The organism is Xenorhabdus aichiensis (assembly GCF_028598775.1).
Classification (GTDB): Bacteria; Pseudomonadota; Gammaproteobacteria; order Enterobacterales; family Enterobacteriaceae; genus Xenorhabdus; species Xenorhabdus bovienii.
In genome coordinates, this window is the sequence record NZ_JAQRFO010000002.1 from 1 (window position 1) to 57,671 (window position 57,671).

The window sequence follows — 57,671 nt, forward strand, 5'->3', positions numbered from 1 at the left end:
TCGATAATGTCTTGTGAGTGCCCACACAGATTGTCTGATTAAATTGTTAAAGAGCATGCCGACCGGAGTGTTCCTCCGTGTCGTGAGGCTGCGTATCTTACGCTTTCCTCGCTGAGTGTCAAGCCTTTATTTCGGGGCTTGTCGCTCGCTGTCCTCCGCGGCGTGTCTTCGCTCAGCGTCGGTCAGTGGTGGCGCATTATAGGGACTTTTCGGCCCCTGACAATAGTTTTTTTGAAAAAAATTACCGATTGATGATTATTACAACAAATTCTACTTAAGTTGCTAGTTTTTCCAGCGTAAGGAAGCCATAATCTCGTAATACGGGTCGCAGAGCCTCGCTATTTAGGTCTATTTTTGTGCAATAAGCCAAATTATCCGCTGTTGTTAAAAATAAATTATTTTGGTTCTTCACCAACCACACCGTTCTACGCGCAATAGCAGCTCCAGAATCAATCAATCGTGTGCCATCAGGCAAAACTTGTGAAAGCTCTTCTGCAATCAGGGGGAAGTGAGTACAACCTAAGATGACAGTATCTGGCGGTTCTTTCATTCTCAACCACGGTTTGAGAATTTTTTCCAATATTTCCAGTGGGATCTTCTCACCATGCAGCTTTCGTTCGGCTAACTCTACCAGTTCTGCAGAGCCTATAGAATGAACCTGACAATCCGTGGCAAATCTTGTAATTAATTCTTTGGTATAGTCGCGATTGACTGTAGCCCGTGTCGCCAATAATCCTATTACTCGGTTACAAGTCAACTTTGCCGCAGGCTTGATTGCGGGCACAACACCAACAACGGGAAAGGAAAAACGTTCGCGCAATGCCGGCAAACTAACCGTGCTAGCTGTATTACAGGCAATGATGACAATAGCGAGGGGGTGTCTTTTCTGAATTTCATCGACAACCTGAACGACCCGCTCAATGATCACTTCCGCCGTTTTTTCTCCATAAGGAAACGCTTCATTATCGAAAGCATATATATAGTGGAGCTCCGGCAATAATTGTCGAATTTCTTGGTATACAGATAAACCGCCCACACCTGAATCAAAAACTAGAATCGTTGGTCGGGCGGTTTTAGGTAAATCAGAAGTTGTAGCTTCCAGTGAGAAAGTATTCTCGGCCTGGGGTGCGATAGCCATACGCTGTCTCATAATTTTTATCAAACAGATTTGCTATTCTAGCACGGATTGTGAGGTGGTTAGTGATTGGGTATGATGCGCTGATATCCCATAAACTGACGCCACCCAATTTAAGGGGCTTCGGAGGATAAACACTATAATCTGCATCATCGCGCTGACCGATATATTGATAAGTTACTCCCCAATCAATATTGTATAACTCCCAATCTAATTGATATTTAACCTGCTGTTTAGCCCTGCGAGCTAACCGCTTATTATTGCCATCACGCGGATCAACATACTGTAATGTCAATTGGTGCTGGAATATTCCGGTATCCATGGTTCCCGTCCATTCAACACCTTTGATTTTTGCCTTACCAATGTTCTCATAGCGGTTATTGGCAAAATTTATCAATTGTTCAATATCATTATGATAAACAGATAAGCGCCAATTAAGTGGCCCAGTTAATCCTTCAATTCCACCTTCCCACTGTTTACTTTTTTCTGGTTTGAGACTTTCATTTCCCCATTTGCTATAGAGTTGATTCAGTGTCGGAGCCTTAAATGCGGTTCCATACGAGACGATCAACCGATAGCCATCAATGAATTCCCAACCCATGCCAGTTTGCCATGTGGTATTCCAATCATATTCAGAATGACGGTCTGAACGAACAGCACCTTCCAGCGTGACATCATGAATCTTTTGCTGTGTCGTCAAATACAGGCCGGTGTTATCTACGTCTTTTTGTACAGGAATATTATTCGAACCTGCCGCAACCGATTCTCTTTTCCAGTCAACACCACCGCTAATTGCCCCATGACCTACTTGCCATGAGTTTCCCCACTGCACATTGTATTGTTTGGAGTTACTTAGGCTGGAGCCTTTGCCATAACGCCCATATTTGGGATCATAGTTGTAATCTTTGACATGGCTGTAACTGGCAATCCATTGGGCAGAATAAATTCCCTGTGTAAATTGAAGGCCTGCATCATAAGTACGACTGGATAGCTCTCGAGTATCTATCAGCATCTGATTGTAACTATCATAATAGGCATCATAAGCCGTTCGGTTATTCAACCCATGCACACGGGCAAACCCACTGAACTGATCATTAAATTTATGATCAACGCCCAACCACAGCATTTTGCTCATAAAACCATCGCGATCCGGCTGACGATGCCCACCCGTACTGCCACCAGCCACCACATCGAATCCTTTGGTATAGGTATACCCAGCCGCTGCGGTCAATAGGGTATTCTCGCCAAGCTTTTGTTGGGTCGAACCATTATAGTTCTGGTATCCATGCGAGCCGATACCTGCATTCAATGTTGTTCCCTGTTGCTCTCGCTTGGTAATGATATTGATTACCCCACCAATGGCATCAGAACCATATACGGCAGAACGAGCGCCGCGGATATACTCAATTCTCTGCACCATTGAAAGCGGTATCTGGCTATAATCGGCCGCGCCCGTGATACCCGCCTGATTTAAGCGAATACCATCTACTAGCACCAATGTATGATGTGATTCCGTACCTCGAACAAATAAAGAAGCGTGTTGCCCTATTCCCCCATTCTGCGCAATATCAATACTGGGTAGGCGACGTAGGACGTCAACCAAACTGCTGGATTGCCAGCGATCTATCTCTTCGCGGGTTACCACCGTCATTGGTGCTAAAACTGAAGAAATAGGCTGTTTAAAGCGGTTCGCGGTCACCACCAGTGGATCTTGATTATCAGCAGCTGCAAAATGGCTCCAGCTAGAAAACACTGCCACAGAAGCAGCAGATAAAAGGATACGTTTGTTATTTGTCATGAGAGAATGGCATCTAACTATATTGAATCTAGCGAATAAAGTGTCATGCTACGATGAAGGCGGGAGACAGTCCAGAATGACCCCCTATCAAAAAGAGGCTCATGTGCCAGAAAACTGGACATCCTTTGCACTTTCCCTACAATGCCGCTCGGAAATTTTTCTTAACGCGACCATACGAGAACCAGATAATGCAGAATGTCTTGCCAACGGAAGATTATGAAAATCAATTGATGGAAAAGGTCCATCGTCTGAAAGGAATGATGATGCCATTTAGTGCACCTGAGCCTGAGGTTTTCCGTTCCCCTGCATCACATTACAGAATGCGCGCTGAATTCCGCATCTGGCATGAGCAAGATGATCTTTACCACATTATGTTTGACCAGCAGACCAAACAACGTATTCGTATTGATCAATTTCCGGTTGCCAATGAGCTGATTAACCAGATGATGCAGGCAATCATTGCTGGCGTGAAAGATAATTCTCTCTTGCGTCATAAACTGTTTCAAGTGGATTATCTGTCAACCCTCAGCAACAAAATTATTGTCTCTCTGCTTTATCATAAAAAGTTGAATGATGAATGGCGCGAGCATGCCATCACACTACGTGATCAATTAAAAGCGAATGGATTTGATGTTCAGCTGATCGGGCGAGCGTCAAAAACCAAGATCATGCTCGACCATGATTATATTGATGAAGAACTGCCGATTGCGGGTAAAACGATGATTTACCGTCAAGTTGAAAACAGTTTCACTCAGCCGAATGCCAGCATCAATATTCATATGTTGGAATGGGCGATGGGTATTACTAAAGGTGCCAAGGGAGATCTACTTGAGCTATATTGTGGTAATGGCAATTTTTCTCTGGCATTGGCACAGAATTTTGATCGCGTACTGGCGACAGAAATTGCCAAACCTTCGGTTGCTGCCGCGCAATTTAATATTGAAGCGAACCAAATTGATAATGTGCAAATTATCCGTATGTCAGCAGAAGAGTTTACTCAAGCAATGAATGGAGAGCGGGAATTTAACCGACTGCATGGCATTGATCTAAAAAGTTATCGATGTGAAACCATTTTTGTTGATCCTCCACGCAGCGGGTTAGATGATGCAACAGTTAAAATGGTACAGGGATATCCACAGATTCTTTATATTTCCTGTAATCCAGAAACACTTAGCCAGAATCTGGAAACACTGACACAAACCCATAAAATAAGCAGGCTGGCACTCTTTGATCAATTCCCTTATACGCACCATATGGAGTGTGGTGTATTACTGGAAAAACGTAATTAATCGCCATCTACTATAGCTGAAAAACTAGTTGAAAAACCAAAACGCCACAGTAATCAATTTGTGGCGTTGTTCGTTCAGCCGTTATCAGGAAAATAATCAGCCATGGCTTTCTGAAGTGAGAATAGCTTGTTGTTTACGCCCTTTGACCTTTCTGTAAATCCAAAATACTAAAGCAGTATCAATCACGACAGGCAGGAAATTAGAACCAATTTCTGGATACTCCACCCGAATGATGGCGCTGTAAATGAAGATTCCTAAGAAAAAGCAGCCGGCCGCCAACTTTGGTAATCCATCTGCCATTGGATAATTCAAATAACGGTGATGGAGGCAATACAGAGATAATACCAGTGCGATAATCGGGAAAATTGAAAAAGGCACAAGCGAGTTGAAAAATGCTGAGAAAGTTCCGTGTGTTGCCAATCCAACGATAAGAGCCAGCAACATAGTGCTTTTATCTTGGCGGTATTGTTCCATCGTATTATTCTCCTTTCATTATTATTCAAGAGGTTTTAAGGACAGTCTTTTTTTCTTGTTCCCGCCGATACCAATAATAAGCTCCTTTGGAAATCAGGCGGAGTTGCAAAACTAAACGTTCTTCGAGACGACGCCTTTTTTCCTCATCAATATCCAGCGCTTCTGCACCTGCGCTGAATACAATTGTCACCATCGCCTCAGCTTGAATTTCAGTAAAATGACGCGGCATGTGGCTTGCCTGTTCGAGGTAGTCTGCCAGCTCTGCAATAAAATGTTGGATTTCCCGTGCGACAGCCGCACGAAACTCAGCCGATGTACCGGAACGCTCGCGCAGTAATAACCGGAAAGCATTGGGATTGTTGCCGATGAATTCCATGAACGTTGAAACAGAGGTTCGGATGACGCTGCCGCCTTTTGCAATACGCTGACGCGCCTGACGCATTAACTGACGCAACATTAAGCCACTTTCATCCACCATTGTCAGCCCCAGTTCATCCACATCCCGAAAATGCCGATAAAATGAAGTAGGCGCGATACCCGCTTCTCGAGCTACTTCCCGTAGGCTCAAGCTTGTGAAACTCCGCTCAGCACTGAGTTGGCTGAATGCGGCTTCAATCAGGGAACGACGGGTTTTTTCTTTCTGTTTCGCTCTGACACCAGTTACGTTACTCACCACAATCCTGATATATCCATTCGACTATATAATGAAGCAAATATATCAGATTCTGCTGTGTTTGCTGTGATTGTTCTCTTAAAGCTATTATCCCATATTCTCCGGTTTCATTTCTAAGTAATAGGATAAAAACCGTATGGTCATTAGGTTATTACATCAAGTAATGTTAAGATAGAGTTGTTATTTTGTGTAAAAACAGGTCTTTCCTCTATGCAATATACTCATTTTGATGCCATTGTGATTGGCTCTGGTCCCGGAGGGGAAGGAGCAGCAATGGGGCTGGTGAAACAGGGAAAAAACGTTGCAGTTATAGAACGTTATATTAATGTCGGTGGTGGCTGTACCCATTGGGGTACAATTCCATCGAAAGCTCTCCGCCATGCTGTCAGCCGTATTATCGAATTTAATCAAAACCCCCTCTATAGTGATAACTCCCGCATTCTCCGTTCCTCATTTTCTGAAATCCTGCGCCATGCTGACGTTGTCATTAGCCAGCAAACCAAAATGCGTCAGGATTTTTATGAACGCAATCGGTGCCAAATGTTTGCGGGCGAGGCAACATTCATTGATGAACATCGTGTAAGCGTCCGTTATGCCGATGATAGTGTTGATATATTAAGTGCAGATAAGATAATCATTGCTACTGGTTCCCGCCCTTACTGCCCTCCCGATGTTGATTTCACTCACTCCCGTATTTATAACAGCGACACCATCCTGCAACTGGATCATGAACCACGCCACGTTATCATTTACGGCGCGGGAGTGATTGGCTGTGAATATGCTTCTATCTTCCGAGGGCTGGGCGTTAAGGTGGATTTGATCAATACCCGTGATAATCTGCTGTCTTTTCTTGATCAAGAGATGTCTGATGCCCTGTCCTATCATTTCTGGAATAGCGGTACTGTCATCCGCCATAACGAAGAATATGAAAAAATTGAAGGTCTTGATGATGGCGTGATTGTTCATCTGAAATCCGGCAAAAAGGTCAAGGCAGACTGTCTACTGTATGCCAATGGCCGCACCGGCAATACAGATAAGCTAGGGTTGGAAAATGTCGGGCTGGAAACAGACAGCCGTGGTTTACTGAAAGTGAATCGCGTCTATCAGAGCAGCAATGAAAACATTTACGCTGTTGGCGATGTCATCGGCTATCCGAGTCTAGCTTCTGCTGCGTATGATCAGGGGCGCATTGCTGCAAAAGCTATCATGACCGGAAGCGCCAACCTACATCTGGTGGAAGATATTCCAACAGGGATTTATACCATTCCTGAAATCAGTTCAGTCGGTAAAACCGAGCAGCAACTCACTGCGATGAAAATCCCGTATGAGGTAGGACGCGCCCAATTCAAACATCTGGCAAGGGCGCAAATTGCCGGTATGAATGTTGGCAGTATAAAGATTCTATTCCATCGTGAGACAAAACAGATTCTGGGCATCCACTGTTTTGGCGAACGTGCCGCAGAGATCATCCATATCGGCCAAGCCATTATGGAACAAAAAGGAGAAGGCAATACTATCGAATATTTCGTCAATACTACCTTCAATTATCCAACAATGGCAGAAGCTTACCGTGTTGCTGCACTCAATGGGTTAAATCGGTTATTTTGATGTTTTTCCAAAAACTTCGAAATAGTCACCCATTTTAGCCCGAATCGCCTCTGCCAATTGCTCATAGCGACCGCGCAGAGGTGAGCCAGGGCGATAAACCAAGATAATCGTACGCTCTGGCTCTGGTTCGATACATTCCAGGTAGCAGACACCATCGCGTTTTCTCTCTTTTGGAACAGCCAAATCAGGCAACAATGTAATCCCACTGCCTGCTGATACCATATTACGCAGGGTTTCCAGGCTGGTTGCCCTAAAATGAGTATCTTCTTTAGCTCCTGCCTGAAAACAGAAGCCCATCGCCTGATCACGCAAACAATGTCCGTCTTCCAGCATTAATAATTTTTCGCCGGCAAGCTCTTCCATCTTGATATGCGTCCTATTCGCCCATCTGTGCCCTTCATAAATCGCTAGTTTCATCGGTTCTTCAAAGAGTGGCACTTCAATGAACGCTTCGGTTTCTTTTACCAAAGCCAGAATAGCACAATCGAGTTTTCCGCTATCGAGTTGCGCCAGCAGGTTCTGAGTCTGAGCCTCATGTAAATACATTTCCAGCTTGGGGAATAGCTTATGCAACTCAGGAATGATAAGAGGCAAGATATAGGGACCGACGGTGGGGATAAGGCCGATATGCAGAGGGCCAGACATGCTTTCACCTTGAAGAGAGGCCATTTCCTGCAAGACTTTCACTTCTCGCAATACCGTTTTGGCCTGCTCCACCAGCAACATTCCCTGTTGGGTGAACAGCACTTTACGACTGGTGCGCTCTAGCAGCATCACGCCCAACTCATCTTCAAGTTTGCGGATTTGCCCACTCAGTGTCGGTTGGCTAACATGACAAGAATCAGCGGCTCGGCGGAAATGCCGGTATTCGGCAAGCGCTACAAGGTATTCCAGATCGCGGATATTCATTCCCAACCTCAGTATTTGATATCAATGATAGAATTGATCAATAAATCATTATATGCATGAGGGAATAAAACTATCAAATGCTTGTGATTTCAGGCGTTTTTTATCGAAATACCTTATGAGAAATCAAAAAAATTATTATTAGAAAGCTGCCCCATATTTATGGCTGAATAGACATTCAGCGACTTATTCCCTGACCTGTCGGCCGAATGCTACTGATATTCTCGTTCACTCAACACCTTAAACGCCGTATCAAATTCATCAAAAAAATTACTATGACATCATCCTTTCATTTATGGCCAGTAAACTCACAATATTCCTCTTCAGAAATCAGCACCGCTTTACCAAAAGATTTGTTATAACTTAATACAGAAAAACCTGCCGGATTGGGCAGGCTTATAGTATGTTCTCAGGCTAATCCATTGTTAACCGCTGTTTAACCTCTGCAATCGCCTGTGCCACCTGTTTCTGTGATACACCACCTTTTGCCAGCCGTTTATCCAAACAGGATTGCAGCGATAAAACGTCATACACATCTAGCGAAATAGCTTCACTGAATTTTTGCAGTTCAAACAAAGACAGTTCTTCCAGTGCCTTACCTTCCGCTATGACCGCAATCACCACTTCACCAACAATATGGTGTGCTTCACGAAATGGGACACCTTTTGCTACCAGATAATCCGCCAGTTCAGTCGCGTTGGCATAACCCTGTTTTGCCGCTTCCTCACAGCGCCCGCGTTGCACCTGAATGCCATCCAGCACCAGCACCGCCATATGCAGGCAACCCCGCCATGTATCCAGCGCATCAAACAGACCTTCTTTATCTTCCTGCATATCTTTGTTATAAGCGAGGGGAAGCCCTTTCAGCGTTATCATCATGCCCGTCAATGCGCCCTGAACCCGGCCACATTTGCCACGAATAAGCTCCAGTGCATCAGGGTTTTTCTTTTGCGGCATCAGGGAAGAGCCGGAAGTTACCCGATCTGATAACTCAATAAAGCCCGCTTCTCCACTGTTAAAGAAAATCAGGTCTTCAGCAAAGCGTGAAAGGTGGATCATGCTGATACTGGCATCTGACAACAGCTCCAAAACATAATCCCGATCGGAAACGCTATCCAGACTATTACGTGTTGCCGAGGCAAAACCGAGCCATGACGCTAATTGTTCACGATCGATATCATAGGCTGTTCCCGCCAGTGCGCCACAGCCCAATGGGCTGACATCCAGCCGTTTCAGTGCATCTTGCAGGCGGCTCTCATCACGACCCAGCATTTCGGCATAGGCGAGGCACCAATGAGCGAAAGTGACTGGCTGCGCCCTCTGCAAATGGGTATAACCGGGCATCACCGCATCTTGATTATTCTCCGCCGTAATCACCAGCGCCTGTTGCAGCTCCACAAGTGCCTGCTGAATATCGGCTATCTGATCCTTGCACCACAGTTTCAGATCAGTTGCGACCTGATCGTTACGGCTACGACCTGTGTGGAGTTTTTTACCCAAATCGCCTACTTTTGCGATAAGTTGCCCTTCCACCCAGCTATGAATATCTTCCGCATCGCTTTGCAAAATGGCCTTGGGGTTGGCCCGCACTTCACCCAGTAACTCATTCAGCGCCAGTTCCAGTTTCTGCTGTTCTTCGGAAGTCAATACTCCCACCGTAACCAGCGCCTTTGACCATGCAACAGAACCAATAATATCCTGCTCCGCCAAACGATAATCAAAACGCAGAGAATCGTTAAATTGTTTGAATCGCTGATCGGCTTCCTGACTGAAACGTCCGCCCCAAAGTGCCATATGTCGTTCCTGTTTTCTCTGTTTAATAAGGTTAATTGCCCAGAAATTATTTTTTGCTGTTCAATGTACGAATACGTGAAGAAAGCGAATAGAGGCGAATGAACCCTTCTGCATGGCGGTGATCGTAGACTTCATCTTCTCCAAAAGTAGCGAATTCTTCAGAATAGAGACTGTATGTCGATTTTTTCTGTTCAGCGGTCACCTGGCCTTTATACAGCTTTAAGACCACTTCCCCACTGACACTGTCAGCCAACGTTTCCGCAGCAGCCTGAATCGACTGGCGCAATGGCGCAAACCAACGACCATCGTAGACGACATAGGACATTTCCAACCCCAATTGCTGACGCCATTTGAAGCTGTCGCGATCCAACACCAACTGCTCAATTCCCCGCAATGCGGCCATCATGATGGTTCCGCCCGGTGTTTCATAACAACCACGGGATTTCATGCCTACCAAACGGTTTTCCACAATGTCGATCCGGCCGATACCATGTTTGGCTCCCAGTTCATTTAATGCATTAATGCATTGATAGGGTGACAGCACCTTACCATTCACGCCAACCACCTCACCTTTTTCAACCGTGACAGTGACATATTCTGGCTCATTCGGCGCATCTTCTGGCTCTGCTGTCCACACCCAGCAATCTTTATTGGCAGCATTCCATGTACTTTCCAATACCCCACCTTCGGTTGAGATATGCCATGCGTTTTCGTCACGGCTGTAAATTTTTTCCAGCGTGGCGGTGGTGGGAATATCGCGGACTTTCAGATAATCAAGCAGAGCCTCACGGGAACGCAGATCCCATTCACGCCACGGAGCAACCACTTTCAGATGCGGCGCTAACGCAGTGTAAGTACTTTCAAACCGAACCTGATCGTTACCTTTGCCCGTTGCACCGTGAGCTACAGCATCAGCTCCCACTTTCAGCGCCAGTTCGACCTGTGCCTTGGCAATAATTGGGCGTGCCATTGATGTACCAAGCAAATAGCTGCCTTCATACAGTGCGCCCGTTTTCAGTACGGGATAAACATACTCTTTGATGAACTCTTCACGCAGGTCGATAACGTGACATTCCGACGCACCAGATCGCAACGCTTTCTGCTCCACACCTTCCAGATCTTCGCGGCTTTGACCAACGTCAGCAACAAACGCGACAACTTCACAATTGCCATAATGTTCTTTCAACCAAGGAATAATCGCAGATGTATCTAAACCACCAGAATATGCTAGAACGATTTTTTTAATGCTTTTAGTCATAGGGATAACCTTTTATTTTTGTTCATCTCAGCCAAATACTGTGCCACTAATCGGTAAAACCAAGCCAATTACGCCGAAATTCGCGTACCGGTGGGTATGCCATTAAATAATGCAATCAATTGATCCGTATGTCGCCAACTTGCAATATCAACCGGATGCCCCAGCGTTTTTGCCGCTTCCAAGGCCGCATTAACTTTCACAATCATGCCATTGGTTATGATTCCATGCTCAATGAGCTGTTTTATTTTTTCTGCTGTCAGCTCTGGGATTTTCTGACCTTTTCCATCCAAAATACCGCTGACATCAGACAGAAAAGCCAGATCCGCATTTAACACCTGCGCAATAGCGGTTGCCGCCTGATCTGCATTCACATTCATCAGCTCACCCTCTTCGGTGATGCCAATAGAGCTGATAATTGGCATGTAACCGACATCCAGCAAAATTTTCAGGAGATCGGGTTTACCCGGATGAGCCTTTCCAGTGTGACCGAATTCCTCATCAAACGGGGAAACTCGCACCACACCACCATCTCCCAGACACAATCCAATCGCCGGCAATCGGTATTTTGTCGCGCAAGCCAGCAGTGTCTTATTAGCAGTTCCTGCCAATGTCCCCGTAACGATATTAATCTGATCTGCTGGCGTTACCCGCAGGCCTTGTTTCTTCACAATCGGTAGCTGCAATCTCTGCATCAGTTCATCAACCAAACAGCCACCGCCATGTACAATGACTAACGGGCGCTTATGCGTCTTCCGATATGACTGCAATGTGGAAAACAACCGCGCCAGCGCTTCTTCGCTGTCTAACAACACACCACCCAATTTGATAACTAACGGCTCCATCGGATTTATCCTCTGTCGGTATTAAAGTCTGCCGGAATTAAAGCAATGCCTGAGTTTCTGCAAACCCAAAACGAATATTCATGCACTGTACTGCTTGTGCTGCCGCGCCTTTCAACAAATTATCCTCAGCCCCGACAATGATCAGATGCTGTCCTTGAACAGCAAAACCAATATCGCAGAATGGCAAACCCACGACGGCTTTCAATGCCGGCATACCTTCCGTGTATAGACGCACCAACGGTTTATCATGATACGCCTGCTGGTAGACTTCCCTAATTTGCTCTTCTGTTACGCCTGATTTCAACTTGCAGGTGATCGTGGCGAGAATACCGCGCGAGAAATTACCCAGATGAGGGGTAAAAATGACTTCGGTGCCTAAATGTGCCGCGATCTCGGGTTGATGACGATGATTAAAAACCCCGTAAGGCTGCAAACTGACTTCACAAAAACTGTTGTTAATTGTTGCTTTCCGCCCTGCTCCACTGACACCACTGACAGCATTGATGACGGGCCATTGTTCAGTATCCAGCAGATTTTTTTCCAGCAAAGGCTTCAATGAAAGCTGAGAGACGGTGGGATAACAGCCGGGAACTGCGATCAACTGGGCAGTCTTGATTTTTTCCGCCTGCCATTCCGCCAGCCCGTAAACTGCCTGATCGAGCCAAGCCGTATTTTTATGCTCGAACCCATAGTATTTTGAATAAAACTGTGTATTTTGTACGCGATAGGCTCCGGATAAATCGAAGACGGTACAACCTGCTTGTAGAAATATCGGCACAATATCATGGCTGACTTCATGGGCAGTGGCGAGGAAGACGACATCAATACCATTCACTGCTTCAGCCACATCAGTCAGCGGCTGTAAAGGTAAATCAACAATGCCCTTGTACTGCGGGTAGAGATCTGAAAAACATTTCCCCGCATCTGAACTTTGAGACGAAACCATTAAGCCAGAGAGATGGACATGGAGATGACGTTGCAGATATGCTGCTAACTCTGCTCCGGTATAGCCACTGGCACCAACTATCAGCGTATTCAACATGGGACTTATTCACCTTGTAGTAGTAACCCAATCACATTACTGCATTTATATTCAGTTATAATGCATGAATATTGATACTATCATGAGTAAGGGCTGTCAACAGTGAATATTAAATTACCATCATTTATTAAATTATATCATCAGCTCATTGCCACACCTTCCATCAGCGCAACCGATGCTGAACTGGACCAAAGCAATGAAATATTAATCAACCTGCTGGCTGGCTGGTTGAAAGACCTTGGTTTTAACATTGAAATTCAGCCAGTTCCTGAAACCCGTGGCAAGTTCAATATGCTGGCAACATTGGGTAGTGGTTCTGGAGGTTTACTGTTATGTGGTCATACAGATACGGTGCCATTCGATGAAGGGCGCTGGACACAAGATCCCTTCACACTGACCGAGCGGGATAACAAATTTTATGGCCTTGGCACCGCCGATATGAAAGGCTTCTTTGCTTTTATCATTGATGCACTGCGAGATATTGATGCCAGCAAGTTATCGCATCCTCTTTACATTCTGGCCACCGCAGATGAAGAAACATCGATGGCAGGTGCGCGTTATTTTGCTGCCAATACCGCCATTCGGCCTGATTTCGCCATTATTGGCGAACCAACATCGTTACAGCCTATCCATGCGCATAAAGGACACTTGGCTCATATTATCCGCATTGAGGGAAAATCCGGCCATTCCAGCGATCCCGCACGCGGTGTCAACGCACTTGAACTCATGCACGAATCCATCACGCAACTGATGGAATTACGCACTACCTTGCAGGAACGCTATCACAATCCAGCATTTGTTATTCCTCATCCAACTATGAATTTCGGCCATATTCACGGTGGTGATGCCGCAAACCGCATCTGCGCCTGCTGTGAACTGCATATGGATATTCGCCCGCTGCCCGGATTGACCTTGCAGGATATGGACGAATTACTGCATAAAGCACTAGAGCCGGTGAAACAGCGCTGGCCGGGACGTTTAAGCGTTACCCCTCTCCACCCTCCCATTCCGGGTTATCAATGCCCGACCGATCACAAATTGGTTAGCGTGATCGAAAATTTGTTGGGAGCGAAAGCAGAAACCGTCAATTATTGTACGGAAGCGCCTTTTATTCAGGAATTGTGTCCGACATTAGTCTTGGGGCCAGGATCAATTGAACAGGCACACCAGCCCGATGAATTTTTAGGTATGGAATTTATTGAGCCGACCAAAAAATTGATTTCACAGCTGGTTGAGCATTTTTGCCTGCAAGCCCATTAACTTTACGATTATTTTTACTCTACAATTGGGAGAGAATATCCAGTAAAAGTTTTAACCTCGATAAGTGCATCGGGGTTTTTCGCTATTTTCCGGCAAAAAAATCGCACAAAACTTCATTAATTCCTCTCAGCATCACTCATAATCCGCATAGCTCCGTTCACAGGCCAATTAAATCAGGCGTTTCTCTTGCTCTGCCCAACATGAATTTCTTTCCTGATCATTTTGAATATTCCTCATTTCGGATAAGTCACTTTGCTGTTGACTAAACATATTGCTTCGCTCATTCTATTTAGACATCTAAACGTATAGACATGTAAACACTTAAGCATCTAAACGTAAGCGGATCAAAATATTCCGCTGATTTACGAGGACACAGGGTATGAGTTTTTTTCACGCTAATCAGCGAGAAGCGCTGAATCAGAATTTGGCTGAGCTTGAAGGGCAGATTCGTGTTTCTTTTGAGTTCTTTCCACCCAGCACGACTGCGATGGAGCAAACCCTGTGGAAATCCATCGAACGCTTAAGCAAACTGAAGCCTAAATTTGTCTCCGTAACCTATGGTGCCAATTCCGGTGAACGTAGCCGCACTCATAGCATCATCAAGGGCATTAAAGACAAAACCGGCCTTGATGCTGCCCCTCACTTGACTTGTATTGATGCCAACCGTGAAGAACTGCGTAATATTGCTCACGATTATTGGGAGAGTGGTATTCGCCACATTGTGGCATTGCGCGGTGATTTACCCGATAGCAACGGGAAACCGGAAATGTATGGTGCCGACTTAGTTGAACTCTTAAAAAAAGAAGCGGATTTTGATATCTCCGTTGCTGCTTACCCAGAAGTGCATCCTGAAGCGAAAAGCGCTCAGTCGGATCTGATTAACCTGAAACGCAAAATTGATGCCGGAGCAAATCGCGCCATTACCCAATTCTTTTTTGATGTGGAAAGTTACCTGCGTTTTCGCGACCGCTGTGTTGCAACGGGAATTGATGTGGAAATTGTGCCGGGGATTCTGCCCGTCTCGAACTTCCGTCAGTTACAGCGGTTTTCCACAATGACTAACGTCCGTATTCCAAGCTGGATGACCAGAATGTTTGAGGGACTGGATGATGATCCGGAAAGCCGCAATTTAGTTGGCGCATCGATTGCGATGGACATGGTGAAAATTCTCAGCCGCGAAGGGGTGAAAGATTTCCATTTTTATACTCTGAATCGGGCAGAATTAAGTTACGCTATCTGCCATACGCTGGGAGTTCGTCCTTGTTGATTGTTGATAGAATTAACAGACGCTGGGCTAATTGGGATTCGGCATTATCTATGGGTTGCAAAAATTGCTTGGTTAGCCAAATAAATAGCTTAGACAATCGCTGTGATATTGACTGAAAGATTGGATAGTTAACAATAAGCAGCACTGATACTGCTTATTGTTATGACTCTACTGAGATAAGGCTTCTTTACTGATAACAATCAGACGGTGACGATGTAAGTCAGTATCGCCTCCCCAACAGAAAGCATCCCATCTTTCAAGTAATTCGTCCATATTTGATACTGCCATTAGTGGGCGATCCATTTCGCCGCCGTCAGATACATAAACGTAATAGCCAACAGACATTGCCCAAGCAATCATGATCTGCCAAAAACGTTTACCATCACCTGTTTGTTCTTCATCTGTCACGATAATATTGTAATTTTCAAGCAAAAATCTAAAGAATCGTCTGGGAAAACCACCAACGGCATCTTGATGTTCAGGACTGAAGGTGCGCCATACCATTATTTGGGTACAGGTTTCTTTATCAATCACAATATCTTTGCGAAAAATCAGTTTAACGGCATATACCGTTTCAGGCTTCGCATCTTTTGTGATCATGCGGTATTGATCTTGCTTCAGCGACTTAACGAAGCGATATCCATGCGGTACAACAAAATCAGGGAAAGCAAAGTCCCTCACACCATTTCCAAGAAAGGAAATTGTATGGTCTACATTCTTTTCTGAAATACGCAATTTGCGGTTAAAATCCACATCCTCAATCAAATATGGCATCGAAATGTTCCATTTTTTGTTTTTATTACTCATATTTTGTCCTCCGCATGTTGGACAATCAGCTCATCGATTATACATATATTGATAAAATTTGCGTAATTTCCCATCATTACAAGTTACGCCATCTACATATACTGAACGTAATTAGACATCAACATACTACCCACCAATATTGAAGTCAGTATTAATAAGGCAATAAGGATTCCAGTAAGACCCTGTCCGATAAAAAATTCTATAAAAAAGCCGAACAGTTCCCCATTCAGCTTTCTTCATTCAGAAAATCAAAAGCTAGCCGGTATTGCGCATCCCTGCCGCAACCCCCGCAATCGTCACCATTAATGCTTGTTCAAGGTGCGGATCTGGCTGTTCCTGCTGGCGGGAGCGCTGTAATAGTTCTGCCTGTAACACGTTCAGCGGGTCGGTATATACGTTACGCAACGCAATAGACTCCGCAATCCACGGTAAATCCGCCATTAATTGTTCATCCTGCGAAATCGTCAGCACAGTTTTAATATCCTCTGCCAACTGATTACGCAACGTTATTCCCAACGACCACAGTTTTTTATCCACCAAGCGTTGATCATAATATTCCGCCAGCCATAAATCGGCCTTGGCAAATACCATCTCCAACATGGCAATACGAGTATTAAAGAAAGGCCAATCGCGGCACATATCTGCCAATACCGACAGTTTGCCCGCATCAATCACATGTTGCAGCGCTGCTCCTGCGCCCAACCATGCTGGCAACATCAGGCGGTTTTGCGTCCAAGCGAATATCCAAGGGATCGCCCGCAGGCTTTCTACACCGCCGGTCGGACGACGCTTGGCAGGCCGTGACCCCAAAGGCAGTTTCGCCAATTCCTGTTCTGGCGTCGCCGCTCGGAAGTAAGGTACGAATTCTGGCTGCTCACGGACGTAATCACGATACATGTCACAGGAAACATCAGAGAGCGTATCCATGACTTGCTTCCATTCCGGTTTTGGCTCTGGCGGTGGCAGTAAATTTGCTTCCAAAATTGCACTGGCATACAACGCCAGACTGCTAATCGTCACCTGTGGCAAACCAAACTTAAAGCGGATCATTTCGCCCTGTTCCGTCACGCGCAGCCCACCTTTCAGACTGCCCGGCGGCTGAGAAAGTAAAGCGGAATGTGCCGGAGCACCACCACGACCAATCGTACCGCCACGGCCGTGGAACAGCGTCAGCGTTACGCCTTCCTGCTCACACACTTTGATCAACGCATCCTGCGCTCGATATTGCGCCCATGATGCCGCCATCACTCCCGCATCTTTGGCGGAGTCGGAATAGCCAATCATTACCATCTGCTTATCCTGAATCAGCTCGCGATACCAGCCGATTCCCAGTAATTGCTGGATCACACTTTCCGCATTGTTCAGGTCATCAAGGGTTTCAAACAACGGTGCAACAGGCAATTTCAGTGAGCAACCCGCTTCTTTCAGTAGCAACTTCACGGCCAGTACATCCGAGGGGACTTTCGCCATAGAAATTACATAGGCTGCTATCGCATCTTGTGGCGATTCGGCAATGACCTTACAGGTTTCGAAGACTTCTAGGGTTTCTTCACTCGGCTGCCAACGATGCGGAATAAGCGGACGTTTTGAATTCAGTTCACGCAGCAGAAAAGTTTGTTTCTCCGTTTCTGACCAGCTCGCATAATCTCCGAACTCCAGATATTGGGTCAGCTCTGCAATGGCATCGGTATGGCGGGTGCTTTCCTGACGGATATCAATACGCACCAACGACAGACCAAAGCAGCGAATGCGGCGCAAGGTATCCAACAATTGGCCATTGGCGATAATTTCCATACCGCAGGTTTTCAGTGATTGATAGCAGGCATACAGCGGTTGCCACAATTGTTCGTTATGCAGCAGCAAATCCGCAGGGGGCAGGACTTGCTCTCCTTTAAGGTGTTTCTCCAGATACGTCAGCGTGCTATTTAATTGCGTCCGCAATTGTTTGGCAATTTCACGGTAAGGTTCCAGCACCCCATCACCACCCGCAAACTGGCGCAGTTCAGGTGTACACTCCGACATGGAGAGTTCAGAAACTAACACCTGAATATCTTTCAAAAACAGATCCGCTGCTTTCCAGCGACTGAGCAACAGTACATGGCGAGTAATTTCTGCGGTAACGTTGGGATTCCCATCACGATCGCCGCCCATCCAAGAAGTGAAACGAATCGGCACGGCTTCCACGGGTAAGCTATAGCCAATGGATTCTTCCAATTGCTCATTGAATTCACGCAGAAATGCAGGAACACCTTCCCACAAACTATTTTCCACCACCGCAAATCCCCATTTGGCTTCATCAATCGGAGTGGGCCGAATTTTGCGGATTTCATCGGTATGCCATGATTGGGCAATCAACTGACGTAAACGGCGCATGATATTATTGCGTTCATAATCCGCCAGATCATCATGGTCAAGCTGTGCCAGACAGGCATTCACTTCGACCAGTTTATGAATCAGAGTACGACGGGCAATTTCGGTAGGGTGTGCCGTCAAGACCAATTCAATGGCAAGTTCATTGACTGCGTTGATCAAGTCATCATTGCTGAATTTTTTATCTTTCAGCCGATTGAATAAGGCCTCTAGCGCTACAGGATTGCTGGCCGCTTCACCATGCGGTGAAATGCTGTGATATTGCTCGGCAACGTTGGCCAGATTAAGAAACTGGTTAAAGGCCCGAGCAACCGGCAATAACTCATCATTGGATAAATTTTGCAGTGTAGACAAAAGTTGCTGCCGATCAGCCTCGTTTCCTGCACGGGATGATTTGGATAATTTCCTTATCGTTTCAACTTTATCAAGAATGCCTTCTCCCAGTGCTTCTTTGATAGTGTTACCCAATAACTTACCAAGCATACTGACATTACTGCGCATTGCAGAATATTGTTGATTCATGTGGTTTCTGACCTTGTGTTGCTGTATTTAACCTATTTCACCCGATCGTTGATCGATTCAATCGGCATCCACCCTGTTTGCAGAGCATGTTTTTTTGTTTATTTCTGAGGCTCTATTCATATCAGAAAACGAACAATTTGGGCGAATTTTATGAAATTTAATAGCGGCTTCTTTTTTATAAGCGGCTCTGATTGCCTAACTTGCATATGCTCAACAAACAGAAGAATAAGACGTTTTTTATTGATTGGATGGTGATTGAATCAGCTTGTTCCGGTTATCTATCGAACAAGGGTGCAGAAAATAACTTTCCGTAACTGGCAGGGATAAAAATGAGCAATATCCCTGCCGTAAAATTGACTGTCTAAACTTAAAGAAGCTGTGACAAACGGTTCAAATCCGATTGAATCGCTCCTGCCGTAACATCCCGCCCAGCGCCTGGGCCGCGGATCACCAGTGGATTGTCACGATACCAGCGGCTTTCTATCGCAAAGACATTATCCCCTGGCAATAACGAAGCTAAGGGATGATCTGCACGCACGGCTTCGACACCAACTTTTGCTTTACCACTGGTGGCATCAAAGCGAGCGACATAACGCAGTACCATGCCCATTTCCCGTGATGCTTCCAACCGCTGGAGCATCTGCTCATTAATAACGGCACTGTTTTCAAAGAAATCTTCGATGGAACCGGTTCTAGCCTCTACTGGCACGAGAGATTCAACACGCACCTGATCAGGCTCTATCTCATAACCCGCCTCGCGAGCCAGAATAATCAGCTTGCGCATCACATCCTGACCGGACAAATCGATACGGGGATCAGGCTCCGTCAATCCTTGCTGCCAAGCCTGCTCTACCAAATCACTGAAAGGCACAGAACCATCAAATTGCAGGAACAACCACGATAATGTGCCTGAAAAAATCCCGCTGATGGACAGAATAGTATCGCCACTTTCCCGCAGATCCCTGACGGAGTGGTTAATCGGCAACCCTGCACCAACGGTCGCATTGTATAACCAATGACGGCCGGTTTTTGCAAAAGCATCGCGAACCATGCGATAAGTGTTACTGTTCGAAGAACCTGCAACTTTATTGGCGCTGATGACATGAAAGCCGTAGCTGGCGAAATCAATATAGTCTTTAGCCAACTCCTCGCTTGCAGTGACATCCAACACCACCAAATCGTCATAAGGGTGCGCTCTCATCCACAAAAACAACGCATCGTCTTCATGTTGAGTGGCTTCATCATCAAAGAATGCCAATGCTCGACTCGCATCAAGCCCCTGATAATCCAGCAAGCTCCGACGGCTGTCCACAATCCCCGCCAAAATAAATTCAAAACCACTGCGGGCAGAAATATTCTTCTGTTCACGAGCGAACAATTCTAGCCAACGTGAGCCAATGTTTCCCTTGCCAAACAGCACCAAACCAATGCGTTTTTCTGCCCGGAACAGACTTTGGTGCAATCCCTGAATCAGATGTGAAGTCTGGCTCAGGCGCAGAACAGCAACAAGGCTGATCCCCTCTTCCGCATGCCAGATAAATTCAACGGGCTGATCTTTAAGCTGCTGGTAAAAACGGTGGCTATGCAACGGATTCTTGCACACTCCCGCCCCAACCAAAGCCACCAGCGCTAATCCTTCTCGCAAGGATAATTTTCCTGGCAAAGATGCATCCTGCAACACATCGAGAGCACTGTTCACGACTTCAGAGGTATAACAAAGCTGAATCAAATTACAGTCAGCGTGCAGACCTGTTGCCAACGGCCGGACTTGTGCGCGTTTCAGCAATGAATCAATGTCCTTGTAAATCTGCTTGAAATCATGGGCAGAAGAAATGTGCAGTTCAATCAGACAGACATCATCATGACTGGTCACGATTTTCGCCCCAGTACCTGTTGCCAGCACCCGCTCAATGCGGGTAGATCCTTGCTCAGGCTGGTAGCTGCAACGCAATTGCAAGTCGATATCACTGACGGAAACAGGCTGCAAAGTGCGGGTATGAAGTACGGGTGCCGCCAGACGCGCCAGTTCACTTGCTTCATCCAAACGCAGTAAAGGCAACAGGCACGCATCCTTAATTTTACGCGGATCAGCACTGTAAACACCCGCTACATCGCTCCAAATCGTCACTTTTTTGGCGCCTGCCAGTGCACCAACCTGTGTGGCAGAATAATCGCTGCCATTGCGCCCCAGCAGTACGGTTTCTCCCTTCTGATTTCTGGAGATAAACCCCGTGACCACCAAACGCTTACTGGGATTTTGGATCAACAGTTGGCTCAGTAAAGGCTGGGACAAGTTCACATCAACCTGCGGCTGGGCAGCGCGTTCTGCCCGCAGAAATTGGCGTGCATCCAGCCATGCGCTGGAAATACCCTTATGCTCAAGCACCGCAGCCATCAAACGGGCTGACCAGATTTCACCATGCCCGACCACCTCGGCATACGTAATGTCAGTAATCGGTTTATCCAGCAATACACTTAATCTTTCCAGATCCGAGATAAAATGCGCCACGAGTTCTTCTGCAATCACTTCAGGCAGTAAACCTCGGATCAGCTCCTGCTGATAACGCCGCAGTGATTGCTGTACTTGATGCGCTGAGATGCGGTCACTCTGGCTCAGTTTCAACCAATCAATAAGCTGATTGGTTGTGCTCCCTGCCGCCGATACCACCATCAAATCACCCGGCTGGCTATAATTCGCCATAATTTCTGCAACCCGCTGATAGCATTTCACATCAGCAAGGCTGCTGCCGCCAAATTTATGTAACTGGCGGCCGAATTCCGCCCCCGCTGTTGCCAGTGCACTCATGATTAATGATTACCTCGTTGCTGCTGCCTGAAACGCCTTGTCCAGATCCGCAATTAAATCCTGACTATCTTCAATTCCTACAGAGACACGAAGAAGTGAATCCGTGATCCCTGCCTGCGCCCTTGCTTCTGCCGACATTCCCGCATGTGTCATCGTCGCAGTATGAGAAATCAACGACTCTACACCGCCGAGAGATTCAGCCAGAGTAAATAATTTTAACGCAGATAAAAAGTGGCGTAAGGTCTGTTCATCACCATCAAGTTCAAAACTCAGCATCGCCCCGAAGCCTGTTTGTTGTTTAAGGGCAATTTCATGCCCGGGATGATTTTTCAAAGCAGGGTAGTAGAGTTTTTTCACTTGTGGCTGCTGTTGCAGGTACTCAGCAATGGCCGCTGCGTTATTCTGCTGTAGCATTACCCGTGCAGACAGGGTACGAATACCCCGCAACAGCAGGTAGCTGTCAAAAGCGGCACCGGTGACACCAATATTGTTCGCCCACCACGCCAAATTTTCTGCGATCACGGGATCTTTGGCGATAATCGCCCCCGCAATCAGATCGGAATGCCCATTCAGGTACTTCGTACAGGAGTGGACAACTAAATCAGCGCCCAAATCCAATGGCTTTTGCAATACAGGACTCAAGAAAGTGTTATCAACAATCGCCAGTGCTCCAACCTCATGCGCCAACCCACAGATATATTGAATATCAACAATGCGCAGCAGAGGATTACTCGGCGTTTCTATCAGCACCAGTTTTGGCTTCTGTTCCAGAGCCTGTTTCAGGGCTTGATTATCCGACTGATCAACAAAAATAACGCTGTACGCCCCACGTTTACTCAGACTGTCAAACAGGCGGTAACTGCCGCCATAACAATCATGGGGAGCCACCAATAAATCCCCCGGTTGCAAGAAAACGGTACATAGCAGGTGAATCGCCGACATGCCACTGCTGGTCATGACTGCCCCCGCTCCACCTTCCAGCTCAGCCAGAACCTGCTGAACGACATCCCGACTGGGATTTCCACGTCGGGAATAGTCATGTGCCCTTGGCTCATTGAAACCAGTGAAATTATATGTGCTGGAAAGATAGATAGGCGGAACAACACAACCATATTGTTCATCAATATTTGAACCACTTTGAACCGCGACTGTTGCTTGTTTACATCCCATAACCTTTACCCGTCACTTTATTATTGGAGTCACCAAAGAATAACGACTGGAAAGATAGACGTCAATACATCTAGACATCTAAAATTATTTAAGGTTTAATTGCACAATTGGCTCATTGTCCCCATTTTTTATGTTAGCTCCGGGCATATTTTACGGATTAGTGCTGCCATAGCGATATAGCCAATAGGGGAATTATGCTAAAATAATGAATTACCGACATGAAAACAGATCAGAAACTTCCCGTTTTTCTGGTTTCAATTGTTTGATTTCAAGACTATTTAAGGTATCTCATGGCTGAGTGGAATGGTGAGTATGTCAGCCCTTATGCTGAACATGGCAAAAAAAGTGAACAAGTCAAAAAAATTACGGTTTCAATTCCATTAAAGGTCTTGAAAATACTGACTGATGAGCGCACTCGTCGTCAAGTGAATAATCTGCGTCATGCAACAAATAGCGAATTGCTGTGTGAAGCGTTTCTTCATGCTTTCACTGGACAACCCTTGCCTAATGATGATGATTTACGCAAAGAGCGTCATGATGAAATCCCAGAGGCAGCGAAAGACATAATGCGTGAGCTCGGTATTGATCCTGAAACATGGGAATACTGATGCAAACAAAAACGCCCGATGCAAACATCGGGCGTTTTTGTTTCAACCGTACTGCCTGTAAAATTTACAGGCAGAAAATGGTCATTACTTACTAGAGCCTGGAACGCTGAAACGTTTGTTGAAGCGATCAACACGACCACCCGTCGCAACGTCACGCTGCTTGCCTGTGTAGAACGGGTGGCATTCACCACAAACGTCCAGATTCAGGTTGTGATTAACGGTAGAGTTGATGGTGATAACGTTACCGCAAGAGCAAGATGCAGTAATTGCTTCGTATTTAGGATGAATACCTTTTCTCATAGGAAACCTCTGTTAAGGCCGTGTCGCTATCCAGCCTTGTTGCCGCCAGACACCACACGTCGTGTTGATTGAAATAAGTTCGGTAATTTCTGTACCAAAGGCGGCGGATCATACAGAATATCGGTTTATTGCGCAATGAAATCTGCTGATTTGCTATGATACCCTTATCACTGTATTTTTCTTTAGATGTTCCTTTGTCTGGTCATTAATTATCCGGAAATCACCTTATGACAGTTGTTCAGGTTGCGCTGCCTGTCCCCTTAACCCGCTCTTTTGATTATCTATTACCCGAAGGATTGCCATTGCCCACGACAGGTGTGCGGGTGCTCGTGCCGTTTGGCAAGCGCAATGCAATAGGCATTGTCACGGGAACCGCAGGCAGCAGCGAAATTCCCCTTGAACAACTCAAGCCACTTGCCGCGATCCTAGATGCACAACCGCTTTTCCCTGACGACCTTTGGCAATTGCTCCAGTGGTCAGCCTGCTATTATCACTATCCACTGGGAGAAGTGTTGTTCCATGCCATGCCCGTCTTACTGCGACAGGGCAAACCCGCCGAATTTACTCCACTTTGGCAATGGCAGGTTACGGAAGCAGGCCATGAATTCCCTCTGGAGCAGCTTAAGCGTTCCGTTAAACAGCAACAAGCGCTGGCTTCGCTGCGCCTGAAACCCATTTACCGTCATCAAGTTTCTGAACTGGCACTCAGCGAAAGCGCATTGCAATCATTGAAAAAGAAAGTGCTAATTGATCTGCATCCGATACAGCCGGAGGCAGAAAACTGGCATGAGCAGTTTCAAATTATTGGTGAACGGCTACAACTCAATACAGAGCAGGCCACCGCAGTCGGCACTGTCCGAGCAGAAGATCAGGTTTTTTCTCCATGGTTGCTTGCGGGTATTACCGGTTCAGGCAAAACCGAAGTGTATCTTAGTGTGCTGGAAAACATTCTCGCACAGGGAAAACAAGCGCTGATTTTAGTCCCGGAAATTGGTCTGACTCCGCAAACTATCCGCCGATTCAGAGAACGTTTCAATGCGCCTGTCGATGTCCTGCACTCCGCCTTAAATGACAGTGAACGCCTGTCGGTATGGCTACGAGCCAAACGGGGAGATAACGCGATTGTCATTGGTACGCGCTCCGCATTGTTTACCCCCTTTGCCCATTTGGGCGTCATCATTATCGATGAAGAGCATGACAGCTCCTATAAACAGCAGGAGGGCTGGCGCTATCACGCCCGTGATTTGGCCGTGTTCCGAGCCAAGAAAGAAAACATTCCCATCATGATGGGTACAGCAACGCCGGCTCTAGAAACGCTGTTCAATGTGCAGCAGGGGAAATATCGACAATTGACACTGACCCAACGGGCGGGTGAAGCCAAGCCTGCGGTTCAGCATTTGCTGGATTTGAAAGGCTTGCCATTGACAGTCGGTTTATCCCAGCCGCTCATCAATCGCATTGGCGAGCATCTGAAAGCGGATAATCAAGTCATCCTGTTTCTGAACCGCCGTGGTTATTCCCCCGCTTTGCTTTGCCATGAATGTGGCTGGATAGCGGAATGCCAACGCTGCGATCATTACTACACTCTGCACCAGAACCATCGCCATCTGCGTTGCCATCACTGTGACAGCCAGCGCCCGATCCCGCGCCAATGCCCCCAATGTGGCACTACTCATTTAATTCCCGTCGGATTGGGAACCGAGCAGCTTGAAGATGGCATCACAAAATTGTTTCCTGATATTCCCGTTACCCGCATCGATCGGGACACCACCAGCCGCAAGGGAGCATTGGAACAACAACTGGCGGCAGTGCACCAAGGCGGTGCCCGTATTTTAATTGGTACTCAGATGTTGGCGAAAGGCCACCATTTCCCCGATGTCACTTTAGTCGTCTTGCTTGATGTCGATGGCGCCCTGTTTTCTGCCGATTTCCGGGCGGCTGAACGTTTCGCTCAACTGTATACCCAAGTCTCCGGCCGCGCAGGACGGGCGGGTAAACGAGGGGAAGTTGTCCTTCAAACCCACCATCCCGAACATCCACTCTTGCAGGTGTTACTGGAAAAAGGTTATGACGCGTTTGCCCGTCAAGCGATGGAAGAACGGCAACAAGTGTTTCTGCCGCCATTTGCCAGCCACATCCTGCTCCGTTCAGAAGACCACGACAATCAGCAAGCCCCTGCTTTTCTGCAGCAAATGCGTCAATTGTTTGAACATCACCCTCTGCGTGATGAGCATTTATGGATCATGGGGCCCGTTCCCGCATTGCAAGCCAAACGTGGTGGCCGCTTTCGCTGGCAATTACTGATTCAACACCCTTCACGCATTTTTCTACAGAAAATGATGGCGGCAATTCATCCGCAAATCGCCGCGCTCCCGCAGGCACGCAAGGTGAAATGGAACATTGATGTTGATCCTACCGAAGGCTAATAGCAGAAATTGACAATGGCGCGTTGTCGCAAAGGCCCCCAAATCAAACAGAACATTCTGAAAAAACAGAGACAATTATTTCCTTAATTTGCGAAGTATCTCTAATAAATGATTCCTATCACATTTTTTATGCAAACAAAGTAACAGATTGATCTGTTACTTTGTTTAAAATGCACTTATTAATATGACTGTAGAAAATGAACCGCCAGCGTTTCCCTCTCAGGAATGACTGGCGTTTTTTTAGCAGCTAGGAAGCAATCGTTTCGCTGCCTGTAGAAAGTAAGGAGTGAACTATGGAAAAAAAGAATTGCGCATTGGCAACCATGAAAGATGTCGCCAATGTGGCTGGTGTTTCTACCGCAACTGTATCAAGAACACTTATGAATCCTGACAAGGTTTCTGCCCGTACCCGTCAGAAAGTAGAAAGTGCCGTACTGGAAGTGGGCTACTATCCTCATAACCTTACCAAAAACTTAAGACGCAATGAATCCAGAGCGATCTTGGTTATCGTTCCCAATATCAGCGATCCTTTCTTTACCGAAGTCATTCGCGGCATTGAAGAAACAGCAGCAGAGCATGGCTATCTGGTTCTGATTGGCGACTGTAAGCATCAGCAGCAACAGGAACATGCCTTTATCAATCTTCTGATTACCAAACGGATTGACGGCATGGTGCTGCTTGGCTCAAACATTCCTTTCGATGTTTCCAAAGAAGAACAAAAAAACCTGCCACCAATGGTCATGGCCAATGAATTCGCACCTGACCTGGAACTACCGACGGTCCACATTGACAATCTGACTTCGGCTTTCAACGCTACTTATCACTTACAAAAACTGGGACACAAACGCATCGCCTGTATTACGGGGCCAGAAACAATGCCACTGTGTCATTACCGGCTTCAGGGCTACATTCAGGCATTGCATCGTACGGGGGAAGCGATCCGCGAAGATTATATCGTCAGGGGAGATTTCACCCATGAAAGCGGAGCTGAATTGGCAGAAATCCTGCTTAACCTGCCAGAGCCACCCAGCGCGATTTTCTGCCATAGCGATATCATGGCTATTGGCGCAATGTGGCAAGCCAAGAAAATGGGATTAAAATTACCAGAAGATCTGTCAGTGATTGGCTTTGATAATTTAAATCTGGCGCAATACAGCGATCCACCGCTAACAACCGTGGCACAGCCATGTTATGAGATTGGGTATTATTCAATACTGTTGTTGCTGGAGCAGCTTCAGGGCCGCATAGTTTCCAAAGGTTCACGATTATTGGATGCAGAATTGCTCATTCGTGCGAGCACTTGTTCGCCTAAAAGCTAGGCAAATAACCGCAGATTCAGTAACATTAGTTATCTATCCCTTAATTTTTTTAAACAACTTCAGCGAATTAAATAGTGGCACAACGAGATTATGTAAGTCGCGGGCGTTCTAATCCCCGTCAGAAAGGCACTGGTAAGAAAAAAAATCAGGCTCAAGGATTACCCAAAACTACATTAGCCGTTGCCGTGGCCTTGGTGGTCATGTTTATTGGTGGCCTTTATTTCATCGCACACACTAAGAACGATAGTGTACAAAATGCACCACCACCCGCTCATCATTCCAAAAACCAGGGCCTGCCGCCAAAACCGGAAGAACGCTGGACTTACATTAAAGAGTTGGAAAACCGTCCTGTTGGCCTTCCTTCGGTACAGGAACCGACTTCTGCTAATCAACCAATAAACCAACCAGCGAAACTAACACAAGAACAACTCCAATTACTTGCACAGATGGAGGCAGACATTCGCCAGCCCCCAACGCCTTTAAAAGAAGTGCCTTACAACAGTGAGCCTGTTCCTCGCTCACAGGTCATTATCACCCCGCCTGAACAAAAGCCGCTTGTTGCACAAGAAAAGACCCCGCCAGCACAATCTCTGGTACCCAATGAAATCAGCAAACCGAAGCCTGCAATAAATGAATCCAAATTGATGCTACAGTGTGGCTCGTTTCGAACAATAGAGCAGGCAGAATCCGTTCGTGCCAGCCTCGCATTCGCAGGCATTGAGAGCCAGATTACAACAAAAGACAATTGGAACCGTGTTGTAGTAGGGCCTTATAAAAACAAGGAAGGCGCGGAAAAAATGCGCAGCCATGTTACAGATGCGGGTGTGCCTGGCTGTATTCTCCGCCCTGCCGGGGGTTGAAAAACCAGAAAATTCCCCCATCTTAATCGCTAATAACAGACACGCGGTGCTTTTTCAGCAATACAGCTTGCAATTGTGGCATAACAAGCCAAAGTACCGTGTGTAACGTCTTCTATTTTGTAACCAGGGGCTAACTCGTGACTACAATCGTAAGTGTTCGCCGTAATGGCCAGGTCGTCATCGGTGGTGATGGACAAGCAACAATGGGTCATACCGTTATGAAAGGCAATGTCCGCAAAGTACGCCGCCTTTACAATGACAAAGTCATCGCGGGTTTTGCCGGTGGCACCGCAGATGCATTTACTCTGTTCGAGCTGTTTGAACGCAAACTCGAAATGCATCAGGGGCATCTGACCAAAGCGGCCGTTGAGCTTGCCAAAGACTGGCGGACGGATCGCATGCTTCGCAAACTGGAAGCCCTTCTTGCGGTAGCAGATGAAAATGCTTCTCTGATCATTACAGGTAATGGTGATGTGATTCAGCCAGAAAATGACCTGATCGCCATTGGTTCCGGTGGTTCATACGCACAGGCAGCCGCCCGGGCAATGCTGGAAACTACCGAACTCAGCGCCAGGGAAATCGCAGAACGCGCCCTGACTATTGCAGGCGATATCTGTATCTACACCAACCATAATCACAACTTCGAAGAACTGCCTTCAAAAGCGTAAGGATAGATAGTATGTCTGAAATGACTCCTCGCGAAATTGTCAGCGAACTTGACAACCACATTATCGGTCAGGATAAAGCAAAACGCGCTGTCGCCATTGCTCTGCGTAACCGCTGGCGCCGTATGCAGTTGGATGAAACACTGCGTCATGAAGTCACCCCGAAAAATATTTTGATGATAGGTCCAACGGGTGTCGGTAAAACCGAAATCGCCCGTCGTCTGGCAAAACTGGCCAACGCGCCTTTTATCAAAGTTGAAGCAACCAAATTCACAGAAGTCGGTTATGTTGGTAAAGAAGTCGATTCAATTATCCGTGACTTGACTGATGCAGCAGTAAAAATGGTGCGTCTGCAATCCATTGAGAAAAACCGCTATCGTGCCGAAGAGTTGGCCGAAGAACGCATTCTGGACGTTTTGCTCCCACCAGCGAAAAACAACTGGGGGCAAACAGAAACCCAATCCGAACCTTCTACTGCCCGTCAGGCATTCCGCAAGAAGCTACGCGAAGGGCAGTTGGACGACAAAGAAATCGAAATTGACGTCGCATCAGCACCTGTTGGCGTGGAAATCATGGCTCCTCCAGGCATGGAAGAGATGACCAACCAACTGCAATCCATGTTCCAGAACCTTGCTGGTCAGAAGCAAAAAGCACGCAAAATGAAAATCAAGGATGCGTTCAAGCTGCTGGTGGAAGAAGAAGCCGCAAAACTGGTTAATCCTGAAGAGCTGAAACAGCAGGCCATTGATGCCGTTGAGCAGCACGGCATCGTCTTTATCGATGAGATCGATAAAATCTGTAAACGTGGCCAGACTTCCGGCCCAGATGTTTCCCGTGAAGGCGTCCAACGCGATCTGCTGCCACTGGTTGAAGGCTGCACCGTTTCCACCAAACACGGCATGGTAAAAACCGATCACATCCTGTTCATCGCCTCCGGTGCGTTTCAGGTTTCCAGCCCTTCCGACCTGATCCCGGAGCTTCAGGGTCGTCTGCCAATTCGTGTTGAACTGCAAGCGCTGACGACGGAAGACTTTGAACGGATCCTGACAGAACCTAATGCTTCACTGACTGAACAGTATAAAGCGTTGATGGCGACAGAAGGCATGAATATTGACTTCACAACTGACGGTATCCGCAAACTCGCCGAAGCCGCATGGCGAGTGAATGAAACGACTGAAAACATTGGCGCCCGCCGTCTGTATACTGTGCTTGAGCGCATGATGGAAGATATTTCTTTCGACGCCAGTGAACGTCAAGGACATTCGGTTGAAATCAATGCCGATTACGTTAAAGAGCATTTGGATGAGCTCGTTGCAGATGAAGATCTGAGCCGATTTATTTTATAATCGGCAACCTGAGCCTTATTTACTCGCAATGAAGAAATGGGGGGCTTGCCTCCCATTTCTTCATTTTCATTGCAACAAAATTTATCACACCAACAATACGTAATAACAATATGAATTCAACAACGTCTATCAGTCAGATGCAGGCATGGTTGGAAAGCTTGCGTCCCAAAACACTCCCACTTGCCGTGGCTGCTGTCGTAAGCGGTTCCGCCCTTGCATCATGGACGGGCCATTTCAAGTGGCCTGTAGCGTTGTTGGCTTTATTGACTGCTGCCCTGCTGCAAATTCTTTCCAACCTCGCCAATGATTATGGCGATGTCGCCAAAGGCAGCGATACAGAAAAGCGTATTGGCCCAATGCGTGGTATGCAAAAAGGCGTGATTACTGCCAAACAGATGAAAACAGCCTTGAAGATCACCGTGCTGATCTCCTGTCTGTCGGGGATTGCTCTTATCACCGTCGCCTGTAACAGTCCAAGCGATATCATCGGCTTTCTGGCGCTGGGAGTACTGGCTATCGTTGCAGCCATCACTTATACCGTGGGAACCAAACCCTATGGCTATATGGGGCTGGGCGATCTCTCCGTTCTGATTTTTTTTGGCTGGCTGAGTGTCATTGGCACCTATTACCTGCAAGCCAATACTTTTGATCTGAGTACCGTGCTGCCAGCAACCGCCTGTGGCTTACTCTCCGTGGCAGTCTTGAATATTAATAACTTGCGCGATATCGAAAGTGATCGCCAAAACGGTAAAAATACGCTGGCAGTCAGGCTGGGAGCAAAAAAAGCCCGCTATTACCACGCGGCTCTGCTGATCGGTGCCATCCTCTGTCTTGCAGCCTTTACACTTCTGCACCTGAAGGGCTGGTCCGGGTGGTTGTTCCTGCTCGCAGTTCCCCCGCTGCTGAAACATATGTGGAAAGTACTGCACGATCGGACGCCTGAAGGCATGCGCCCAATGCTGGTACAGATGGTCAAGGCCGCATTATTGACTAATGCTCTGTTTTCCATCGGATTGGTATTTAATTAAGCGAGTAGATATCCGTTTTCCACATAAATTTTAAGATTGATGATTTTGCCAACACTAGCTTGAAAAGGATATACTGTCTGTCCCTTGCATAAACCAGACGTAAATCCCATGAAATATGATACTTCCGAACTTTGTGATATCTATCAAGAAGATGTGAACGTGGTAGAACCTTTATTCTCCAACTTTGGTGGGCGTACTTCATTTGGTGGTCAAATCATCACGGTGAAATGCTTTGAAGACAATGGCCTGCTTTATGATGTGCTTGAAGAAAATGGCAGTGGCCGTATTTTACTCGTTGATGGTGGCGGGTCTGTCCGCAAAGCTCTGGTTGATGCCGGGCTGGCTCAGCTTGCCGTCAACAATGAGTGGGAAGGCATTGTTGTCTATGGCGCAGTGCGTCAGGTCGACTCCCTTGCAGAGCTTGATATCGGCATTCAGGCGATGGCTGCGATCCCAGCAGGCTCCAACAGCGAAGGCATCGGAGAAAGTGATATCAGGGTGAATTTTGGCGGCGTGACTTTCTTTTCCGGCGATTATCTCTACGCTGATAATACTGGCATGATTTTATCAGATGTCCCGTTGGAAATTGATGAAGAAGATGAAGAAGATGAAGATGATGAAGTCTAATCACTTCATCATCTATTATGCCAAAATGTTAAAGAGGGCGTATTCATCGCCCTTCTCAACAAAACTGCAATACTGATTTACTGCACATCTTCCATTTTACCCAGCAAAGTCCGCAAACGTTCTTGCCACGCCAGTTGTTCTTGTTTGAACTGTTCATTCTCACGCACCAACGAGTCGTGGCTACTTGCCGCACTTTGGATATCCTGAGACAACGCTGCGTTCCTTTCTTTCAGTTCTTCAATTTCCATTTGCAGGAGAGTTATGGTATCAATCGCCTGCTGAACTTTAGATTCTAGCTTTTCAAAAACTTCAAATGACATTCTCGAGCCCTCTTTTAAGCAATTCCTTGATTGTATTTAGCCAGCTAAGGCCTGTCTAGTTTCATCCTTTCAATGTTCGTTATAACGAGAAATATAGTGACTAATCCGAAATGCAAGCGAGATCACATTTCTATCATGAGCAAAACCACAATCAAATGCGAATTCGCTCATTTTGTTGACGCAACACGCAGATTTCAATTTCGCTATTTCTCGTTTACGCTCATTAACGATAAATTCACAGCCATCTTTCTTTTAAGAGAAGAAAGCACTAATAATTAATCTCCCCTGTACTTTTTTATAGGATCTAGAAATGAGCCAGACCACCACACCAACATTATCAGGTCAATGCATTTCAGAATTTCTGGGTACTGCATTGCTCGTTTTCTTCGGCTTAGGCTGCGTTGCCGCTGCCCGGCTGGCAGGCGCACAACTGGGACTATGGGAAATCAGCATCATCTGGGGCTTCGGTGTTGCCCTCGCTGTTTATCTGACTGCCGGAATTTCAGGTGCACACCTCAATCCTGCAGTCACCATCGCCTTATGCCTTTTTGCCAGCTTTGACAGAAAAAAAGTGCTCCCTTACATCATTGCCCAAATGCTCGGCGGATTTGCCGCTGCGGCCATTGTCTATATGATGTATTACAACCTTTTCCTTGATTATGAGCAAGTTCACAACATTGTTCGTGGTTCACAGGAAAGCCTCTTCACGGCTGGAGTATTCTCCACTTATCCTGCGTCACAGCTATCTGTATTACACGCGTTTATTGTCGAAGTTATCATCGCGGCTGTCTTACTTTGCCTGATTCTGGCACTGACAGACGATGGCAATGGCATCCCGCGTGGCCCAATGGCTCCGCTGTTAATCGGCATTCTGATTGCCGTTATCGGTGGTTCATTTGGCCCTTTGACCGGATTTGCTCTGAACCCAGCCCGTGATTTTGGCCCTAAACTAGTCGCTTATTTAGCTGGCTGGGGAGATATTGCCCTGACAGGGGGCAGAGACATTCCTTATTGTCTTGTGCCGTTGGTAGCCCCCTTCATTGGTGCAATTCTAGGCGCATTCGGTTATCGAAAACTGATTGCCCGCCATTTACCGCGTGCGGTTTAAAGTTGCCATACTGAAAAATGGCAGCAAATAAAAATAAAAAATGAATGAATTAAATACCAGGTTATTATTATGACAATAGAAAATATCACTGAGAAAAAATATATCGTCGCCCTCGATCAAGGGACAACCAGTTCACGAGCCGTCGTACTCGATCACAATGCCAATATTGTCTGTATTTCACAGCGTGAATTCCCACAAATCTACCCCAAACCAGGCTGGGTAGAGCACGATCCAATGGAAATCTGGGCCAGCCAAAGCTCAACATTGGTCGAAGTGCTGGCAAAATCTGATATCAGTTCAGATCAAATAGCCAGCATAGGGATCACTAACCAGCGAGAAACAACGATTGTCTGGGAAAAAGAAACAGGTAGGCCGGTTTATAACGCGATTGTGTGGCAATGTCGCCGAACAGCAGACATTTGTACCAAATTAAAACAAAAAGAAGGATTAGAAGAATATATCCGCCACAATACTGGCTTGGTTGTCGATCCTTACTTCTCCGGAACAAAAATAAAATGGATTCTGGATAATGTAGAAGGCATCCGCCATCGTGCTGAAAATGGCGAACTGTTATTCGGTACAGTCGATACTTGGCTCATCTGGAAAATGACTCAGGGTCGCGTGCATGTGACCGATTACACCAATGCTTCCCGCACCATGCTGTTCAACATCCACAATCTCGAGTGGGATCAGAAAATCCTTGATGAGCTGGGTATTCCCCGCATTATGCTGCCAAAAGTGTCATCTTCCTCAGAGATTTATGGCCAGACCAATATTGGTGGTAAAGGTGGCACACGCATTCCTATCGCGGGTATTGCGGGCGATCAGCAGGCAGCCCTGTACGGCCAATTGTGTGTTCATCCCGGCATGGCAAAAAATACTTACGGGACAGGCTGCTTCCTGCTGATGAATACAGGAACAGATGCCGTACGCTCCAGTCACGGCCTGCTGACCACTATTGCCTGCGGGCCACGGGGTGAAGTGAACTATGCATTGGAAGGCGCTGTCTTCGTTGGCGGCGCGTCTATCCAATGGCTGCGTGATGAATTGAAACTTATCGCCGATGCGACAGATTCCGAATATTTCGCCACTAAAGTGAAAGACAGCAATGGCGTTTATGTTGTACCAGCCTTTACTGGCTTGGGCGCACCTTACTGGGACCCTTACGCCCGTGGTGCCATTTTCGGCTTGACGCGTGGAGCGAACAGCAACCATATTATTCGCGCCACGCTGGAGTCCATCGCTTACCAGACCCGTGATGTATTGGATGCAATGCAAGCTGACTCTGGCACACGCCTGCAATCCCTGCGCGTTGATGGCGGCGCGGTCGCTAACAACTTCCTAATGCAATTCCAGGCCGATATTCTGGGTACTCGTGTAGAACGCCCTGACGTACGTGAAAGTACAGCATTGGGTGCCGCCTTCCTTGCTGGCCTGGCCGTCGGTTTCTGGAAAGACCTTGATGAAGTGAAGAGCAAAGCGACAATCGAAAAAGAGTTCCGTCCAGGCATCGAAACCACTGAACGAAACCACAAATACAATGGCTGGAAAAAAGCGGTTGCCCGCGCTCAGGAATGGGAAGACCGCGCTTAAGAAAATATGGAAATCAAAGCTCTGACATAGCATACCGCTCTGTCAGAGCCTTTTAGCGGGAATATACGTTCCTGCCAGATGCTATTACGGTTTTATGAGGCCGTATGCTCTTGGCGCTGAACTCGCTGGGAAATAGGCAACCAACAGAACAAAATAAGCAGCGCCATGGAAAACATCAACATACCGACGCTGAACTGGCTATTTTGCGGCAACATCGCCGACAACCATGTCGTCACGCCAGAACCAACATTCTGCAATCCACCCACCAGCGCCCCCGCAGCTCCGGCCAAATAAGGAAATGGCTCCATAGCGCCAGTGGTAGCCAATGGAAACAGCATACCAGCACCGAAAAAGAATAAAGTTGCAGGGATCAGCAGTGTCCAGACAGTCATAATACCGAACCAGCCGGGCAGCCACATCAATACGCCTGCCAGCAAACAGCACATGACAGAATGCCACATCAGCCGATAAAACGTTTTGCCATCACGCCCCGCATACCATGCTCCCAAAAATGCAGCAGGGATCGGCAAAATAAACAGGATACTGACCGTTAAGCTATCCAATCCCAACACAGCGCCCATCAACACACCGCTACTGGCTTCAAAAACCGCGACGCCAGCCAGACCACCAACCAGCATAATCAGGTAGGCAACAAAAGCACTATTGGAGAGTAATTGCTGGAAAGAAACCAGCATGGTGCTCTGTTTTGTCTGCACAGGGCGGGTTTCCGGCAAGTGTTGGAACAAAAAGAAGGCTACTGTTGCCCCCAATGACAGCAGGAACCAATAGCAGGCACGCCAACCAAAATAATGACCAACCATGCCACCTATCATCGGTGCCAGCAAAGGGCTGACCAACACGGCCATATTTAGCAGGCTATTGGCATAACGCAACGACGTCCCGGTATATAAATCCCTCGGCATGGTGCGCACCATGACTCCCGCCACCCCCGTTCCCAGCCCCTGAAATACACTGGCAATCACCAGCACCAGCAAACTGGAGGCAAACAATGCGCAGGTTGTTGCCACCAGAAAAAGGGTCATTCCGGCCAAAATCACTGGGCGGCGACCAATCTTATCGGATAACGGCCCATAAAAAATCTGTGAAAGCCCGTAAGAAAACAAGTATGCCGCCATGACTCTTTGCACTTCGCCAGCAGGCTGACCAAAATCACTCGCCATATCTGCAATAACAGGCACATAAATTGTTTGTGTCATCTGACCCACCGCAGCCAGAGCAATCAACATCACTAATAAATTAAAGTGTTCTATTTTTCTCATCGCATTTACATACAATTTATTTAAATACAGTTTATCAAATTACAATTTATTTAAGTTCAGTCTAATCAATGGATAACGCGCAACAACAAAGCCCTCAGGTTTTCAATTAAGTGCCTGACGTACCGACTTCGTTAGATGTGATTAACTTAACAAATTTATATTCTTTCCAGACAGGATACAATTTCACATGAAGAAAAAATAACAGTGATATTATCCATATATGTCAATAAAAGTGTACATATAAAACCAAAGTATTGGCATAAATAAAGACAATCAAACTGTAACACGTAATCGATAAGTCTATTCCCGACAATCACGTAGAATTGTCATAAAAATCATCAATTCATGCAGTGTTTTTTGTAGAGAGGCTAATTGTAATGGCAAACTGGGTTACAGGAAAAGTTACCGACATAACCAATTGGACAGATTCACTATTCAGCATCAAAGTTCATGCACCGATTGAAAGATTTACCGCTGGCCAATTCGCAAAATTGGCTCTCGAAATTGAAGGCGAGCGTATCCAACGCGCTTATTCTTACGTCAATTCCCCCGACGACAATAGTCTGGAATTTTATTTAGTCACCGTTCCTGAAGGGAAACTCAGCCCTCGGCTCGCAGCATTAAAGAATGGGGAGGAACTCCTCGTCACAGAACAGGCGGCGGGTTTTTTTGTCCTTGATGAAATCCCCGATTGCCAAACCCTGTGGATGCTCTCAACCGGTACAGCGATTGGCCCTTACCTTTCCATTCTCCAGCAAGGGGATAATCTGGAACGGTTTGAAAATATTGTTTTGGTTCACGCCGTGAGACTGGAACAAGATCTGAGTTATTTGCCAATGATGCAACAACTAGAGAAAAAGTTTCAAGGCAAATTAAGAATCCAGACCATTGTCAGCCGTGAAAAATGCCCAGATTCACTCATGGGCAGAATTCCGGCATTAATTGAAAATGGCGAGCTGGAAGCTGCCGTTGGTTTACCGATGCAGGCAGAAAATAGTCACATTATGCTGTGTGGGAATCCCCAAATGGCCAAGGACACCCAACAGCTTCTGAAAGAACAACGCAATATGGCAAAACACCTGCGCCGTAAACCAGGGCATATCACCAGCGAACAATATTGGTAATCACAGCATCGCTAACCCACTAATCAGCGTTTTGGGGCAGGTTCACTGGCAGAAATATACTCAACCGTTTCTGCCATCTCACCAAAACGGTTTGACCCTTCCATACCACGAAATACACCGCAATCCAGCACAATCATAACGAAAATCAACGTTGGAATGAAACGACCAATCCCCCATTGCCAGATAGCTGCCATTGCGCTCCAATCGAGAGAAAGCAATACCCAGGCCAAAGCCAGCAGTAACACCCACCCACCACGTTTATTCCGGTCATGCAGACGTTTCGCTATAATCGCTGCTGTCGGGTACAGGATCAAGGCGATACCCACTGCGGCATAATGCATGGGGAAGGCATTCATGCCATGCAAGGTCAAAAGCATAAATATCAGGGCGAAGCAGATGCCGATGCCGATCCAGAATTCCCGTCGCCCAATTCGGCCTTTGAATGAAAATCCCCATTGTTGTAATGTCATGTATTCTTTTCCAATTGTGGATGCTGTTTTTCCGGTATTTACACTCAGCGAGTACAACATGAAAACAGGCATGAATAAACTTCTGGTGACAATATTAATCGCTTTTGGTATCAGTTTGCCATTATCGACCTTTGCAGGTGGGCCTTCTATCACACCGGACACCCGCTCACAGTTGATGTATTTACTGCCTGATTCCCCCACTTTCGGGGAAACCATTCCTGTCTTTCGGGAAAAATACAACAAAAAATACCCTGAAATCCCCCTGCATGAATATAAAGTGATTATCAGTAAAGATATTTCCCTGCCTTTCATTCGGGCTGCCAGCAAAATTAACGAAAAAATTTATTCTTCGGCAGTACTGGAGCGGGGCAGCGAAAAAATTAAAAGTTTGCAAATTACCCTGCTGCCACCACAAAGTGAACCGGAGAAAGAACACAATCTCGCACTGATAAAACAGTATATTACTGCCCTGATCAGCCAATTCGAGCCCACGCTTTCCCCAGAACAAGCCAACGAACAATTAGAAAAACTTTTACAGGCTGCGCAAAGCCACCGATTCTTCAGCCAAAAAATCGGTGCGATACGTTATGTCATCGTAAACAGCAGCGAAAATATAATGACCTTCGCAATTGAACCGATTAAGCTATCGTTATCTGACGCACCCGCGAGCAAAAATTAGTGACGCAGCGCAGAGCTATTCGCACCGATGATCTTTATACTGTCGGGATTCCGCTTACAGGGAATGGCACAAACGCTATTCCATCAAAGAGTGTTAATTCAGATCGCAATTTGATTATTTTCTGGTTGGAGGGAAAAACATGCGACATCCATTAGTTATGGGGAACTGGAAATTAAATGGCAGTACCCACATGGTTAACGACCTGATTGCAGGCCTGCGTAAAGAACTGAGCAATGTTGACGGCTGTGGCGTCGCTATCGCACCACCAACAGTTTATGTTTCTCTGGCAAAAAATGCACTGTCTGGCAGCCGTATCGCTCTGGGTGCACAAGATATTGACGTTAACCTTTCTGGTGCATTCACCGGCGAAACATCCGCTGAAATGCTGAAAGATGTAGGCGCGAAATATATCATTATCGGTCATTCTGAGCGCCGGACTTACCATAAAGAAAGCGATGAGCTGATTGCGAAAAAATTCACCATCCTGAAAGAACAAGGACTGATTCCCGTTCTGTGCATTGGTGAAACCGAACAGGAAAATGAAGCAGGCCAAACTGAAGCCGTATGCGCACGCCAAATCGATGCTGTTCTGAACAAACTGGGTGCCGAAGCCTTCAAGGATACCGTTATCGCATACGAGCCCGTCTGGGCAATTGGTACGGGTAAATCAGCGACTCCGGCACAAGCACAGGCTGTTCATAAATTTATCCGTGATCATATCGCGAAGCAAGATACTGCTATCGCTGAACAGGTCATCATTCAATACGGCGGCTCCGTCAATGCCAGCAACGCGGCAGAACTGTTCACCCAGCCAGATATCGATGGTGCTCTGGTTGGTGGTGCATCCCTGAAAGCCGATGCTTTCGCCGTTATCGTGAAAGCCGCTGCCGAAGCGAAAAAGGCATAACACGATTTAATTGTCGATAAAACAATTAACAATAAAGCAAATGCCGATAAAAACCGCCACGTAATATCATCCAGTGGCGGTTATTTCTAAACATTAACGCCGGATAATTTCATCGAAAATGCCACCCGTGGCAAAATGCACCTCCTGGGCCTTATCCCAGCCACCAAATACTTCATCAATCGTGAACAATTTCAGTACGGGAAAAACAGCGTGATGTTTTTCTGCAATGGCTTTATCACGGGGACGATAATAATTCTTTGCCGCAATTTCCTGTCCGACAGGAGAATACAAGTATTTCAAGTATTCCGTTGCCAGTTCACGGGTTCCCCGTTTATCAACCACCTTATCGACAACGGCAACGGTTGGCTCTGCCAGAATGGAAAGACTCGGTGTAACAATCTCAAACTTATCCTGAGCCAGTGCATGGGTAGCCAATAACGCTTCGTTTTCCCATGCGATCAACACATCCCCAATTCCGCGTTCCACAAAGGTATTAGTTGCACCACGGGCGCCAGAATCCAACACTTCGACATTCTTATAAAGCGCCTTAACAAAGGCTTTAGTCTTGCCTTGATCCTGATTATTCTGTGCCAACCCATATCCCCAAGCCGCCAGATAATTCCAACGCGCACCACCAGACGTTTTTGGATTCGGTGTCACGACAGAAACACCGGGACGAACCAAATCTGACCAATCCTTGATATGTTTGGGATTGCCCTTACGTACCAGAAAAACAATGGTTGAAGTATAAGGCGCGGAATTCTCCGGCAGGCGATCAATCCAATTTTTGGCAATGCGACCACGCTCTGCAATCGCATTCACATCATATGCTAGTGCCAATGTCACCACATCCGCCTGAAGGCCATTGATGACAGACGTTGTCTGCTTACCCGAACCCCCGTGTGACTGACGGACTGTTACGTGATCTCCGGTTTTTTGCTGCCAATACTGACTGAATGCCTGATCATACTGCTGATACAATTCACGGGTAGGATCGTAGGAAACATTCAAGAGTTGTACCTCTTTTGCCCATGCACTGCCTCCTGCCAAGACCATCAATAATGCCGTCAACACGGCATACCTTCTTGCTGCCCATCTCGTGACCATGGTGAAATGCTCCCCTAAGCTATTTATGGTATCGCCATAAAAGCTGACAGAAAGCAGTATGACGCAGAAATAATTTAAAATTTCTGCTTATGCATAAGTGGAATATAGTGCAGCAAAGGGCAGCTATAAAATGTAGCTGCCCTTGAAAAAGTATGTTGCAGGCGAGAAAGGTTTAGTAAAGCTGTTTCGCCGTTTCCAGCCAATCTTTCTTGAAGACACGCTGCATATTTTGCACCGCATCAATAATGTCGTGATGAACAAGTTTCTCGTTCTGGATACCCACGCAACGGCCACCAAAACCTTCCAGCAGCAACTGGACAGAATAAGCCCCCATGCGAGAAGCCAGAATGCGGTCATACGCCACTGGCGCACCGCCACGTTGAATATGCCCCAGTACTGTTGCACGGGTTTCATGACGTGTTTCTGCTTCAATGTATTTCGCCAGTTCATCTACATTACAGACATGCTCAGTAATGGCAACGATGGCATGGCGCTTACCTTTTTGGATACCCGCTTTGATTTCCGCCAGCAATTCTTCACGATCGAACGGGATTTCATTCTCAGGCAAAACAATGAATTCGCATCCACCCGCAATTGCCGCAGACAACGTCAAATCACCACAATAGCGCCCCATCACTTCCACAATCGAAATACGCTTGTGGGAAGTCGAGGTATCGCGCAGACGGTCAATCGCCTCTACAACTGTTTCCAGCGCCGTAAAATAACCGATAGTGTAATCCGTTCCTGCCACATCATTGTCAATCGTGCCGGGCAGACCAATACAAGGAAAACCCGCTTCAGTCAGCTTTTTCGCCCCTAAATAAGAACCGTCTCCCCCAATCACCACCAGCGCATCAATGTCATTTTTACGCATATTTTCAATGGCAATTTCACGGACTTTATCATCCCTGAATTCAGGAAAACGCGCCGATCCCAGAAACGTCCCACCACGGTTAATCATGTCGGAAACACTGAAACGGTCGAGCTTCTTCATGCGGTTTTCATACAGCCCCAGATAGCCATCATAAATGCCGTAAACCTCCAACCCTTCGGTTAAAGCGACACGAACAACACCACGAATAGCGGCGTTCATGCCAGGCGCATCACCGCCACTCGTTAAGACTCCGATTCTTTTAATCTTGTTGATCATGATGACCTCTGACTTGTAGATGTAATATTTACCAATCTGCTGACTGATCCCCTAACGGGAAAATTTACGGCGGTTTTACGAAACTCTGATCGTCATTTCATTAGCTGAATTGATTCAACTCCATCTATGATACGGAAAAACACCCAGTCTGCATTAAGATTATGTTTATTTTCTGACGCTCTTTTGATTATGAATAAATTCCCCGTTAATCCCAACGGTTTTTATACTCCTCTGGCACAACGGAGCAAGGATCTTGGTGAATAATAATATTGGCACCCGGAAACCTATCCCGCAATTTATTTTCAATCCCCTCGGCCAAAGCATGCGCTTCCACCAGCGGCAGGTGATCATCTATCTCCAGGTGGAACTGAATAAAACGCGTTGGACCTGATTGACGTGTTCGCAAATCATGCCCACCCGCTATTCCGGGATAGCGCTTGATCATCGCAATAATCTCTTGCCGCTCTTCATCGGGCAAAGCGCGATCAAGCAAAGATTGTACGGCATCATACCCCATCCGTAACGCACTATAGAGGATATAAGCCCCGATTCCCAAGGCAAACAGGGCATCTGCACGCCGGAAACCATACATACTCAAGACCAGTGCCAGAAGAATCGCCCCATTCATCAACAGATCGGACTTGTAATGCAACATATCCGCGCGAATAGCCTGACTTTGAGTTTTATTGATCACCCATTTCTGGAACGTCACCAAGCAGATCGTTGAAATCAGGGCGACGACGATCACCCAGATACCCACCGTCGCATGCTCCAATGGACTGGGGGAGACCAAATGCTGAAAACCCGTTAAAAACAGAAAGATAGCCGATCCGGAAATAAACATACTTTGGGCAAGCGCCGCCAGCGATTCCGCCTTACCATGCCCGAAAGTATGTTCTTTATCGGCAGGCTGGAGCGAATAGCGCACAGCGAAAAAATTAGTCAAAGAAGCGGCCAGATCGACTAAAGAATCCACTAGCGCCGCCAATAAGCTTACCGACCCCGTCAACCACCACGCAACAATTTTCACCACCAGCAACACACTGGCCAGTATCGTTGCTGACAGCGCAGCAGCACTGACCCATCGCCCATAATTTATACTCATTGACTACCGCCCTTCGGTTATTCAGTCTCAGGTATAAAAATAGCGTGTTAGATGGAAAAATATAGGGGCAGCAAAACAAAGCGAATCAATTCTATCCAACATACCGCCATGCCCCTCAATAATTCCGCCAAAGTCTTTCACTCCGCTGTCACGCTTGATTGCTGACATACACAACCCACCAATAAAGCCCATCAACGTGATAGCCAACGACATCAGCCCCGCTTCCCACGGTGAAAACGGCGTCACCCAATACAGTGACATCCCTAGCAGCGAAGAGGCCAAAATCCCCCCAATAAATCCTTCAACCGTTTTATTAGGGCTTAATTTCGGTACAATTGGACGCTTACCGAATAATTTGCCAAATACATACTGCAAAATATCGGACATCTGCACGACAATCATCAGGAACAGCAATAGCTTGATATTCTGATCTTCATAATCGGGCATATGCAACATCAACAAGGCCGGAGCATGGCTCAGGGCAAACACCGTGATCAGCATTGCCGATTGGATTTTAGCGGTTCGTTCCAGAAAGCGGGTGGTATCCCCAACCAATGCAATACGAACAGGCAAAAACAGAAAAACGTAAACCGGAATAAAAACCGAGAATAAGCCGTACCATTGCATCCCAACCAAGACATACTGGATTGGCATAAAGACAAAGAAACACCAGAAAAGAGCCTCATGATCACCGCGGCGAGTCGGTGTCAATGTGATGAATTCACGCAGGGCAAAAAATGACATCACCGTAAACAGGATCACCGATCCCACAGACCCAACGATAACAGCCAGCACACAGATGATACACATCATCCACCAGCCACGGATCCTGGCATTCAGGTTATCGATAGTCGCACTGCGATTTACCCCCGAATACCAAAGCGACAATATGCCGCCAATCGCACTGGCGATAATCAATACCCCAAATATCCCGCCCAGCAGAAGCATCAGGTCATTATCAATCTTGGTCATCGCATCAACTCCTCCAGTGCAGACTGGGCACGTTGCAAGAAGGCGACTTTGCTTTCATTTTCACCCAATTTATCCAGAGGCTTGCCAAATGTTGCCGAACAAATAATCGGCACCAATAATCTTTTCCCTTTCGGCAGGACACGATTTGAATTTTCCAGATAGACAGGGATCATTTCAGCGTCAGGGTACTGACGGGCCAGATGATACAAACCTCCCTTAAACGGATTGAGTTGTTCACCATCTCCCCGCGTACCTTCTGGAAAGAAAATCAACGACTCTTTTTTCGCCAGAATAGCTTCCAAAGGTGCAAGAACCCCCGATTTTGAGGTATGTTCGCCTTTACGCTCGATCAAAACTGCACGAAATACCTTATACATAAGATAGCGACGCAGCCTAGTTTTATCCCAATAATCCCGTGCAGCTACAGGGTGAATCTGATAACGCAGTTTGGGCGGAAGCCCAGACCAGATCACCAATCCATCAAGATGGCTGGTATGATTTGCATAATAAATGCGGCTTGAGGTCGATGGCTGACAGCCAATCCATCGTACTTGTACACCGGTCAAGACACGGCACAGGCCCAATAACGTCGCGCCCATGCATCTTGCTAATAAGCTTATTTTATGAGAATTAGCCATATTGGGTATCCTTATCCCTTACTGTGTAATAACAGTGATAAGATTTTCTAATTAGCGGCTTAAGAGAAGGTAAGATAATCAAGATTGGTCAAGATAACAACGGGCTGAGGGCACGTTATTCCCAAGCAGAGGAGAGCTAAATTCATCCAAGCCTATATTGATACGGGCTAATAAGCAATCTCCTCATTAACAGAGAATTACCCTTATAATTTAGTGCGGTAAAATAAAAAATAAGAACCTAGCCTACCAAAAATGCGACCATGAGCGGTTCCCCTGACATTTTGGGGCTGAAAGGCAGCTCAATAGACGGCATTAATAGGGATTCAGTTATTTTGGAAATCTTCTGCGCGATCAACCAATACAGATAAAAATGAGGTTCTGGCAAGTTCATGGGCATTTGGGGTCATGATACTAATGAGTTGATATTTTTCCGGCTCACACTAATGACGGGCATACACGAGATAGCTATTACTCTTACGTGCAACAACGGGCATCTTAGCTGGCCACGGTTCCTCATCAGGTAATTTGATATGTATTTTGAAAACAAAAGAGGCGCATAGAGATGCATGATCTTCCCAGCGCCCCTCGTCACCAAAAATAATCGGCCTCAACCCTAATACCGCCTTTTAGGAAAGAAAGGAAAGGCAGTTATAAGGATATATTGATATCGTTAACACCACAGGCGCGCGCATAACGACTGAGTGTATCGATGGATGCCTTAACGATATTTCTTTCTATTTTTGATACAGTCGGTGGTTTGATCCCCATTTTTTCAGCGACCTGAGCGCTGGTCAGCCCGGCATTTTTCCGCCATTCAGCCAGTATATTCTGCATTTCAATCGCTAACTCAAGCTCTTTTTCTTCTTCCGCTAACGCGGCCTTAAATCGGGGGTTTTCTTTTGTTCTTTCTTCAATGTAGAGATCTAAATCATCACGCATCATATTTCCTCTTAATCTCTTGATGGTTCTGTCAGTTCATTTCTTCGCGCAATCGCTATCCTGAGTTCATTCAGGGGAGTGGTATTGGTTTTTTTCACAAAGCATCGTAACAGATAGATTTTCTTCCCTGCGGCATAACAAAAAAAACTTCTGGCTATTCCATCTTTGGCTTTTGCTCTCAGCTCAAACAGTCCTTTGTATCCCTCTATCGGTTTTGAATGCGGCTCTCTCAGGCTGGTCGGGTTTTCTCTTAATCGCTTAATTAACGCGACCATGCGCAGTTCCAGCGAGTCGGGCAGTGATTTTAATTCTTCCTTAAAAGCATCATGAAACTTAATTTCAAACATACGGCAATCCCCTCTTGATGCTCAAATAATAGCCCTTGAGCTAAGTTAGCGCAAGAGCTAACTTAGCTCAAGGGCTAATAAATTCTAGCATCAGCACATAGCAATAACCCGCCTTGGAAGCGGGTTTAGTGATAATTACGTGACATGTCACGCTATCATAATTTTAGTTCATCCTGCATACAGTAAAACCCGACTTACCTAAAGGGCAGGCAACCCATGTCCTAAGGCATACTTTCGCTAGTCATTTCATGATGAACGGAGGGAATATAATTGCATTACAACAGATACTTGGTCACGCCAGCATAACCCAAACAATGGCCTATGCTCACCTTGCCCCAGACTATCTACAATATGCAATTACATTAAATTCTCTTAATGATAGAATTAAAGTAGCGTAAGAAAGAAGAGTGTGGCGATCGTCCACACTCAAAAACTTTCAAATACTTTCTAACCCTTTCGTATTTTTTTATGTTACCTCAGCTTCATTTAAGAAGAGCCCGTTCAGAACTCTGTAAATTCAGGCTCGGTTTTTTCGGCTGAAAAGTGTAAGCCATTAATCCTGACACCACTTCGAGCAAAAAACCGAGTACACTACGGTGTCTTGAATGTTCTATTTAAGAGATGTTTTTCAGCTGACACTGGTTGAGTAGACCGCGGGAACTGCCCCCGCAGCCTCTCGCAGAACGGTACGTGAGCCTCTCGACTCATACCGCTCCCATCAAGCAAACGTGCCTGTCATTCCTGCCCGCCAATGGGCAAACAACCCCTGATGCTGCTTTGCAATCCTTTGAAGCAGTTTTGAAGCCTGGGTTTTATGCCTGCTCAGTGCCTTGTACTTTCGTCTGGCCCAGCGCACTGATGCTTTGTTGAGTTGCCTGAATACCTTATACAGCTCTGAACGACAAAATTGACCATAATAGCTCAACCATCCACTTATCATGGGATTTACCCTACCTGCCGAACTATTGTTCGCGCTTTGACCTCAACGCTCACGACCACCGCACTTTACGGCAGCCGCTTGAGGGGGTTTGAAGCCGGCTTCCGACAGCGGACTTCGGTGGGCCTGCCACCATCTCCTCCTGAGCTTATGCTACATACTGGCTGCGTTCCCTATACTGCCAGTTTGTATGCCTGCGGCACACTTTTTATGATAAAACGCTTTAATAACATCATGTTGTCCCATGCAGAGAGGACTTTTGCTTTCATATTACGGCACTTTTTGGTGATGAAAGTCACTCCTGTTTCCGCTAAATCATCCACAAGGGATTGGCTGATATAACCTTTATCTCCGTAAAGAGAGCCGGTTAATACTTTTGCTAATTCCCGACCGGCTCTCGGTCATCCACATTACCTGCTGTGTGAAGTTGGTAAGGCAACAAATGATAAAGTTGGCCTTATTATTTCATCTCATACTCACGGCCATACGAATAGTTGATCTTACCTCTATAATGCAAAAGCCCCTCATATTTCGAGGGGCCTTCTATAATTCACGTCACGTTTCCTTTTTGACCTACTGAATCATAGATGAAATGCCACGCGCTTACCGGTTGGAAGTGTCACATCAATACTTAATTCTCCCCCCAAAGCCGCTACATAGCGCTTGAGCGTTGAAAGGCGCGGATCATGGTCGGTGTTTTCCATTCGAGCAATAGAAGGCTGTTGAACACCCATAGCGGCAGCAAGCTCCGCCTGTGACATGTCTAACTCATCACGTAACTGACTAAGAGCCAACTTGATGCTGGCCTGTTCAACTCGTTTTTCAACGCGCGCCTGCATTTCCGGGCTTTCTTGCGCTAACAATTTTCTGTAAGTAGACATAATTATTTCTCCAGATTGTCCAAGTGACGGCGATATTCAAAATCGGCTTTTCGGATCATATCCTTGTAAAACCGCTTTTCATTTATCCCGGTTTTATTGCCGGCACATAAAACGATTGCACATCGCTTAGGGTCAAAAGCAAAAAAAGCTCTAATCGGATCACCGGCGTGTTGAATACGTAATTCCTTCATGTTTGGGAAATCTGAGCCAGATAGCGTATCAACATAAGGTCTGCCAAGATTCGGGCCAAACTTTTCCAGTACTCCCATTGCTTCATAAATTGACTCCCTGAGTTCATCACTCTGAGCCAAAAACCATTCGTCAAAGCACTCTGTCGTTATAACTTCCCACATACCGACCCCATAACTTATTCGTTATAATTAAAAATATAACATATTTGTTATATTGCCAATATTAATATTGAAAACGGACAGCATTATTTTCGTTTTATTGTGGGCTATCGAAACACATTACCGCCTAGAGTGTGGAAACCGTCCACCGATCGTCCACACTCAAAAACTTTCACACACCTTCTCACTCTTTCGTACTTTTTTATGTTTTTGTTTTTACAGGGATGTTAGCTATAAATCATTGAAAAAAAAAGCCCCACAAGGGGGCTGAAAGACAGGGATGGTGTCTATGGCAAGGAAAACTGTTGTTGATGCAACTTTACGTCAAGGGTATTAATAGAAATCAGTTCATTTCTCGATCAACACGCACTTCATAACGTTTCTGGAGTTGTACTTTCTGCTCTGCTGTCAACAATTGATAAATCTGATTGCGAATACGTGCGATCTCTATACTCAAATCAACATTTTCTTTCGCTATTTTTTCAAGCTGCGACCTAACCGCAGCCTCATCAAAATTCGTTGAATTCAAAAGGCTATACATCTTCCGACGTTCAGCTCTAATATCTGCCACGGGTTTCTCATGCAAGCGTTGCTTTTTCACTAAATCCCATATCTGCTGGCGTTGTTGTTCTGTTAAGGTGATTCCAGCGAAGATACAACTATAGTTATAGTTACGTTCATCATTCAGGCAATAACTAACGTTATTCTTATTACCATATGGCATACAGTATTGTGAGAAGTCATCAGCAGTAACATTATCAGTACCAGCAGTTTTAGCTAAAGCATCGGTTGCTCCAAGAACAAACATTGACGCTAAAGCCAAGATTGCTATGTTACGCATCAAATAATTCCTCGCTTCCTCGAACAGTACTATTCGATGTCAGTGCGGATCACTATAACCCTGCTGCTGCAAACTAGCGTCAGAGCATGTAAAAGAACGTAAAGTTATGGAATAGCAAAGTTTGTTATCGTATTTTGCTCTCGGAGGAAGAAAACATGCATAAAATCTTATTAGTTGATGATGACCGTGAACTGACATCGCTATTAAAAGAACTGCTCGAGATGGAAGGATTCACTGTTGTGCTCGCTCATGATGGCGAACAGGCATTACAATATATCGATTCTTCAATCGATCTGCTACTACTGGATATCATGATGCCACGTAAAAACGGCATTGAGACGCTAAAAGAGCTACGGCAAGACCATCAGACCCCCGTTATTATGCTAACGGCCCGTGGAAGCGATTTAGACCGTGTTCTGGGGTTAGAACTGGGTGCTGATGATTATCTCCCTAAGCCGTTCAATGATCGTGAACTGGTGGCTCGTATACGTGCGATCCTGCGCCGTTCCAACTGGAGTGAACAACAGGCTGATAGTGGAACACCTGTACTCGAAGTCGATAAACTACAGCTCAACCCTGGGCGGCAGGAAGCCAGCTTTGACGGTACGATTTTGGATCTTACCGGAACAGAATTCACCCTACTTTATTTATTAGCGCAACATTTGGGACAAGTCGTTTCCCGCGAACACTTGAGTCAGGAAGTCTTGGGAAAACGGTTAACTCCCTTTGATAGAGCCATTGATATGCATATTTCCAACCTGCGCCGTAAATTGCCGAACCGGACTGACGAATTGCCCTGGTTTAAGACATTGCGTGGTCGTGGATACTTAATGGTCTCTGCAAAATGATCAATAGTTTGACAGCCCGTATTTTTGCGATTTTCTGGCTTACACTGGCGCTCGTCCTGATGGTGGCCTTGATGGCACCAAAACTGGATTCACGGCAATTGACACCGCTGCTGGACAGTGAATATCAACAGGGCACCATACTCGCGAAACAGATAGAAAAAGAGTTAACCCGCTACCCTGCCAATGAACTGTTTTGGTGGCTACGACTGGATCGCGCAATTGCAAAATGGACGCCGCCGGGGCAACTTTTACTGCTCGTTACCAGTGAAGGGCGTATCGTTGATATCCAGACCAGTGAAAAGCAGGTTGTCCGTAACTTCATTGGTCAATCCAATAATGCAGATCATCCCAAGAAGAAAAAATATGGTCGCTCTGAAATACTCGGGCCTTTTTCTATCCGCGATGGTGAAGATCACTACCAGCTTTACCTCATTAGACCCGCAGGTAGCCCCCAGTCTGACTTTATTAACTTAATGTTTGACCGACCCCTTTTATTACCTGCTGCAACCATGTTAATCAGTGCGCCATTACTATTATGGCTGGCATGGAGTTTAGCCAAACCTGCTCGTAAATTAAAAAATGCGGCAGATCAGGTTGCGAAAGGCAATTTACGGCCACATCCTGAACTGGAATCAGGCCCACAAGAATTTTTAGCCGCTGGCAGCAGCTTCAACCAGATGATCAACGCGCTGGACAGAATGGTGACAGCCCAACAACGGCTGATTTCCGATATTTCTCATGAACTGCGCACACCACTGACTCGCCTGCAATTGGCAAGCGCCCTGCTACGCCGACGTCATGGTGAGAGCAAAGAGCTGCAACGTATTGAAACAGAAACTCAACGATTAGATGAGATGATCAATGATCTTCTGGTACTTTCCCGCAATCAGCATAAGAATGAACTGCTGCGTGAAAATATCAAAGCCAACGATATATGGCACGATATCCTGGAGAATGCTAAATTCGAAGTCGAGCAGATGAACAAAACGCTGGATATCGTCTCCCCTCCCGGTTCTTGGGTTATCTACTGTAATCCGGCAGTACTTGGCAGTGCATTGGAAAACATCGTCCGTAATGCCCTGCGTTATTCTAGCAGTCATATCGCCGTTGCGTTTAAGGCGGATAACCATGGAGTGACAATTACGGTTGACGATGATGGCCCAGGTGTCAGCCCTGAAGACCGTGAACAAATCTTCCGCCCGTTTTATCGGACAGATGAAGCGAGAGATAGAGAATCGGGTGGAACAGGATTGGGGCTGGCGATTGTTGAAACGGCAGTGAGCCAGCACCGAGGATGGGTGAAAGCAGAAGATAGTCCTTTAGGTGGGTTACGGCTGATAATTTGGTTGCCGTTGCAAGGGAGATAGACTGCTTTCGTCTTAAAATTTAGTTAGTTACGGTTTGTAATAGTTAAAGAAAAAAAACTATTGTACTTGACCTCGAAGCAGCGAAGGTCTAACCTCGTCGCTGCTTAACACAAATAGTCTGTATTATAATTTTTGTTAAGGTAAAAATTTAATAATATCAAGCAAATACAAAAACCCTAAAGCACAATGGGCACTCTGGGAGCCGTAACCTAGTGCGGTAGCTTTATATTTTCTGGAGATTTATTATTAATTACGCAAATTTATATTAAAATATAATCTACTAATGTAATACACATTAGAATAAAATTTAATTAGCAAGGTCTATATGATAACTCATTATTTACCAATTTAGATAGAGTTACTTCAGATACTTCGAGAGTAGAAATTAAATTTAATCAAGAAAATTCAACAAATTATAATACGATCTAGTTAAAGATAGTATCTTGACCAACTAAATAAAGATAAGTGTTAAAAATGAAAAAAATATTTAATTATCTATTTTGTTTCACTTTCCCTCTATTATTCAGACCTAAAAAAGAATTGGCAATTTTTACATTTGATAAAAATAATTTCAAATTCAATACTAAAGCATTATTCGAATACACATTAAAAGAAAATGTTTTAGATGTAAAATACATAATAAACAATGATAAATTAAGAGAAGGTCTTACAAAGAAATACGGTAATAAATTCATAACAACTAAAAAAATAAGAGATATAATACAAATATCAAGTGCAAAAATATGGATTACTGATGGAGGATTCCCTCTTAAGACACCATTTGGACATAAGAATAGAATTTTAATTAATTTATGGCACGGTATTCCACTTAAGAAAATAGGAATAATGGGATATTCAGGATTATCAAAATTAAGAATTTTTCTTACTTTGAAAATGTTTGCAAAGCACTATACTTTATTTTCCTCAACTAGTCCAAATTTATCATCAATTTATTCAAAAAGCTTTCTAATAAACAAAGATAAAATAAAATCTCTGGGGCAACCAAGGAATGATGCACTATTCGAAAAAAATAACTCTATTAGTGACTATATTTCAGACTTACCTGAATATAAAAAAGTTATTTTATATGCTCCAACTTGGAGAGCTGGGATTTATGGTGATGACTGGGTTGGCGAAGACACAAAATTTTTTCCTTTCCAAAATTTTAAACAAAATGAATTAGAAAAATATTTAGAAAAAAATAAAATATTACTCTGTTTAAGACCACATCATCTACAAAAAACGGAAATAAAAAATTCTAAATGGATTAAAGATTTTTCCTCAAATACTTGTAATGAAATTATGGAAGTTATTGGAGAATTTGATCTTTTAATAACAGACTATTCAAGTATATACTTCGATTTCTTAATATTAAATAAACCTATTTTATTTTTACCCTATGATTTAAAATTATACGAAAAAAATGTAGGTTTAAATTTTGATTATCAATCTGTCACACCAGGACCAAAACCAACTAACCAAAATGAATTTATTTTTGAAATCTCCAAATTATTATCTGAAAAGGATTATTTTAGATTAGAAAGAAATAATGTTAATGACTCTTTTAATACTGTCAAACATGGAAACTGCCAAAGAATACATGAGTTTATAATCAAAAATTTGAATAAAGACACAAAAATATGACTAAAAAAATAGTATTCCTAACGGAAAGTATGGTTGGCGCAGGCGGTGTAGTCAGAGTAATTAGCTCATGGGCTAACTACTTTTCAACAATAGGATTTAAATGTACAATTTTGTCAGTTGTTTCTGGAAATCCATATTTTCCTCTAAATAAGACAATATCATTCAAAATAAAAAAATATATTTTTAAATATAAAATATTAGCCTTACCAATAAATCTATTTCTTATCATTCCTATTCTAAACGAAGCCAAAAACTCCTATTTGATTGTTAATAAATCTGCTTATATAGAGCCTATCTATATTTGGAGAAGACTAGGCTTTTTTAAAGACATTAAACTCATCTATTTTTCTCATGGTGGAAATAATGAATTCGAAACATTTTACATGTCTAGAAAAACGACTAAACATCGAGTAAAAATGATCTTTGATGTATTTGACGATGTAGTATGTCTCTTCAAAAATACAACTGTTACTCCAGATGCCGTAAAAGATGAGAAAATAACTTTCATATCAAATCCATGTTCTATTCCAACACATATAAGAAAAAAAGATGAATATGGTAAAGCCGTAACTTATATAGGAAGAATAACCAAAGAGAAAGGAGTCGATAATTTAATTAAAGCATGGGAATTAATCGAATCCAAACATCATGATTGGAAATTAGAAATTATTGGTGATGGCGCAGATAAAAAAGAATTTATTTTATTAGCAAAAAAACTAGGACTGAAAAATATCTATTTTCATAAATCAACAAATAATGTAGTTCACTACTTCAGACAAACAACAATAAGTGTGCTACCATCTTTATTTGAAGGATTACCACTAAGCATAATAGAAGCAAAATCACAAGGATGTGCAGTCATTTCAACCAAAACAAATGGTGGAAAGAAGCTAATTAATAATATGATTAATGGAATATTGGTCGATATAGGGGATATAAGAGATCTAGCAGATAAAGTAGAGCTTCTGATTAAAGACGAAAAATTAAGAAACAAGTTAATAGCTCAGTCCTATTCAGAAATGAAATACTTTGAAATTGCATATATAGCTAAAAATTGGGAGAAGATTTTTAGATGATATCTGAATACAACTCAACTTTTCTATTGGGTTTATCTTTAATTTCATTATTAATAACGATTTTTACTGCGAGTTTAAAAAATAAGGCTTTCTCAAACTCTGTTGCATTATTTTTAGTAATTATATATGTAATATTATTTGGATTACGAGATTATTCAGTTGGTTCCGATACTAAAGCATATGTAGAAAACTTCCTATATAAAAATTGGGATTTTGAGCTATTATTTACGGCAATAACGTATTTAATAAAATTATTTACTGACAACCCAACAATTTATTTAATGATTTTATCCATAATTTATGGAATAAATATATACCTCGCCTATATAATTTTTGGGAAAAATATAAAATGTTATATAGTTATATTTATATGGGCTGTCCTATTTAGTCAAGGAATGCTAACAGGAACAATTAATTATTTCAGGCAGGCTCTTGGCTTTTCATTTTTCTTATTAGGTTTAGGATTTTATTTTAAAAAAGGAAAAATAGATTTATGCTCATGCATTTTAATTATATCATCTATTTTTGTTCATAACTCAAATGCTATATTACTATCCTTACTATTTTTATCTAGATGTATAAATCTCAAAGTAATATTTATTATTTACATTGTTTCATTATCACTATTTTTTGGTGACATAGGTCAAACCATAATAAATAAATATGGTGATTATTATATAGTCCAAAGGACACTCGAAAGACATTTATATTTTAATGATCGTCGCGCAATATCAACAATATATGCTCATATTTTGCTATACTCTTTGCACTTTTTTATATTTTTATATTTCTTAAAAAGACAAATCAAAAATAAATCGTATAAAAATCTATTAAAACTATATGGCTTAATATTATCATTTTCTATTTTTCTATCTTTCAACAGAGAAATGGCTATAAGATATTACATCATATTACAATACATGATTCCAATATTTTACATGTACATATCCACATGTATAAAACAAAAATTAGCGTTCAGTATACTATTTGCAAGCTATACAATGTTATATCTTTATTACTTACTAAATAGACCATGGTTTACAGACCAATTCTTAGGAAATATCACTCCATAAGGAAAAGCGATGAAAAAAATTATAACGTACGGGACGTTCGATCTTTTGCATGTAGGCCACATCCGCCTTTTAAAAAGATTAAAATCACTCGGTGATTATTTGATAGTTGTGATTTCTACCGATAACTTTAATCAGCTCAAAGGAAAAAGGTCTTTTTTTTCTTATGAAGAACGAAAAGAAATTGTTGAATCTTGTAAATATGTTGATATGGTTCTTCCTGAAAATACATGGGAGCAAAAGAGAGAAGATATAATCAATAATAAAGTAGACATACTGGGGATGGGTGATGACTGGTCTGGCCATTTTGATGATTTACAGGATATTTGCGAAATTATTTATTTAAAAAGAACTGAAAACGTTTCAACAACTAAAATAAAAAATGAACTGTCAGTTATTACTCCTCAAAAACTACAAGAGTTAGAGCAATCAGTCCATAATGTTTTTAATATAGTGAAGGCAATATCTGGAGCAAATAAATAAATGTCAGAGCCCAAAATAATTACATGTACTGGTTATGGCGGTACAGGTTCAAGTGTTGTTTCAGATTTATTAAAAGAATTTTCTAACATTTATTCATTTGGAGAATTTGAATTTAGATTTCTACAAGATCCCCATGGAGTAAGAGATTTAGATTATGGCATTGTTCAAAACAATAATCGTCTGACTACAAGCTATCATATTAATAATTATATAAGATACACAGAATTTCTAAGTAAAAGTAATATTTATCCATATGAACGCTTTTTCAATAATAAATTCAAAGAGATTACAGACGAATATATAAAAAATATCATTGATGTAGAATGGGATGGATTCTGGCATCAAGATATTATTGATGATAACCCACTTAAAAAATTTATATACTACCTTGAAAGACTTTATCAAAAAAAATTTTTAGGTACGAAAGAAGGGGGAGCTGAAATTTATGGGAAACTTTTTAATAAAAAAATGTATTATTCTTATCCAAGGGAAAGTTTTTATTCAGAAACTCGTAATTATTTAAGAAAATTGATCAACTCATCAAACTATGATTCAAAAGAGTATGTAGTATTTGATCAGCTTATCCCTCCTAATGACACCAATCATTATTTGAAATATTTTGATGATTTAAAAGTCATCATTATCGATAGAGATCCACGTGATTTATATCTTTTAAATAAATGTCGATGGAATGAAAAATGGATCCCTACTGGGGATATTCATAATTACATTCGTTGGTTCAAAATTCTTAGAGAACATCAGAAATTCGATCAAGAAGACAAAAGAAAAGTTATTAGACTATCTTTTGAAGACTTTATATACAAATACACTGAAACAGTACAAAAAATATGTGATTTTTGTGGTATTGAAAATAAAGAACATAGCTATAAGTACAAATATTTTGATCCAACAATATCAATAAATAATACAAATATAAAATATAAACATCCCGAATATAATGTAGAAGTAAATATCATTGAAAAAGAGCTCCCCGAGTTTTGTTATAATTTTCCAGAGAACAAATTAAAGTTATAATAATTATGAAAAATGTTATCTATACATCCGGTGTTTTTGATATATTACATGCAAGTCATGTTAGGGCGTTAAAATCAGCTAAAGCTCAAGGAGATGACAATGCTATTTTAATTGTAGGGATAGCCACAGATGAAGACACTCAAGCTTATAAAAGAAAACCTGTTATCCCCTATGAACAAAGAGTAAAAATGATCAAGTCTTTAGATTTTGTTGATAAAGTAATTACAGCTCCTCTTTTTACTAATAGACAATTTTATGATTTTTTTGGTATTACTTTACATGTTCAAGGTGAAGATGATGCAGGTGAAATTGATTACTATAAAGGAGGTAAAGACATTTCAATCATGAAGTTTATAGGTAGAGACCCTATTGAATCTACAACTTCATGTATATCAAAATTAAATGATATTATTGGTAATGATTTTATCGTTGAACCACTACATGGTGGTATTTCAAATATGACTTGGAAAGTATCATCACAAAATTCTAACAAAAAATATGTGCTTAAATATTTACAATCATCAAGTGTTGAATCATTTTCATTAAGGCATGATTGTATCATCCTAGGCGGAACCTTTGCATTATATGAATATATAGAAGGTATAGTTGGATATATAGCAAGTAAAGAGCTCATTGAATATTTTAAAGAAAAAAAGAAAACCTATAAAAATTTCATACCAGCTTCTAAAATAAAAAAAGAAGTTACAATTCCTTTTCCTAGTCTAATGAAATATATTGATAATAAAAAAGAAACATTTTTAAAAGAATATAATTTCTATGATTTTATTTTTGAAAAAGAGCGGAAATGGTGCTGGTCACATAACGACCTTGTACGAGAAAATATTATAAAAACAGAAAATGGCATTAGATTTATTGACTGGGAATATGCTGACCTAGCCCCTTTTGAAATGGATATTGCTTCGTGCATTGTCAATGGCATCATCGATTTTTCTGATTTAAACCCTGCAGAATTCGATCTAAAATTTATAAGTATTCTCGTAATGTTCCAATGCAGAGTTTGGGTAAACTGGTATCATCAACACCCTGATAAATACGATACCAATATTATATCTGATTATAATAAAAAGTTTCACGAATTTAAAAATAAATTAAAATCCTTTGACTAGATTAACTTTAGTTGAAAAAAATGAATATGAAAAAGGTATATAAGTGCATAATTTTTCAGTATTAATGTCTATC

General features: G+C 44.2%; 54 protein-coding genes and 4 pseudogenes (1 of these 58 running past the window's edge). 27 read left to right on the top strand and 31 right to left on the bottom strand.

The annotated features are described in order from the left end of the window. Positions 1-274: 274 nt before the first annotated feature. Positions 275-1,138: a glutamate racemase gene (gene murI, locus PSI22_RS01305; RefSeq protein ID WP_273578018.1), complete on the bottom strand. Its 864-nt coding sequence runs from the start codon at positions 1,136-1,138 to the stop codon at positions 275-277. Further along, entirely contained in the window at positions 1,083-2,933 is a 1,851-nt protein-coding gene (gene btuB, locus PSI22_RS01310; RefSeq protein WP_273578020.1) for a TonB-dependent vitamin B12 receptor BtuB, read from the bottom strand. Before btuB ends, murI begins: the two co-directional genes overlap by 56 nt. Before the next feature lie 188 nt (positions 2,934-3,121). On the opposite strand from btuB, the gene trmA reads away from it, so the two are divergent. Beyond that, on the top strand, positions 3,122-4,222 hold the full coding sequence (gene trmA, locus PSI22_RS01315; RefSeq protein WP_273578021.1) for a tRNA (uridine(54)-C5)-methyltransferase TrmA: 1,101 nt from the start codon (positions 3,122-3,124) through the stop codon (positions 4,220-4,222). Positions 4,223-4,318: 96 nt separating this feature from the next. On the opposite strand, the gene PSI22_RS01320 is transcribed toward trmA, so the two are convergent. Then, positions 4,319-4,696 carry a YijD family membrane protein gene (locus PSI22_RS01320; RefSeq protein WP_273578023.1) on the bottom strand — a complete coding sequence of 126 codons (378 nt, stop codon included), beginning with the start codon at positions 4,694-4,696 and terminating at the stop codon, positions 4,319-4,321. A 25-nt stretch (positions 4,697-4,721) separates the two neighbouring features. Continuing rightward, the gene (gene fabR, locus PSI22_RS01325) at positions 4,722-5,369 is read right to left on the bottom strand and encodes an HTH-type transcriptional repressor FabR (RefSeq protein WP_273578025.1); all 648 of its coding nucleotides are present in this window, start codon (positions 5,367-5,369) and stop codon (positions 4,722-4,724) included. A 210-nt stretch (positions 5,370-5,579) separates the two neighbouring features. Between fabR and sthA the strand changes: the two genes are divergently transcribed. Then, positions 5,580-6,977, top strand: coding sequence for a Si-specific NAD(P)(+) transhydrogenase (gene sthA, locus PSI22_RS01330; RefSeq protein WP_273578027.1), 1,398 nt, complete (start codon positions 5,580-5,582; stop codon positions 6,975-6,977). Here the strand turns inward: sthA and oxyR are convergent. The 5 genes from oxyR to argC all read right to left on the bottom strand — a co-directional run bounded on the left by oxyR (position 6,969) and on the right by argC (position 12,819). After that, positions 6,969-7,886: a DNA-binding transcriptional regulator OxyR gene (gene oxyR / locus PSI22_RS01335; RefSeq protein ID WP_038197738.1), complete on the bottom strand. Its 918-nt coding sequence runs from the start codon at positions 7,884-7,886 to the stop codon at positions 6,969-6,971. The two genes, sthA and oxyR, sit on opposite strands and share 9 nt — an antisense overlap. Before the next feature lie 411 nt (positions 7,887-8,297). Then, the gene (gene argH / locus PSI22_RS01340) at positions 8,298-9,677 is read right to left on the bottom strand and encodes an argininosuccinate lyase (RefSeq protein ID WP_273578031.1); all 1,380 of its coding nucleotides are present in this window, start codon (positions 9,675-9,677) and stop codon (positions 8,298-8,300) included. 46 nt (positions 9,678-9,723) lie between these two features. Next, positions 9,724-10,935, bottom strand: a complete 1,212-nt coding sequence (locus PSI22_RS01345; protein WP_273578033.1) for an argininosuccinate synthase — start codon at positions 10,933-10,935, stop codon at positions 9,724-9,726. 68 nt (positions 10,936-11,003) lie between these two features. Continuing rightward, the gene (argB, locus tag PSI22_RS01350) at positions 11,004-11,777 is read right to left on the bottom strand and encodes an acetylglutamate kinase (RefSeq protein WP_273578035.1); all 774 of its coding nucleotides are present in this window, start codon (positions 11,775-11,777) and stop codon (positions 11,004-11,006) included. A 37-nt stretch (positions 11,778-11,814) separates the two neighbouring features. Further along, on the bottom strand, positions 11,815-12,819 hold the full coding sequence (gene argC / locus PSI22_RS01355) for an N-acetyl-gamma-glutamyl-phosphate reductase (protein ID WP_273578037.1): 1,005 nt from the start codon (positions 12,817-12,819) through the stop codon (positions 11,815-11,817). Between the two features lie 102 nt (positions 12,820-12,921). Between argC and argE the strand changes: the two genes are divergently transcribed. Then, positions 12,922-14,079: an acetylornithine deacetylase gene (gene argE / locus PSI22_RS01360; protein ID WP_273578039.1), complete on the top strand. Its 1,158-nt coding sequence runs from the start codon at positions 12,922-12,924 to the stop codon at positions 14,077-14,079. Positions 14,080-14,458: 379 nt separating this feature from the next. Further along, positions 14,459-15,346 (top strand): methylenetetrahydrofolate reductase, encoded by an 888-nt coding sequence (metF, locus tag PSI22_RS01365; RefSeq protein ID WP_273578042.1) that lies wholly within the window; start codon positions 14,459-14,461, stop codon positions 15,344-15,346. Positions 15,347-15,514: 168 nt separating this feature from the next. Here metF and PSI22_RS01370 read toward each other — a convergent pair whose 3' ends face one another. From PSI22_RS01370 to metB, 4 genes are all read right to left on the bottom strand, one after another. Continuing rightward, positions 15,515-16,153, bottom strand: a complete 639-nt coding sequence (locus PSI22_RS01370; RefSeq protein WP_273578044.1) for a hypothetical protein — start codon at positions 16,151-16,153, stop codon at positions 15,515-15,517. Between the two features lie 255 nt (positions 16,154-16,408). Then, positions 16,409-19,045, bottom strand: coding sequence for a phosphoenolpyruvate carboxylase (gene ppc / locus PSI22_RS01375; protein ID WP_273578046.1), 2,637 nt, complete (start codon positions 19,043-19,045; stop codon positions 16,409-16,411). 367 nt (positions 19,046-19,412) lie between these two features. Beyond that, on the bottom strand, positions 19,413-21,851 hold the full coding sequence (locus PSI22_RS01380; protein WP_273578048.1) for a bifunctional aspartate kinase/homoserine dehydrogenase II: 2,439 nt from the start codon (positions 21,849-21,851) through the stop codon (positions 19,413-19,415). Between the two features lie 9 nt (positions 21,852-21,860). Further along, positions 21,861-23,021, bottom strand: a complete 1,161-nt coding sequence (gene metB, locus PSI22_RS01385; RefSeq protein WP_273578051.1) for a cystathionine gamma-synthase — start codon at positions 23,019-23,021, stop codon at positions 21,861-21,863. 290 nt (positions 23,022-23,311) lie between these two features. Here metB and metJ point away from each other — a divergent pair, with 290 nt between their 5' ends. Further along, complete coding sequence (metJ, locus tag PSI22_RS01390; protein WP_012990523.1) at positions 23,312-23,629, top strand: met regulon transcriptional regulator MetJ; 318 nt, start codon at positions 23,312-23,314, stop codon at positions 23,627-23,629. A gap of 84 nt (positions 23,630-23,713) precedes the next feature. Here metJ and rpmE read toward each other — a convergent pair whose 3' ends face one another. Further along, on the bottom strand, positions 23,714-23,929 hold the full coding sequence (gene rpmE, locus PSI22_RS01395) for a 50S ribosomal protein L31 (RefSeq protein ID WP_012990524.1): 216 nt from the start codon (positions 23,927-23,929) through the stop codon (positions 23,714-23,716). A 227-nt stretch (positions 23,930-24,156) separates the two neighbouring features. Here rpmE and priA point away from each other — a divergent pair, with 227 nt between their 5' ends. The 7 genes from priA (at position 24,157) to rraA (ending at position 32,200) form a co-directional block, all read left to right on the top strand. Further along, complete coding sequence (priA, locus tag PSI22_RS01400; RefSeq protein ID WP_273578057.1) at positions 24,157-26,355, top strand: primosomal protein N'; 2,199 nt, start codon at positions 24,157-24,159, stop codon at positions 26,353-26,355. Between the two features lie 293 nt (positions 26,356-26,648). After that, the gene (gene cytR, locus PSI22_RS01405; RefSeq protein ID WP_038245495.1) at positions 26,649-27,674 is read left to right on the top strand and encodes a DNA-binding transcriptional regulator CytR; all 1,026 of its coding nucleotides are present in this window, start codon (positions 26,649-26,651) and stop codon (positions 27,672-27,674) included. A gap of 74 nt (positions 27,675-27,748) precedes the next feature. Continuing rightward, the gene (ftsN, locus tag PSI22_RS01410) at positions 27,749-28,534 is read left to right on the top strand and encodes a cell division protein FtsN (protein ID WP_273578059.1); all 786 of its coding nucleotides are present in this window, start codon (positions 27,749-27,751) and stop codon (positions 28,532-28,534) included. Positions 28,535-28,671: 137 nt separating this feature from the next. Beyond that, complete coding sequence (gene hslV, locus PSI22_RS01415) at positions 28,672-29,202, top strand: ATP-dependent protease subunit HslV (protein WP_012990529.1); 531 nt, start codon at positions 28,672-28,674, stop codon at positions 29,200-29,202. A gap of 11 nt (positions 29,203-29,213) precedes the next feature. Then, on the top strand, positions 29,214-30,545 hold the full coding sequence (gene hslU / locus PSI22_RS01420; RefSeq protein WP_254851605.1) for an ATP-dependent protease ATPase subunit HslU: 1,332 nt from the start codon (positions 29,214-29,216) through the stop codon (positions 30,543-30,545). A 110-nt stretch (positions 30,546-30,655) separates the two neighbouring features. Beyond that, complete coding sequence (locus PSI22_RS01425) at positions 30,656-31,573, top strand: 1,4-dihydroxy-2-naphthoate polyprenyltransferase (protein WP_273578062.1); 918 nt, start codon at positions 30,656-30,658, stop codon at positions 31,571-31,573. Between the two features lie 108 nt (positions 31,574-31,681). Continuing rightward, a complete protein-coding gene (rraA, locus tag PSI22_RS01430; protein ID WP_273578064.1) occupies positions 31,682-32,200 on the top strand; it encodes a ribonuclease E activity regulator RraA in 519 nt (172 codons plus the stop codon). A gap of 77 nt (positions 32,201-32,277) precedes the next feature. Here the strand turns inward: rraA and zapB are convergent, their stop codons facing one another. Next, positions 32,278-32,520, bottom strand: coding sequence for a cell division protein ZapB (zapB, locus tag PSI22_RS01435; RefSeq protein ID WP_012990533.1), 243 nt, complete (start codon positions 32,518-32,520; stop codon positions 32,278-32,280). Positions 32,521-32,830: 310 nt separating this feature from the next. Between zapB and PSI22_RS01440 the strand changes: the two genes are divergently transcribed. After that, positions 32,831-33,628, top strand: coding sequence for an MIP/aquaporin family protein (locus tag PSI22_RS01440; RefSeq protein ID WP_038197762.1), 798 nt, complete (start codon positions 32,831-32,833; stop codon positions 33,626-33,628). A 69-nt stretch (positions 33,629-33,697) separates the two neighbouring features. Then, positions 33,698-35,221 carry a glycerol kinase GlpK gene (gene glpK / locus PSI22_RS01445; RefSeq protein WP_273578066.1) on the top strand — a complete coding sequence of 508 codons (1,524 nt, stop codon included), beginning with the start codon at positions 33,698-33,700 and terminating at the stop codon, positions 35,219-35,221. A 92-nt stretch (positions 35,222-35,313) separates the two neighbouring features. On the opposite strand, the gene emrD is transcribed toward glpK, so the two are convergent. Continuing rightward, positions 35,314-36,501 (bottom strand): multidrug efflux MFS transporter EmrD, encoded by a 1,188-nt coding sequence (gene emrD / locus PSI22_RS01450; RefSeq protein ID WP_273578068.1) that lies wholly within the window; start codon positions 36,499-36,501, stop codon positions 35,314-35,316. A gap of 377 nt (positions 36,502-36,878) precedes the next feature. On the opposite strand from emrD, the gene fpr reads away from it, so the two are divergent. Then, positions 36,879-37,625, top strand: a complete 747-nt coding sequence (gene fpr / locus PSI22_RS01455; protein WP_273578070.1) for a ferredoxin--NADP(+) reductase — start codon at positions 36,879-36,881, stop codon at positions 37,623-37,625. A gap of 23 nt (positions 37,626-37,648) precedes the next feature. Here the strand turns inward: fpr and PSI22_RS01460 are convergent, their stop codons facing one another. Continuing rightward, positions 37,649-38,095, bottom strand: coding sequence for a DUF805 domain-containing protein (locus PSI22_RS01460; RefSeq protein WP_273578072.1), 447 nt, complete (start codon positions 38,093-38,095; stop codon positions 37,649-37,651). 58 nt (positions 38,096-38,153) lie between these two features. Between PSI22_RS01460 and PSI22_RS01465 the strand changes: the two genes are divergently transcribed. Together PSI22_RS01465 and tpiA are read left to right on the top strand one after the other, a co-directional pair. Next, positions 38,154-38,774, top strand: a complete 621-nt coding sequence (locus PSI22_RS01465) for a DUF1454 family protein (RefSeq protein WP_370688981.1) — start codon at positions 38,154-38,156, stop codon at positions 38,772-38,774. Positions 38,775-38,913: 139 nt separating this feature from the next. Continuing rightward, the gene (gene tpiA, locus PSI22_RS01470; protein WP_273578075.1) at positions 38,914-39,681 is read left to right on the top strand and encodes a triose-phosphate isomerase; all 768 of its coding nucleotides are present in this window, start codon (positions 38,914-38,916) and stop codon (positions 39,679-39,681) included. 93 nt (positions 39,682-39,774) lie between these two features. On the opposite strand, the gene PSI22_RS01475 is transcribed toward tpiA, so the two are convergent. From PSI22_RS01475 to PSI22_RS01510, 8 genes are all read right to left on the bottom strand, one after another. Further along, entirely contained in the window at positions 39,775-40,788 is a 1,014-nt protein-coding gene (locus PSI22_RS01475) for a sulfate ABC transporter substrate-binding protein (RefSeq protein ID WP_273578077.1), read from the bottom strand. Between the two features lie 172 nt (positions 40,789-40,960). Beyond that, positions 40,961-41,938 carry a 6-phosphofructokinase gene (gene pfkA, locus PSI22_RS01480; RefSeq protein WP_038204724.1) on the bottom strand — a complete coding sequence of 326 codons (978 nt, stop codon included), beginning with the start codon at positions 41,936-41,938 and terminating at the stop codon, positions 40,961-40,963. A 205-nt stretch (positions 41,939-42,143) separates the two neighbouring features. Continuing rightward, positions 42,144-43,043: a CDF family cation-efflux transporter FieF gene (fieF, locus tag PSI22_RS01485; protein WP_273578080.1), complete on the bottom strand. Its 900-nt coding sequence runs from the start codon at positions 43,041-43,043 to the stop codon at positions 42,144-42,146. Positions 43,044-43,070: 27 nt separating this feature from the next. Further along, positions 43,071-44,015: a phosphatidate cytidylyltransferase gene (locus tag PSI22_RS01490; RefSeq protein ID WP_273578082.1), complete on the bottom strand. Its 945-nt coding sequence runs from the start codon at positions 44,013-44,015 to the stop codon at positions 43,071-43,073. Continuing rightward, positions 44,012-44,653 carry a lysophospholipid acyltransferase family protein gene (locus tag PSI22_RS01495; RefSeq protein ID WP_038185601.1) on the bottom strand — a complete coding sequence of 214 codons (642 nt, stop codon included), beginning with the start codon at positions 44,651-44,653 and terminating at the stop codon, positions 44,012-44,014. Before PSI22_RS01495 ends, PSI22_RS01490 begins: the two co-directional genes overlap by 4 nt. 440 nt (positions 44,654-45,093) lie before the next feature. Continuing rightward, positions 45,094-45,264, bottom strand: a complete 171-nt coding sequence (locus tag PSI22_RS21675) for a type II toxin-antitoxin system YafO family toxin (RefSeq protein ID WP_503016466.1) — start codon at positions 45,262-45,264, stop codon at positions 45,094-45,096. Positions 45,265-45,301: 37 nt separating this feature from the next. Beyond that, positions 45,302-45,595 (bottom strand): helix-turn-helix domain-containing protein, encoded by a 294-nt coding sequence (locus PSI22_RS01505; protein WP_046337727.1) that lies wholly within the window; start codon positions 45,593-45,595, stop codon positions 45,302-45,304. Between the two features lie 8 nt (positions 45,596-45,603). Continuing rightward, positions 45,604-45,939 (bottom strand): type II toxin-antitoxin system RelE/ParE family toxin, encoded by a 336-nt coding sequence (locus PSI22_RS01510; RefSeq protein ID WP_038250535.1) that lies wholly within the window; start codon positions 45,937-45,939, stop codon positions 45,604-45,606. Between the two features lie 170 nt (positions 45,940-46,109). Here PSI22_RS01510 and PSI22_RS01515 point away from each other — a divergent pair. Next, a pseudogene (locus tag PSI22_RS01515) lies at positions 46,110-46,337 on the top strand (tyrosine-type recombinase/integrase); the annotation flags it as partial. Positions 46,338-46,421: 84 nt separating this feature from the next. Here the strand turns inward: PSI22_RS01515 and PSI22_RS01520 are convergent. The 6 genes and pseudogenes from PSI22_RS01520 to PSI22_RS01545 all read right to left on the bottom strand — a co-directional run. Further along, positions 46,422-46,574: pseudogene (locus PSI22_RS01520) on the bottom strand (IS982 family transposase); the annotation flags it as partial. An 83-nt stretch (positions 46,575-46,657) separates the two neighbouring features. Next, positions 46,658-46,882 (bottom strand): annotated as a pseudogene (locus tag PSI22_RS01525) (group II intron maturase-specific domain-containing protein); the annotation flags it as partial. A 194-nt stretch (positions 46,883-47,076) separates the two neighbouring features. Further along, positions 47,077-47,297 (bottom strand): annotated as a pseudogene (locus PSI22_RS01530) (transposase); the annotation flags it as partial. 160 nt (positions 47,298-47,457) lie between these two features. Continuing rightward, positions 47,458-47,757 (bottom strand): helix-turn-helix domain-containing protein, encoded by a 300-nt coding sequence (locus PSI22_RS01535; RefSeq protein WP_273578089.1) that lies wholly within the window; start codon positions 47,755-47,757, stop codon positions 47,458-47,460. 2 nt (positions 47,758-47,759) lie between these two features. After that, entirely contained in the window at positions 47,760-48,110 is a 351-nt protein-coding gene (locus PSI22_RS01540; protein ID WP_273578090.1) for a type II toxin-antitoxin system RelE/ParE family toxin, read from the bottom strand. Between the two features lie 340 nt (positions 48,111-48,450). Next, a complete protein-coding gene (locus PSI22_RS01545) occupies positions 48,451-48,948 on the bottom strand; it encodes a Spy/CpxP family protein refolding chaperone (protein ID WP_273578091.1) in 498 nt (165 codons plus the stop codon). A 155-nt stretch (positions 48,949-49,103) separates the two neighbouring features. On the opposite strand from PSI22_RS01545, the gene cpxR reads away from it, so the two are divergent. The 9 genes from cpxR to PSI22_RS01590 form a co-directional block, all read left to right on the top strand. Further along, positions 49,104-49,796, top strand: coding sequence for an envelope stress response regulator transcription factor CpxR (gene cpxR, locus PSI22_RS01550; RefSeq protein ID WP_012990551.1), 693 nt, complete (start codon positions 49,104-49,106; stop codon positions 49,794-49,796). After that, a complete protein-coding gene (gene cpxA, locus PSI22_RS01555; protein WP_273578095.1) occupies positions 49,793-51,163 on the top strand; it encodes an envelope stress sensor histidine kinase CpxA in 1,371 nt (456 codons plus the stop codon). Before cpxR ends, cpxA begins: the two co-directional genes overlap by 4 nt. 474 nt (positions 51,164-51,637) lie before the next feature. Then, positions 51,638-52,807 carry a CDP-glycerol glycerophosphotransferase family protein gene (locus tag PSI22_RS01560; protein WP_273578097.1) on the top strand — a complete coding sequence of 390 codons (1,170 nt, stop codon included), beginning with the start codon at positions 51,638-51,640 and terminating at the stop codon, positions 52,805-52,807. Then, complete coding sequence (locus PSI22_RS01565) at positions 52,804-53,883, top strand: glycosyltransferase (RefSeq protein WP_273578098.1); 1,080 nt, start codon at positions 52,804-52,806, stop codon at positions 53,881-53,883. The genes PSI22_RS01560 and PSI22_RS01565 overlap by 4 nt, the downstream gene beginning before the upstream one ends. Further along, entirely contained in the window at positions 53,880-54,956 is a 1,077-nt protein-coding gene (locus PSI22_RS01570; RefSeq protein ID WP_273578099.1) for an EpsG family protein, read from the top strand. The genes PSI22_RS01565 and PSI22_RS01570 overlap by 4 nt, the downstream gene beginning before the upstream one ends. Before the next feature lie 9 nt (positions 54,957-54,965). After that, positions 54,966-55,436 carry a glycerol-3-phosphate cytidylyltransferase gene (tagD, locus tag PSI22_RS01575; protein WP_338113565.1) on the top strand — a complete coding sequence of 157 codons (471 nt, stop codon included), beginning with the start codon at positions 54,966-54,968 and terminating at the stop codon, positions 55,434-55,436. Beyond that, positions 55,437-56,471: a sulfotransferase gene (locus PSI22_RS01580; RefSeq protein WP_273578101.1), complete on the top strand. Its 1,035-nt coding sequence runs from the start codon at positions 55,437-55,439 to the stop codon at positions 56,469-56,471. 5 nt (positions 56,472-56,476) lie between these two features. After that, the gene (locus PSI22_RS01585) at positions 56,477-57,598 is read left to right on the top strand and encodes an adenylyltransferase/cytidyltransferase family protein (protein ID WP_273578103.1); all 1,122 of its coding nucleotides are present in this window, start codon (positions 56,477-56,479) and stop codon (positions 57,596-57,598) included. A gap of 43 nt (positions 57,599-57,641) precedes the next feature. Further along, positions 57,642-57,671, top strand: partial view of a glycosyltransferase gene (locus tag PSI22_RS01590; RefSeq protein ID WP_273578106.1) — the beginning only. It continues 792 nt past the right edge of the window; the window shows 30 of its 822 coding nt (coding positions 1-30); its start codon is at positions 57,642-57,644; its stop codon lies beyond the right edge, outside the window.

Bases quoted from the DNA above. Each gene is read 5' to 3' on its own strand.
- murI (WP_273578018.1), bottom strand. From the start codon at position 1,138: ATGGCTATCGCACCCCAGGCCGAGAATACTTTCTCACTGGAAGCTACA.
- btuB (WP_273578020.1), bottom strand. From the start codon at position 2,933: ATGACAAATAACAAACGTATCCTTTTATCTGCTGCTTCTGTGGCAGTG.
- trmA (WP_273578021.1), top strand. From the start codon at position 3,122: ATGCAGAATGTCTTGCCAACGGAAGATTATGAAAATCAATTGATGGAA.
- PSI22_RS01320 (WP_273578023.1), bottom strand. From the start codon at position 4,696: ATGGAACAATACCGCCAAGATAAAAGCACTATGTTGCTGGCTCTTATC.
- sthA (WP_273578027.1), top strand. From the start codon at position 5,580: ATGCAATATACTCATTTTGATGCCATTGTGATTGGCTCTGGTCCCGGA.
- oxyR (WP_038197738.1), bottom strand. From the start codon at position 7,886: ATGAATATCCGCGATCTGGAATACCTTGTAGCGCTTGCCGAATACCGG.
- argH (WP_273578031.1), bottom strand. From the start codon at position 9,677: ATGGCACTTTGGGGCGGACGTTTCAGTCAGGAAGCCGATCAGCGATTC.
- PSI22_RS01345 (WP_273578033.1), bottom strand. From the start codon at position 10,935: ATGACTAAAAGCATTAAAAAAATCGTTCTAGCATATTCTGGTGGTTTA.
- argB (WP_273578035.1), bottom strand. From the start codon at position 11,777: ATGGAGCCGTTAGTTATCAAATTGGGTGGTGTGTTGTTAGACAGCGAA.
- argC (WP_273578037.1), bottom strand. From the start codon at position 12,819: ATGTTGAATACGCTGATAGTTGGTGCCAGTGGCTATACCGGAGCAGAG.
- metF (WP_273578042.1), top strand. From the start codon at position 14,459: ATGAGTTTTTTTCACGCTAATCAGCGAGAAGCGCTGAATCAGAATTTG.
- PSI22_RS01370 (WP_273578044.1), bottom strand. From the start codon at position 16,153: ATGAGTAATAAAAACAAAAAATGGAACATTTCGATGCCATATTTGATT.
- ppc (WP_273578046.1), bottom strand. From the start codon at position 19,045: ATGAATCAACAATATTCTGCAATGCGCAGTAATGTCAGTATGCTTGGT.
- PSI22_RS01380 (WP_273578048.1), bottom strand. From the start codon at position 21,851: ATGAGTGCACTGGCAACAGCGGGGGCGGAATTCGGCCGCCAGTTACAT.
- metB (WP_273578051.1), bottom strand. From the start codon at position 23,021: ATGGGATGTAAACAAGCAACAGTCGCGGTTCAAAGTGGTTCAAATATT.
- metJ (WP_012990523.1), top strand. From the start codon at position 23,312: ATGGCTGAGTGGAATGGTGAGTATGTCAGCCCTTATGCTGAACATGGC.
- rpmE (WP_012990524.1), bottom strand. From the start codon at position 23,929: ATGAGAAAAGGTATTCATCCTAAATACGAAGCAATTACTGCATCTTGC.
- priA (WP_273578057.1), top strand. From the start codon at position 24,157: ATGACAGTTGTTCAGGTTGCGCTGCCTGTCCCCTTAACCCGCTCTTTT.
- cytR (WP_038245495.1), top strand. From the start codon at position 26,649: ATGGAAAAAAAGAATTGCGCATTGGCAACCATGAAAGATGTCGCCAAT.
- hslU (WP_254851605.1), top strand. From the start codon at position 29,214: ATGTCTGAAATGACTCCTCGCGAAATTGTCAGCGAACTTGACAACCAC.
- PSI22_RS01425 (WP_273578062.1), top strand. From the start codon at position 30,656: ATGAATTCAACAACGTCTATCAGTCAGATGCAGGCATGGTTGGAAAGC.
- rraA (WP_273578064.1), top strand. From the start codon at position 31,682: ATGAAATATGATACTTCCGAACTTTGTGATATCTATCAAGAAGATGTG.
- zapB (WP_012990533.1), bottom strand. From the start codon at position 32,520: ATGTCATTTGAAGTTTTTGAAAAGCTAGAATCTAAAGTTCAGCAGGCG.
- PSI22_RS01440 (WP_038197762.1), top strand. From the start codon at position 32,831: ATGAGCCAGACCACCACACCAACATTATCAGGTCAATGCATTTCAGAA.
- glpK (WP_273578066.1), top strand. From the start codon at position 33,698: ATGACAATAGAAAATATCACTGAGAAAAAATATATCGTCGCCCTCGAT.
- emrD (WP_273578068.1), bottom strand. From the start codon at position 36,501: ATGAGAAAAATAGAACACTTTAATTTATTAGTGATGTTGATTGCTCTG.
- fpr (WP_273578070.1), top strand. From the start codon at position 36,879: ATGGCAAACTGGGTTACAGGAAAAGTTACCGACATAACCAATTGGACA.
- PSI22_RS01460 (WP_273578072.1), bottom strand. From the start codon at position 38,095: ATGACATTACAACAATGGGGATTTTCATTCAAAGGCCGAATTGGGCGA.
- PSI22_RS01465 (WP_370688981.1), top strand. From the start codon at position 38,154: ATGAAAACAGGCATGAATAAACTTCTGGTGACAATATTAATCGCTTTT.
- tpiA (WP_273578075.1), top strand. From the start codon at position 38,914: ATGCGACATCCATTAGTTATGGGGAACTGGAAATTAAATGGCAGTACC.
- PSI22_RS01475 (WP_273578077.1), bottom strand. From the start codon at position 40,788: ATGGTCACGAGATGGGCAGCAAGAAGGTATGCCGTGTTGACGGCATTA.
- pfkA (WP_038204724.1), bottom strand. From the start codon at position 41,938: ATGATCAACAAGATTAAAAGAATCGGAGTCTTAACGAGTGGCGGTGAT.
- fieF (WP_273578080.1), bottom strand. From the start codon at position 43,043: ATGAGTATAAATTATGGGCGATGGGTCAGTGCTGCTGCGCTGTCAGCA.
- PSI22_RS01490 (WP_273578082.1), bottom strand. From the start codon at position 44,015: ATGACCAAGATTGATAATGACCTGATGCTTCTGCTGGGCGGGATATTT.
- PSI22_RS01495 (WP_038185601.1), bottom strand. From the start codon at position 44,653: ATGGCTAATTCTCATAAAATAAGCTTATTAGCAAGATGCATGGGCGCG.
- PSI22_RS01505 (WP_046337727.1), bottom strand. From the start codon at position 45,595: ATGATGCGTGATGATTTAGATCTCTACATTGAAGAAAGAACAAAAGAA.
- PSI22_RS01510 (WP_038250535.1), bottom strand. From the start codon at position 45,939: ATGTTTGAAATTAAGTTTCATGATGCTTTTAAGGAAGAATTAAAATCA.
- PSI22_RS01535 (WP_273578089.1), bottom strand. From the start codon at position 47,757: ATGTCTACTTACAGAAAATTGTTAGCGCAAGAAAGCCCGGAAATGCAG.
- PSI22_RS01540 (WP_273578090.1), bottom strand. From the start codon at position 48,110: ATGTGGGAAGTTATAACGACAGAGTGCTTTGACGAATGGTTTTTGGCT.
- PSI22_RS01545 (WP_273578091.1), bottom strand. From the start codon at position 48,948: ATGCGTAACATAGCAATCTTGGCTTTAGCGTCAATGTTTGTTCTTGGA.
- cpxR (WP_012990551.1), top strand. From the start codon at position 49,104: ATGCATAAAATCTTATTAGTTGATGATGACCGTGAACTGACATCGCTA.
- cpxA (WP_273578095.1), top strand. From the start codon at position 49,793: ATGATCAATAGTTTGACAGCCCGTATTTTTGCGATTTTCTGGCTTACA.
- PSI22_RS01560 (WP_273578097.1), top strand. From the start codon at position 51,638: ATGAAAAAAATATTTAATTATCTATTTTGTTTCACTTTCCCTCTATTA.
- PSI22_RS01565 (WP_273578098.1), top strand. From the start codon at position 52,804: ATGACTAAAAAAATAGTATTCCTAACGGAAAGTATGGTTGGCGCAGGC.
- PSI22_RS01570 (WP_273578099.1), top strand. From the start codon at position 53,880: ATGATATCTGAATACAACTCAACTTTTCTATTGGGTTTATCTTTAATT.
- tagD (WP_338113565.1), top strand. From the start codon at position 54,966: ATGAAAAAAATTATAACGTACGGGACGTTCGATCTTTTGCATGTAGGC.
- PSI22_RS01580 (WP_273578101.1), top strand. From the start codon at position 55,437: ATGTCAGAGCCCAAAATAATTACATGTACTGGTTATGGCGGTACAGGT.
- PSI22_RS01585 (WP_273578103.1), top strand. From the start codon at position 56,477: ATGAAAAATGTTATCTATACATCCGGTGTTTTTGATATATTACATGCA.